Below are 56,198 nucleotides of genomic sequence, written 5' to 3'. Positions count from 1 at the left end.
ACCGCGACCAGCCGCCGCCGTGACTCCTCGTCGACCGGCGCGTCGCGGGGTCGGCCGAGCAACGCGGCCACGTCGTACGGCGCCGGCAGCGCGGCCGGGTCCGGGTCCGGCCGGCGCCGCCAGTACGGCGGGGTGAGGTGGTAGAGCTCTGCGAGGTGCCGGCGCAACCGCGGCCAGGGGTACTCGTCGAGCACGCGCCGGACCTCGACGGTGTCGCCGGGCGGCTCGGGCCGGTGCACCTGGACCCCGTCGCGGGCGGCCAGCACCGTCTGGTCGCTCACCGTGCGGCCGTCGCCGGCCGGCACCCACGCCCGGGGCGACGGCGGGTGCCGGTCGGCGGTGACGGTCAGCACGACGTCGGCGGCGAACGCTGCGGCGCGGGTCCACCACTCCGCCGCGTCCAGGCTCGCGTCACCGTGCCGGTATTCGATCGAGTCGTCGGCCCGGCCGACCGACCTGGCGATCTTGAGCGCCGGGTGTTCCAAGCGGCGCTTGAGGTCGTCCCGCAGCTGTCTGATCCGGGTCGCGTCCACCGGCGGCGGCCCGGGCAGCGGCTGGCAGAACCGCGTGCCCCGGTGCGCCTCGGCCCGGATCGAGGTGCCCAGGCGGAAGTGCAGCCACTGCCGGGCCTGGAAGCGGGCCAGGTGGCCGGCGTGCAGGGCGGTGTCGGTGCCGAAGGGGACCCCGACGTGGACGTGGCCACCGGCCCGGACGCTGGTGTAGCCGCCGCAATCGCGGATGATCGCGCACACCTCGACGAGGTCCTCGTACGCCTGCGGGGTGTCCCGCAGGATCGGCGACACGACTTCGCCGTCTCCCTCGGCCTCCTCCAGCTCGACCCGCCAGGTACGGCGGTCCTCGCTGTAGGGCTCGGCGCCGTCGGGCCCGCGGTCGGCGCCGTGCTGCCGCACCCGGGCGTCGCGGGCGAGCCCGCGCGTGCGCAGCAGCGCGGCGATCGCGTCGATCTGCGGGGTGCTGAGCAGCGTTCCGTCCGCCGCCCGGGCACCGCGCCCGGCGTGGAACTCGATCTCCACGCCGCGGGTGACCAGCCTCCCGACGCCGCCGAGCAGCCGCCGGTACTCGGTCTCCAGTGGCGGCAGCCCGGCCCGCAGCCGGCGGGCCACCCGGTGCGCCGCCTCGTCGAAGAGCCGGTGGTCGCCCAGGTAGGCGGCGGTCGGCCCGGCGGGCAGCAATCGGCGCAGCCGATCGCGCACCTCCGCCGTCGTCATCATGGCCGGCCGGCCGTCGGCCGGCTCCAGATGCGGCGGCAGGCCGCGGGGCAGCAGCCGGTCCTGGTGATCGGCGAACCTGGGGACGGCGCCGGCGTGCGGCGGGTGGGAGCGCCACGCGTCGGCCCGTTCGTCGGCGCCGTCCGCCCACTTGAGCCGGACGCCGCGGCGCAGGTCCGCGACGACGTAGCCAGGCGCGGGCACGTGCACGGATTCGCCCCACCGCGCCGCCAGTTCGGCTGCCCACCCCGGCTCCACACCGGAGGCGGCCAGGCACACCTCGAAGCCCGCGTGGCCGTGTTCGCGGAGCAGCTCGGCCACCTCGCCCGGTGCCGGCAGCGGTGCGCCGTCGCGCAGGGTGAGCACGCACAGCCCTTCGGGTCCGGTCGCGCCGTGCACCTCGATTCCGGACACCGGGCCGGCCTGCCCCTGCGCCACGGTCACTCCGATCCGCGCAGCACGCCCCAGGTGTGGTGGACACACCTGACTCCGCCGTGGATCCGGACGGTGAACCCGCGCTCCCGGGCCCCCGTGCACAGCAGCCCGTCCCAGCCCATCTGCTCCTCCCAGTCGAACAGCACCGGTGCCCGGGAGACGACGGCGTTGGCCCAGACGGTGCAGGCGCCGCCGACGCAGCCCACGTCGAGTGGCTCGTCCGGCAGTTCCTCCCACGGGATCGGCGCGCCCCAGCCGCCCTCGGGTACTGCCTTGCCCCCGCAGACGTAGCGCCCCTCGACCCGGTCCCAGGCCGCGGAGATCGCCGCGAGCGGCGTGCCGCTCGGGCGCGAGTACTCCTCGACGAGCCGGCGCACGGCGTCGGCCGGCGGGTCGATGTCGTCCTCCAGCGTCAGGACCAGGTCCTCCTTGATCCTCGGCAGGACCGAGGCGTAGAGGCGGGCCACGTGCAGGTTCCGCTCCCGCTTCAGGTACCACTCGTCCGGCGACGGCCGGTACACGGTGCCGTCGACGGTGAAGTCGAGGTGCTCGATCCCCCGGGCGGCCTGGATCCTGACGCTTGCGGCCCGCAGCCGCTCGGTGAACTCCGGATCGCGGCTGTTGTCCACCACGTAGAGCGAGGTCCGGGCGGGCAGCTCGGTCTTCAGCAGCACCTCCTCCCACCGGGAGAAGGTGCTCTCGCGCCCGGCGTGCAGCGAGACGATGGCCAGCGAGCGCTTCTGCCAGGCGTCGGCCGTGGCGTCGGCCTCGGACCGCGGCGCCGGCGGTCCCAGCGGTGCCGGCGGTGCCGCGAAGCTGACGGCGCGCCAGCCGGCGGCGGTCAGGTCCAGGCAGAGCGCGTGGTCGAGCGACGCGGGCCCGTCGCACCGGTCCGGCCACCACCCCACCAGTTCGGCGGCGGCACGCCGCCAGACCGAGGCCGGCTCGATGCCGTCGGCCACCCGCAGCGCCCAGTAGTCCCGCTCACCGTCCTCGCTGCCGGGCGACAGCACCGCGACGTCGGAGGGCGCCGTGCCCACGGCCCGCTGGGCGGCCGCGAGCAGACCCGCCGGGACGACCGCGTCGACGAACACCGCCCAGCGGGCGTCCGTCGCGGCCCAGCCCGCGGTGCGGGCCTGCGCCCGGCTCGGCCAGTCGCCGGCCAGGACCGTCCAGCCCTCGGGCGCCTGAAGGGGGGCCGAAGCGCCGAAGCCGAGCAGGATCCGCTCGGCGGGCGCCGGGACCTGGGCGTCGACCGCGGCCAGCACCGCGCCGAGCCCGCCGGGACCGCCGGCGTCCGCCGTGACGATGACGGCGATCTCGGGGGCCGCGGTCACGCCGCGCTCACCGCGTGGTCGGAGAGCACCTTGGCCAGGGCGTCGACGCAGTCCTGGATGTCCTCGGGCCCGGCCGCGGGGTGGACGGGCAGGCAGAACGCCGTGCTCGCGCACAGGTCGGAGTTCGGGCAGGTCTCGTTGGAGGGGTTGCCCGCGAAGATGGGCTGGCGGGTGAGCGGGATCGGGTAGCGGCGCTGCGCGGGGATCCCCGCCTGCTGCAACTCGGAGACCAGCGTGACGACGTCGAGGACGGACGGGTCGGTGGTGAGCCGCAGGGTGTACTTCCACGGTGCGGCCACCCCGCCGGGCACGACCTTCGGCAGCGAGAGGCCGGGCAGCTGCGCCAGGCCTTCGTCGAGCAGGGCTCCGTTGCGGCGGCGTGCGGCGACGAAGCCGTCGAGCCTGCCCAACTGCACCAGGCCGACGGCCGCCTGCGGCGAGGTCAGCCGGTAGTTGTAGCCGACCGCGGCGTGGTGGAACAGCCCGGGGCCGGCCGGCACCAGGCCGTGGTCCCGCAGCATGCGCAGCGAGGCGGCCAGGTCCGCATCCGCCGTCAGCAGAGCGCCTCCCTCGCCTCCGGTCGTCATCGTCTTGTCCTGCCAGAAGCTGAAGGTGCCGACGTCGCCGATCGTGCCGACACGGCGGCCGTCGACCTCGGCGCCGTGGCCTTGGGCGGTGTCCTCGACGAGCTTGATCCCGTGCCGACGCGCCATCTCCGCCAACTGCCCGACCGGCGCCGGGTATCCGTTGAGGTGCACGGCGATGACGGCCTTGGTGCGCTCACTGATCTTGGCCTCGGCGTCGGCCGGGTCGATGCAGAAGGTGTCCGGGTCGATGTCCACGAAGACGGGGGTGGCGCCGAGGTAGGCGATGGGAGAGGCGGATCCCACGAAGGTGTAGGCCGGCACCAGGACCTCGTCGCCCGGGCCGATGCCCAGCGCCGCGAGCGCGAGGTGGATGGCGCTGGTGCCGTTGTTCACGGCGATCGCGTGCGGCGCCGAATGCCACTGCGCGTAAGCCTCTTCGAACGTGGCGACGTGACGGCCGGAGTTCTGTGAGAGCTCGTTGGTCAGCAGGACGGCGGCGGCGGCGTCCACCTCCTGCGGGCCGAGCTGGGGCCAGGACGGGAAGTTCTTCGTTCGTACGGCGGACACGTCTCTCCCAGCGGGTTCGAAGGTGAGGAGGGAACGGTTCACAACCGGCTCCGTCCCGGCCGCTGAGCTTAGGCACGGGCACTGGTGGAGGAATGAACGCCGTCTGTCGGCGGCGTTCAGAGCGCGGTCAGAGCTTGATCACTGGACTTCCCTAACGTTCTCGCCAGACATCCGAGAGATTGGCGGCTTCGTGGAGCAGGGACTTGCGCCGGTGCCGGAGGGCCCGAAGCGGCCTTTCCGGGACCAGTGGGAAGCGGCGGTCGCCGAGGCCTACGCGGACGAGCTCGACGTCGCCGACGTCTCGATCGACACCGCGTTCAGCACATCCGGCGACGACGAGGCGGCCGACCGCATCGTGGACCGGCTGTTCGAGACGACCCGCGCCCGGCTGCCCCGGGCCGAACTCACCGCCCGCGACACCGTCGAACGGGTCGCCGCGTACCTGCGCGAGCGCGCGCCGTCCGACCGCTGCCTCCAACTGCCGGCCGACTTCGATCCGCACGCTCCCTCGCTGTTCTACTTCCACTCCGCTTCCGGCACGGCGATGGCCATCAGGACCCTGCGCTCGGTGCTGCCGGTCCAGTCGGTCGGCGTGCGCGCCGCCGGGCTGGAGGGCGAGCGCGAGGTGCCCCGCAGCATCGAGGAGTTCGCCTCGATCTACCTGGAGGAGCTGCTGCGGCTGCCGGCGGAGCAGCCGTATCTGCTGTGCGGCTTCTCGACCGGTGGCGCGATCGCCTTCGAGGTCGCCTGCCGGCTGCTGGCGGAGGGTCGGCGCGTCGCGATGCTCGCCCTCATCGACAGCCAGCCGCCGGACCCGTCGCTCGCCGCGGGGGTGTCCTCGGAGGAGGTGTTGATCGGCGGCAGACTGCAGGAGCTGCTCCGCCGGATCGGCGTCGACGTGCCCTACACCATCACGGTCGGGGACGCGGGCGTCGTCAGCAGCCTGAAGGAGGCCCGCGTGCTCGCGGAGACGGTCGGACCGGAGGTCCTGCGGCGCCAACTGGAGGTCTTCGCCCGCGCCCTGCGCGCCGACCGGTTCTACCACCCCGGCTACTACGCCGGCGACCTGCACTACTTCAACGCCCACATCACCGACGACCTGGTCGGCAACTGGGAGCCCCACGCCCGGCGCGTCATCCGCCACCGCGTCGAGGCCGACCACCACGAGTACTCGATCTTCCCCGACCCGGGATTCCGCACCGAGTTCGTGAACGCGGTCCGCGACGCCTTGTCCGAAAGGCCGTGACAGGCATGATCGAGAGCACTCCGTCCGCACCGCCCGCGCAGCGGCGTCCGAGCAGCCACGTCGAGTGGACCGAGGCCCGCCTCGAGAACCACGAGCTGAACCTCCGTGAGTTCGAGCAGCGGGCGACGCGTCTGCACAGCCTGCCCCGGGTGCTGTTCGTGGAGCTGACCGAGAACTGCAACCTCTCCTGCCCGATGTGCCGCTCGGCCGGCAAGTTCGACCGCTCCCGCAACATGAGCCAGGAGCTGTTCGACCGGATCGCGCACGAACTGTTCCCCACCGCCGAGATCGTGGACCTGCGCGGCTGGGGCGAGAGCACGATCCTGAAGAACTTCCCCCGGTTCGTCGACCAGACCCTCGACTACGGCTGCCGGGTCCGCATGGTGACCAACCTGACGGCGTTCCACGAGGCGACGTGGCGCAAGCTCGTGCGTTCCGGCGCCCTGATCTCGGTGTCCTTCGACGCCGGCGAGCGCGAGACGTTCGGCAAGGTCCGCCGCGGCGCCGACATGAACGTGGTGCTGCGCAACCTGGAGGTGCTGGTCGACGAGGCACACGCCAGCGGAGTGGGCACCGGCAACATCCACCTCAACGTGACCGTGCAGCCCGCGGCACTCGACGAGCTGACCACCATCGCCAAGCACGCCGCACGGCTCGGCGTCGGCATGCACCTCAGCCCGATCACCCTCCCGGACGGGCATCCGGACCAACTGCTGTACCACCGTCCCGAGGTGCTCCGCGCGCTCGCCGAACTGGCGGAGGTGGCCGAGTCGACCGAGGTGGACGTTCAGCTCAACACGGCGCTGGACGAGCTGTGGGCCGACGACGACACGGCGAACAAGACCTGCACGCATCCGTGGATGTACCTGTACGTCAACTACCGCGGTGGCGTGGGCTTCTGCGACCACCTGATCGGCTCGCCCGCGGAGCACCATCTGGTCGGCGATCTGAACACCGCCGGCCTGCGGGAGATCTGGAACAACGAGCAGTACCTGTCGTTGCGCGCCCAGCACGGCGCCGGCCGCGAGCACATCGACCCGAAGTTCGAGGACTGCCGCTGGTGCTACCGCAACCGCTACCTGGACTTCGACCACGAGTCGTACCAACCGTACGAGAAGCACCGGACGCGGCTGACCCGCTCCCTGTGCGCGTCCTTCGTGCCCGGTCCGGCGATCGCGCCGCCGGGGAGCCGACTGCTGCCGTTGTCCGTCCGCCCGGCGCCCGCTGCCGAGGGGGAGCAGTGACGGCGCCGCGACAGCCCGCGCGGCCGGAGACGGACGAGCGCTCCCACCTGCTCCCGCTGGCCGGCTCCGACTGGGCCGTGTGGCGTGACGTCGTGCTGCGCGGCGCCGGCTTCCCGGCGACCGAGGCGCGCCGGCTCTCGGCGCCCGGCCTGGCGCAGGCCGCCGGTCTTCCGGACCAGGAGTTCGACGGGCTGTGGAAGGCGGAGCTCGAACGGCTGGCGGACTCGCTGCGCGAGGTGGCGGCCGACCCGCGGTTCCGCGAGGCCGTCGCCTGGCAGAACCCCGCCGCGGTGCGCAGCGCCGTGGACAAGGTCGGCCGGCCGGCCGAACCGGGCCGCACCACGGAGCTCAAGCATCTGCAACTCGTCGCCAACTACCTGCAGCGGTACACCGTCAAGAACGACACCATCGGCTTCTTCGGCCCGGCCGCCTGGGGTCGGCTGACCGAGTCCGACCGGCCGATGGACTGCGCCGGCGGGCCCGGCCTGCTCGCCGACCGCACGGTCTACTTCGAGAACTGGGCGATCGACACGCTCGCCCGGCGTCTGTCCGACCAGCCCGGCATGCGCCCATGGCTGCGGCCGGTGCTCTCCGGCGGGGTCTTCGTGGACGACGACCGGCTCCTGCGTCCTTACCGGGAACCCGTCGAGCTGCCGCCCGGCGTCCTGTCCCTGCTCCGGATGTGCGACGGATCGCGGACCCTCGCCGAGCTGGCGGCGCGGCGGGACACCTCGACGGTCGACTCGATCGTCGAGGAGCTGCGGCCGTGGCTGGACGACGGCGTGGTGCGGATGGACCTGAGCGGTCCGATCGAGGCGCATCCCGAACGGACGTTGCGGGAACGGCTCGCCCTGGTCGGCGACCGGGAGCCGCGCGAGCGCGCGCTCGCCGCGCTCGACGAGCTGGAGCGCGGCCGGGACGCGGTCGCCGCGGCGGCCGGCCGGCCGGACCAGCTGATGGCCGCCACCGCGGCGCTGGACGAGGCGTTCCTGCGGATCACCGGCAGCGACGCCGTACGCAGGCACGGCGAGATGTACGCCGGGCGGACCCTGGTCTACGAGGACACCAGGCGCGACGTGGATCTGGAGATCGGACGACCGGTGCAGGAGGCGATCGGCGGGCCGCTCGGCCTGGTGGCCGACAGCGCCCGGTGGTTCGCCGACCGCGCCGGCCGCAACTACCTGGACCTGTTCGGTTCCCTGCTCGACCGGCACAGCCGCGCCAGCGGCCGCGACCGCCTTCCGCTGTCCCAGCTGCTGGGGATGGCCACCCGGCAGCTGACGACCCGCGGCGGGCCGCCGGAGCCGGTGGCGGACGCGGTGTCCCGGCTGCAGGCCAAGTGGGCGCGGATCCTCCGGGTACCGGACGGCGCGCGGCGCCACGAACCGACCGTCGAGTCGATCCGGGACGCGGTCCGCCGGGAGTTCCCCGCGACCGCCCCGTTGTGGTCCGCGGCGCGGCACCACTCCCCCGACCTGATGATCGCCGCGGCCGGGCTGGACGCGGTGCGCCTCGGGCAGTTCACGGCGGTGATGGGCGAGCTGCATCTGGCCACGAACACGCTCGAGGCCCGCCCCTTCGTGGAGCGGCACGCGGACGTCGGCCGACTGCTCGAAGCCGCGGAGCGCGACCACGCCGGCCGCCGCTGGTACTCGGTGCCCAGCAAGGACTCACCACTGGTCAACTCCCGCAGCTACCCGGCCGCGCTGCTCTCGCCGCACTTCCGGTACTGGTGCCTGCACGACAGCGACACCGGCGCGCCCGGCCCGGTGTTCCCGTCCGCCGCGTTGGAGGTGTGCCGCGAGGACGGGCGCCTGGTGGTGGTCTCGAAGACCGGCGAGGGACCGTGGGACCTGCTGGAGGTGCTCGCCGAGCAGGTCTCCGCCGCGATCGTGGGCGCGTTCCGCCCGCTGGCGCCGGCCCGGCACCTGCCGCGGATCTCGATCGGCCGCCTGGTGGTCCAACGGGAGGCCTGGAGCTTCGAGCCGGCCGAGCTGGAGTGGGCGTTCGCCAAGACCGCGGCCCGGCGGTTCCGGGAGGCGCAGAGGTTCCGGGAGGCGCACGACATGCCGGTGCGGACCTTCTGCCGCGTGCACACCGAGCGCAAGCCGACCCTGACCGACTTCAGCAGCGTCCTGATGCTGGAGCAGACCGCGCGCGCGGTGCGCCGGGCCGCGGCGGACACCGCCGAACGCCGGAGCGTGACGATCTCGGAGATGCTGCCGGACCTCGGCCAGACCTGGCTGACCGACGCCGCCGGCGCCCCGTACACGGCCGAGCTCCGGATGGTGCTCGTCGACCCGCTCGGCACCGAGGGAGCCCGGCTGTGACCCCTGCGGCCATCGAGGCGTCCGGGCTCGGCCGGTCGTTCACCGTGGCGGAACGGGACGCCGGGCTGCGCTCGGCGGTCGGCGTCCTGGTCCGCCGGCGCAAGCAACAGGTGCACGCCCTGCAGGACGTGGGCATCCGGGTCGAGCCGGGAGAGATCGTCGGCATCCTCGGCGCGAACGGGGCAGGAAAGACCACCCTGCTCAAGCTGCTCTCCGGGCTGCTCCACCCCTCGACGGGATCGGTGCGCGTGCTCGGCCACGATCCGGCCCGGCGCGAGCCGGCCTACCTGCGCCGCATGGCGCTGGTCATGGGCAACCGGTACCAGTTGCAATGGGATCTGCCCGCCGTCGACTCCTTCGAGCTCAACCGGGCGATCTACCGGATCCCCCGCGAGCGTTTCCGGCAGACCAGGGACGAACTGGTCGAACTGCTGGACCTCGGCGACCTGGTGCGCAAGCCGGTACGCAACCTCTCGCTGGGCGAGCGGATGAAGATGGAGCTGGTCGGCTCGCTGCTGCACGGGCCGGAGATGCTGTTCCTGGACGAGCCGACCCTCGGCCTGGACGTCGCCATGCAGCGGCGGATCCGGACGTTCGTCGCCGACTACAACCGGACCCGGTCCGCGACCGTGCTGCTGACCAGCCACTACATGGCCGACATCGAAGCGCTCTGCCAACGGGTCGTGGTGGTCCACCGCGGCCGGGTGCTCTACGACGGAGACCTGTCGCAGCTCGGCGAGCGCTTCGCCGCGCACCGCGACATCGAGGTGACGCCGACCGGTCCCGACGTGGACCTGAGCGGGTTCGGCGAGTGCCGGCCCGCTTCCGCCGGGCGGTTGCGGGTCCGGGTCGAGGCGGCACGGGTGCCGGAGGTGACGACCCGGTTGCTGGCCGGGGGTGGGGTCACGGACCTCACCGTGACGCGGCCCGCGATCGAGGACGTCATCGAGCACATCTTCACCTCGGACGCGGTCGACCTGCGGGTCGACAGCGCCGACCCGGCGGGCCACGGCGCCCCGGCCACGGCGGCGGCCCCATGACGGCCGGGGCCGCGGCGGACCGCGTGCGGGCGCTGGCCGCCTTCTACGCGGCCGCCGGCCGGCAGTCGATGACCCAGCAGCTGACCTATCGCGCCAGCAGCCTGCTGCTGATGGCCGGCATGCTCACCGAGCCGGTGATCTACCTGGTCGTGTGGTCGGCGATCGCCCGCGCCCAGGGCGGATCCGTCGACGGGTACACGCCGGGCACCCTGGCGGCCTACTACATCACCTGGACCCTGGTGCGGAACATGAACGTCGGCTACGCGCCGGCCGGGTTCGAGCACCGGATCACCACCGGCCGGATGTCGGGCCGGATGCTGCTGCCGATCCATCCGATCCACTACGACCTGGCCGGCTTCGGCGGGGCCAAGATCGTCTGGATCGCCCAGTGGCTTCCCGTCGCCGCCGTGCTCGTCCTGCTGTTCCACCCGACGGCGCATCCGACCCCGGTCGGTGTGCTGGTCTTCCTGGTGTCGATCTGGGCGGCGTTCGTCATCCGCTCGCTGTTCCTCTGGCTGATCGGGCTGGTGACGTTCTGGACCACCAGGGCGAGCGCGCTGTTCGAGCTCTACCTCCTGCTCGAACTCCTGCTGTCCGGACGGCTGGTGCCGCTCGCACTGCTGCCGCAGTGGATGCGGAGCGCGGCCGGGTGGTTCCCGTTCGAGTGGATGTTCAGCTTCCCGATCAACGCGCTGATCGCACCCGGCCCGGCTCCGCGGCTCCTGGCGGGACTGGGCGTCCAGGCGCTGTGGATCGGCGTGGGAGCGCTGCTCGTGGCGGTGGTCTGGCGGCGCGCCGTGCGCCGGTACACCGGGGTGGGCGCGTGAACATCCGACTGGCCGCGCTGTACCTGCGCCTGCTGCTGCTCAACGAGATGCAGTACCGGGCGAACTTCCTGCTGCGCATCGCCACCTCCGTGCTGTCCCTGGGCACCTCGGTGATCACACTGGCTCTGGTCTTCCGCCAGGTCCAGCGACTGGACGGCTGGGACCTGTACCAGCTGGTGGTCCTGGCCGGCGTCTACACCACCCTCAGCGGCTTCACCCAGATGCTGGTGATGCCCAACGCGCTGTCCCTGTTGACGGACATCCAGGAGGGCGCCCTCGACGCGGTGCTGCTCAAGCCCGCCGGTGCCCTGCTGACCGTCAGCGTGCGCTCGTCGAAGGTGTGGCAGGGGCTGGACGTGGCGATCGGCCTGGCCACGACGACGACCGGTGCGGTGCTCTCCGGCGGCGTGGGCCTGTCGGCGGTCCCGGTCTTCGCCGTCACGCTGCTGTGCGCGGCCGCGCTGATCTACAGCTTCCTGATGTCGATCGCCATCAGCGCGTTCTGGTTCGTGAAGCTGGACAACGTCGCCGAACTGTTCTCGGGCCTGTTCCAGGCGGCACGCTGGCCGGTCGGCCTCTACCCCGGGTGGATGCGGATCGGGCTCACGGTCCTGATCCCGATCGGCCTGGCCGTCACGGTGCCCGCCGAAGTCCTCACCTCCCGGGCGACCGGGGCGGGCCCGGCCGCGTTGGCCGCATTCGCCGCCGCCGGCCTCGCCTTCACCCGGTTCCTGTGGCGGCGCGGTCTGCGGCGCTACTCGGGTGCCTCAGCCTGAAACCTCGTACGGAGACCCTGTGGACATCAGCCTCTTCTCTTTCGCCGACGACGCGTCGCGCACCGACCGGGGACGCTACGACCTGCTGCTCGACGGGGCCCGGCCGGCCGACGACGCGGGCCTGCGCGCGGTGTGGACACCGGAGCGGCCTGTTCGGGTCCCCGGACACCGCGCGCCGCACCCTCCGGTCCTTCGAGGACATGGGGGTCGACGAGGTGGCCTGCCTGATCGACTTCGGTGTCGAGCCCGAGGCCGTGATGAGCGGCCTCCACCGGATCGCCGACCTGGCCCGTGAGCACGCCTGACGTTCCCGCACGAGAAACGAGACGACCGATGACCCTGCACGAACTCGTCGCCGCGGCGGCCCGGCGCGCCCCGCAGGCACCGGCGGTGATCACCTCGCACCGCACGCTCAGTTACGCCGAACTGGACGGCCTGGCCGAGGCCGTGGCCGAACGGCTGCGCGGATCGGTGCGCCCCGAAGAACCGGTCGCCGTGGCCCTGGACAAGGGCTGGGAGCAGATCGTCGCGGTCCTGGGCGTCCTGAAGGCGGGGGCGGCCTACCTGCCGCTCTCCACCGACCTGCCCGAGGCCCGGCTCCGGCAGCTGGTCGAGCTCGGCCGCTGCTCCCATGTGCTCACGCAGGCCTCGCTGTCCACGTCCGCGGCCTGGCCCGCGGACGCGGCCGTCTCCACCCTGGAGGGCCTCGACCCCGCGCCGGCCGGACCGGTCGCGGGCACCCGGGACAGCCTGGCCTACGTGATGTTCACGTCGGGCTCGACCGGCGCGCCCAAGGGCGTGATGGTGGAGCACGGCGGCGTCACGGACACCGTGCTGGAGATCAACCGGCGCTTCGGCGTCGGGCCTCGGGACCGCTCCCTCGCACTGACCTCGCTCAGCTTCGACCTGTCGGTCTACGAGATCTTCGGTCCCCTGGCCGCCGGCGGCGCGGTCGTCGTCCCCGACCCGGAGCGTGCGGGTGACCCGGCGCACTGGGCCGAGCTCATGGAGCGGCACGGGGTCAGCCTCTGGCACACGGTGCCGGCGCTGCTGGAGATGCTCGTGTCCTGGCTGGGCGAATCGGGCGTGCCGGCTCCCGGGCCGCTGCGCCTCGCGGTGCTCAGCGGCGACTGGATCCCGGTGGGCCTGCCGGACCGGGTGCGCGACCGGTACCCCGCGGCCCGCGTGGTGAGCATGGGCGGCGCGACCGAGACGTCGATCAACTCCCTCGTCTACGAGATCGGCGACGTCGACCCGGCCTGGACGAGCATCCCCTACGGCGACCCGCTGCCGGGCGAGGGCTTCCTCCTTCTCGACGACTCGCTCGCCCCGGTCCCGGCCGGGACCGCCGGCGAGCTCTGCATCACGGGCACCGGCCTCGCCCGGGGCTACTGGGACGACCCGCGACAGACCGAGGCCGCCTTCGTCCGGCACCCCGAGCTCGGCGTGCGCATGTACCGCACCGGAGACCGGGCCCGGGTCCGCCCCGACGGCACCCTGGAGTTCCTCGGGCGAAGCGACCTGCAGGTCAAGATCCACGGATTCCGGGTCGAGCTCGGCGAGATCGAGGCCGCGCTGCGCGGCGCCACGGACGTCGACCAGGCGGTCGCGCTCGCGCTCGGCCCGAAGACGGCGCGCGACCGCGTCGTCGCCTTCGTCACCCCCGGCCCGCACGCCGTGCCCGACGAGGCGGCGATCACCGCCGAGCTCGCCGCACGGCTGCCCGGCCATCTCGTCCCGCAGCGGATCCATGTGGTCGCGGCACTCCCGCTGACCGCGAACGGGAAGGTCGACCGGGCCGCGCTCGCCTCGACGGCCGCGACGCGGTCCGGCCCGGACGCCGAGCCGCCGCGGCCCGGTACCGAACAGCAGCTCGCGGACATCCTCACCGAACTGCTCGGCCGCCCCGTCGCCGACCGCTCGGCCGACTTCTTCGAGCTCGGCGGCAACTCGCTGCTGTCCGTCCAGTTCGTCACCCGGCTGCGTCGGCGGCTCGGGCTCGACGTCCCCCTGGGCCTGCCGCTCCGGCGGCGCACGATCGCCGGGATGGCCGAGGCGCTCGCCGGCCTGCCCGCCGTGCGCGATGCCGCGGAGCCGAGGCTGGTTCCGCGCGCCGGCACCGGGCCGGCCCCGGTCTCCTTCGGCCAGGAGCAGGTGATCTTCCTCGACCAGCTGGCCGGGGGCGACCGCGCCTACCACTTCCAATGCGTCATCCGCTTCCGCGGCGAACTCCGGCCGGACCTCGTCCAGCGGGCCCTGACCGAGGTCACCCGGCGGCACGAGATCCTGCGCACCACCTTCCACCTCACCGGGAGCGGCCCGGTCCAGGTGGTGCACGACCCGGCCGAGGTGCCGCTGCACGAGCTCGATCTGCGCGCGGTCGCGGACGCCGACCGCGAAGCGGCGCTGACCGCGGCGCTCCGCGCCGAGTTCGACCGCGACTTCGACATCGCCACCGGCCCGCTGGCCGTGTGGACGCTGATCCGGCTGGCGCAGGACGACTGGGCGCTGGTCGAGACCGAGCACCATCTGGTGCACGACGGCTGGTCGGTCTCGGTGTTCTGGCGGGAGATCGGCGAGCTCTACTCGGCGTGGGCGGACGGGCGCGAACCCGAACTGGCCGACCTGCCGGTCCAGTTCGCCGACTACGCCGCCTGGCAGCGGGAGCGCTACGCAGCCCGGCGTGAGCAGGTGCTTCCGTACTGGACGGATCGCCTGGCCGGCACGGGCACCTTCGACCTGGCCGTGAGCCGACCGCGCCCGCCCAAACAGACCTTCCGCGGCACGGCCATCCGGGTCGCGGTGCCCGACGACCTCTATGCCCGGCTGCGCGAGTGCGGGCGGGACGAGGGCGTGTCGCTGTTCGTCGTCATGTTCGCCGGGTTCGCCGTGCTGATGAACCGTTACAGCGGGGCCCGCGATCTGACCATCGGCTCCTGGCTGGCCAACCGCGACAGCCCGGAGACCGAGAACCTGCTCGGCATGCTGGTCAACATGGTCGGCATGCGGCTGCGGTTGGGCGAGGACCTGTCCTTCCAGGAGCTGCTCGGCCAGACCCGCGACGCCGTGCTGGAGGCGCTGGCGCACGGCGAGGCCCCCTTCGAGGACGTCGTGCGCGCGTTGGACCTGCCGCGCGACCCGAGCCGGAACGCACTGGTGCAGACCTGCTTCAGCTTCCACGACTCGCCGGTGCCCTCGTTCGACTGGCCGGGGGCGCGGGGCACCCTGGTCGAACACAACAACGGCAGTGCCAAGTTCGACCTCAATGTCGTCGTCATCCCCCGGGCCGAGCAGCTGCGCCGGGCGGGCGCCCCGGGCGAGCGGGAGAAGCTCGCCCTGATGTGGGAGTTCAACACCGACCTGATCGACCAGGACGCGGCGCAGCGCATGGTCGACCACTACCTGCGGCTGCTGAGCTCGGCGGTGGCCGACCCGAGCGGGGCGGTCGACGCCCTGGACATGCTCGTGCCCGAGGACCGCACGGCCATCGCCGCCTCCAGCGGGACGGCGCGGGACTTCCCGGCCGAGGACGACGTCGTCGCGCTCATCGCGCGCCAGGCCGCCGCGCGCCCCGACGCCCCGGCGGTCACGGCGGGCGGGCGGACCCTGACCTACGCCGAACTCCAGGCCCGGGCCGAGGGGTTGGCCGGCCGACTGGCCGCGCTCGGCATCGGCCCCGGCCACCGGGTCGGCCTGTGCGTCGACCGCTCCGTCTCCACCGTGGTCGGACTGGTGGGCGTGCTGCTGACCGGCGCCGCCTTCGTGCCGCTGGACCACCGGCACCCCGCGGCTCGGAACGAGTACGTGCTCGACGACGCCGACGTCAAGGTCATCGTGACCACTCCGGAGATCGGCGGCCAGTTCCCCGGCCGTCACAAGGAGTTCGTCAACGGCAAACCCGGACCGGCTCCCGAGTACGTCGCCGACCCCGGGAGCGAGGCGTACGTGCTCTACACCTCGGGCTCGACCGGCCGGCCCAAGGGCGTGCGAGTGCCACGGCGCGCGCTGGCCGGGCTCCTGGCCTCGATACGGGCCCGGATCGGCTTCACCGAGGCCGACACGCTGCTGGCCGTGACCACGCTGGCCTTCGACATCTCGCTGCTGGAACTGCTGCTCCCGCTCGTGTCCGGCGGCCAGGTGGTGATCGCCGACGAGAGGTCGACCTCGGACGGGGAAGCGCTGGTCGGCCTGCTGGCCCGGCACTCGGCGACGGTCATGCAGGCGACACCGCTGACCTGGCGCATGCTCGTGGCCGCGAAGTGGTGGCCGGCCAACCGGTTCACCGCGCTGTGCGGCGGGGAGGCGATGCCCGCAGACCTGGCGGCGGAGCTGGTCGAACGGGCCTCCGTCTGCTGGAACCTGTACGGCCCCACCGAGACCACCATCTGGTCGACTGCGTACCGGCTCGACGGCGGCGAGTCGCCGGTGCCGATCGGCACGCCGCTGGCCAACACCGTGGCCCGGGTCCTCGACGACCGGCTGCGGCCGGTGCCGCCGGGCCTGCCGGGCCAGCTCTACCTGGGCGGTACCGGAGTCGCCGACGGCTACACCGCCGCCGGACTCACCGAGGAGCGCTTCACCGCCCTGCCGGGCGAGGACGGCCGGTTCTACCGGACGGGCGACGTGGTGCGGCTGCGGAGCAACGGCGGGCTCGAGTTCCTGCATCGCGCGGACCGGCAGCTGAAGCTGCGGGGCTACCGGATCGAGCCGACCGAGATCGAGCAGGTGCTGCTCGCCCACCCGGCCGTGGCGGATTGCGCCGTCGAGCCGAAGGGCGACCCGGCCAGGCTGATCGGCTACGTCGTCAAGGCCGACGCCGCCGTGACCTCCGCCGAACTGACCGAGCACCTCGCGGCCGCGCTGCCCGCCTACATGGTGCCGCAGGCACTCGTCGACCTGAATCGGCTGCCGCTGTCGCCGAGCGGCAAGCTGGACCGGGCGGCGCTGCCGGAGCCCGGCCCGTCGGCCGGGACCGCGGACGCAGCCGGCCGCGCCCCGCTGACCGGGCCCGAGCAGGAGCTGGCCGCGCTCTGGTCGGAGGTGCTCGGCGGTGTCGCCGTGGGGCCCGACGACGACTTCTTCGAGATCGGCGGGCACTCCCTGCTGGCACTGCGCCTGGTGTCCAGGGTCCGGGCGAAGCTGGGCGGCGCGATCAGCGTGGACACGGTGTTCGACTTCCCGACGGTGCGGTCGATGACGGCCGAGCTGGGCCGGACGGGCCGATGAGCACCCAGCAGGCGTTCACCCCCACACCGGCCGCCGCGGCCTACGTGGGGGAAAGGTTCGGGCTGGCCGGCACCGCGCTCGGCGCGGAGCCGACGGCCCGCGGGCTGTGCGGCCGGATCTGGGAGCTGACGGCCGCCGGCACCCGGCACGCGCTCAAGGAGCTGTTCTGGGACGACGACCAGGACGAGCGGGAGATCCGCGGCCGGGTCCGGTTCGAGACGGCGGCGCGGGCCGCCGGGGTCGGGTGTCCGCAGAGCCTGCCCACCGTGGACGGCGACTACCTGTGCCGGCTTCCCCCTGAACTCGGGGACGTCTACGTCCGGCTCTACGGCTGGATCGACGGCAGGCCCCTGACTCCCGCGGACCGCGCCGCCGAGCAGGCCGCGGACTGGCTCGGCGACTGCCTGGCCCGGCTGCACCGGCTGGCTCTGCGGGACCAGGACGCCGGTGCGCCGGACAGCAGGTTCGAGCGCGTGCCGACCGCGGATCAGTGGCAGGAACTGCTCGACGCCCTGCGCGCACAGCGCGTCGGGTGGGCCGACCGGCTCGAACGGCTGATGCCCGCGGTCGGGGAGCTGTCCGAGCTCGTCGTCCCCTTGGACCGGGACGCCCTGATCATGTGCCACCTCGATCTCACGCCCGAGAACGTGATGCGTGAGCGCACCGGCGGGTTCGTGCTCGTCGACTGGGACAACGCCGGGCCGGGCTCGGCCGACCACGAGCTCGCGGCGGCCCTGATGGCCTGGCACGCACCCGACGGCCGGGCGCGGACGGACCGCGTCGCCGCCACGGCGGCCGCGTACGCACGGGCCGGCGGCCCCGGCCGCGTCAGGGACCTGTCGTGCTTCTCCGGGTACCTGGGCACGGTCCTCAACAACCTGTACACGCAGGCGTCGGTCGCGATCGCGGCGGACACGCGCGAAGAACACCGTGAGCTCGCGCGGACCAAGGTCCGGCAGGTGATGGCGAACCTGCCCAGCCGGTCCGCACTCGAACAAGTCGGCCTGAGCGCCGAGACCCGATGAGAGGGACGCAGCGATGACGATGAAGTACGGGAAGATCGCCGGCGTGGACCGCGAGGTCTCGCGCATCACGCTGGGCACGTCCGGCATGCGGACGTACGAGAAGGCCGCACCCCTGCTGGAGCACTTCTTCGGGCAGGGCGGCAATCTCCTGGACACGGCCTTCGCCTACGGCGGCGGCGTGTGCGAGGAGGTCCTCGGCACGTGGCTGGCCCGCAACACGCCGGACGAGCCGCCGGTGATCATCGCCAAGGGGGCGCACCCGCCGAAGTGCGCGCCCGAGACGATCGCCGAAGAGCTCTCGATCTCTCTGGAGCGCCTGGGCGTCCCGCGGGTGGACATGTACCTGCTGCACCGCGACGACGAGCAGATCCCGGTCGGCGCATGGGTGGACGCGCTGGAGGCCGAGGTCCGCGCCGGCCGGATCGGCGCCTACGGCGGTTCCAACTGGCGACGGGCCCGCGTCGAGGAGGCCACCGCGTACGCGCGTTCCACGGGCGGGCAGGGCTTCGCCGCGGTGAGCAACCACTTCGCGCTGGCGAAGATGGCCGAGCCGCTGTACCCGGGGTGCATCGCCGCCGATGAGGACGACCTCGCCTGGTTCGCCCGGAACGACGTGGCGTTGATCCCCTGGTCCAGTCAGGCGCGCGGGTTCTTCTCCGGCGTCGACCTCGGCCTGCTCGACCCGAACATGGTGCGCTGCTGGGACACGCCGGCCAACCGCGGCCGCCGCGAGCGCGCCCAGCGGCTGGCCGCGCGGCTCGGCGTCGAGACGATCAACGTCGCCCTCGCCTACGTGCTGGCGCACCCGGCGGCCTTCCCCGTCATCGGGCCCCGCGACCCGGCCGAGGCCGCGATCGCGCTCGGTGCCCTGAACATCGAGCTCGACGCCGCCGCGCTCGCCGAGCTGAACGGCGACGGGCGGCTGGGCTGAGCCTGCCGGCCGGACAAGGAGGAATGCGATGACGAGTCGGGAAGTACTGCCGGGCCTGGTCGGCGACGTCTCGGACTTCTACGCGAAACACTGGCGCACCGCTCCGGCGGTGTTCAGGCCGCGGGAGCGGGAGCAGGCGCCCGACTCGACGGGCCCGATCGGTTCGCTCAGCCCGATCAGCCTGCGGGAGGTCGACGACGCGATCGATTCGGGACTGCTGCGCGCGCCCTACCTGGAAATGGTGCGCAAGTCCACGCCGATCGACATGGGCGACTACACGAGGGCCCGCACCGTCAACAACGTGCTCGCCGAGGGCTTCGCGGACGCCGAGGGCATCAGACGCATGATGGACGACGGCGTGACCCTGCTGCTGCGCAATGTGGAGCACTGGCACATGGCCACCCGCGAGGCCGCCACACTGCTCGAACGGAGCCTCGGGCGCCGCGTCGAGGCGTTCCTGTTCGCGACCCCGCCCGGCGAGCAGGGCCTGCCCGTCCACCGCGACGACGCCGACGTGCTGCTGGTGCAGATCCAGGGCGGCAAGCGCTGGAAGGTCTACGCCGGACCGCGCAGCACCGCCTGGTCGCCGGGCCGGGCCGGCAACGTGGGCCCGGCGCTGCTGGCGGAGGTCGTGCGCGAGGGCGAGGTGCTCTACATCCCGCGCGGATTCGCCCACGAGGCGGTCGGGGAGCAGGACGAGCTGTCCGTGCACCTGTCGTTCACGATCCGGGAGGTCGGCCGCTCCGAGCTGCATGCGGCGTTGGAGCGCCTGTTGCTGGACGGGATGCCGCTCAACCACCGCCCCCGCACCGAGCAGGAGCTGCTGGACGACGCCGAGCACCTGCTGGACCGGTTCCGCGCCGGAGCCGGCCGCCTCACCGCCGCCGATGTCCTCGCCGAGGCACGCCGGGCGGAGGCCGTCGGCGGGGAACCCGCCCGATCCGCGCTGGCCACGCGCGCAGGGGAGACGCCGTCGTGACGCCGGCACGAACGCCGTGAAGCCCTGCGGATCCGGCGGCCGCCGGCCCCGACCGGCCGCGGGTCGTCCGGTCGACCGTTGGATCCGCACTCCGCTGGTGGAGACCTGCGGCGATCGCCTCGCGAGCCGGAACGCCCGGCTCGCGAGCTGCCGCTGCCGCTGCCGCTGCCGCTGCCGTCACGATCCGCCGGAATGGCCGACAAGTACCGGCATCCGTACGCCGGTTCCACTGCCGGAATTCCGCAGTCGCCGCACCGGCGGTGGCTCGATTCACCTGGGTGGGAAGTCGGGGTGGGAAGTCGTCGGCCGGCGCCGCGACCGGTTCCCGCGCCGAGGTGAACCGGATGAGTCATCCACTCCTGAACGTCGTCCAAGCTTCACTCCGAGGGGGGTTGTGCGCGCAATGAGTTCCCGTACACCTGTTGATCTGGTCGTGGTCGGCCTGGGCTACGTGGGCCTACCGCTGGTCCGTGGGGCCGCCCGGGCGGGCCTGCGGGTGGCGGGCTTGGACCTGAGCCGTCCGGTGGTGGACGGGCTCAACGCGGGGCGCTCCCACATCGATGACATTTCCGACGCCGAGGTGGCGGCGATGCTGGACCACGGGTTCAGGGCCACCACCGAGGCCTCGGTGATCGCCGGCGCGAAGGCGGTGGTGATCTGCGTGCCGACCCCGTTGACCGCGCACGGAGCTCCCGACCTGTCCGCGGTGAACAGCGCGGTCGCCGTGGTGGCCGATCACCTGCGAGCCGGAACGCTGGTGGTGCTGGAGTCGACGACCTACCCGGGCACGACCGATGACGTCGTCCGGCCGGCGCTGGAGGCCGGCGGACTGCGCGTCGGGATCGACTTCCACCTCGCCTTCTCCCCCGAGCGCATCGACCCGGGAAATCCCGACTTCGGACTTGAGAACACCCCCAAGGTGGTCGGCGGGTGCACTCCGGACTGCACGAAGGCCGCCCGCCGGCTCTACGAGCATTTCGTCGGGGAGGTGGTGGAGGCCAAGAGCCCGCGGGAAGCAGAGATGGCGAAACTCCTCGAGAACACCTACCGGCACGTCAACATCGCGTTGGTCAACGAGATGGCCATGTTCTGCCGGGAGATCGACGTCGACCTGTGGGACGCCATCCGCTGCGCCTCGACGAAGCCGTTCGGATTCGCCCCGTTCTATCCCGGGCCCGGCGTGGGCGGCCACTGCATTCCCATCGACCCGAACTACCTCTCCCACAAGGTCCGGTCGCTGGGTATTCCGTTCCGGTTCGTCGAGCTGGCGCAGGAGATCAACCAGCGGATGCCGGTGCACGTGGTCCAGCGGTCGGTCGATCTGCTCAACGGCCGGGGCAAGGCGATGAACGGCTCTCGGGTGCTGCTGCTGGGCGTCACCTACAAGCCCGACATCTCCGACCAGCGCGAGACGCCGGCCACCGCGCTCGTGCTCGAAATGCGACGACGCGGGGCGGACGTCCGGTACTACGATCCCAAGGTCGCGACCTGGGACGTGGCCGGAACACCGGTGGAGCGGGTGACGGACTACCTGGCCGACGCCGAGACGGCCGACCTCACGATCCTGCTCCAGCCCCACAGCGACATCGACGTCGTCAAGCTCGCCGACCGCGCGGATCTGCTCTTCGACACCCGGGGGAAGACCCTCGGGCACCCGCGAGCGGTGCAGCTGTGACGACGGCGATGAGCTTCGACGGCCCCTCCACGCCGGCCTCGGTTTCTCCCACGAGGACCGGAAGACCAACGTCACGCGGATCGGCCTGGTCGCCGAGATGCTCGCCGCCGAGGGCGTCACCGCACTGGTTCCGGGGCTCGCCCCTCACGCCGGCCGCCGGGACGCCGTCCGCGCCCACCACGTGACCGGCGGGGCCGAGTACCTGGAGGTCCAGATGACTCGGCCCCACCGGTCCGGCGAAGCCGCACCTGGCCGGCGCCGGGGCGGGCAGCCTTCGGGCCACGGCGCCGGCACAGCGCCGCGACCTACACCGTCGCGACCTACCAGCCCACGGACAGCTGCACGGCGAATCCGGTGTCGCCGTCCCGCCTCCACCGTCGGTGCGGGCCCGGTCCGCGCCGGGAGCCGGGCCCGGCGGTGCTACGCGGCGAGGGCGACGCGCTTGGGGGCCCGACGGCGGGAGGAGCTCTGGTTGTCTCGGCTCGCGGCAGCCCGGTTGTCACCGACGGTGGAGGCGGGACGGCCGCGCCGGCCGCGGTTCGCGGAGGGGCTGCGGCGCGGCCGTTCCACGACGGGATCGGCGATCACGGTGGGGATCCCGGTGGGCACCCGGGCACCGGTGATACGGGCCAGCTCCTCGTCGCCGGCGCTGACCCTGGTCGTGATGGGGGTGATGGCGGCGGTGGCCATCATGCGGGTCATCTCGCGGCGCTGGTTGGGCAGCACCAGCGTGACGACGGTGCCGGACTCGCCGGCCCGGGCGGTGCGGCCGCCCCGGTGGAGGTAGTCCTTGTGGTCGGCGGGCGGGTCCAGGTTGACGACGAGGTCGAGTCCGTCGATGTGGATGCCGCGGGCGGCGACGTTGGTCGCGATCAACGCGGTGACCTGGCCGGTGCGGAACTGCTCCAGGGTGCGGGTGCGCTGGGGCTGGGACTTGCCGCCGTGCAGGGCCGCGGCCTTCACCCCGTTCGCGAGCAGGTCCTGCACCAGACGGTCCGCGCCGTGCTTGGTGTCGGTGAACATGATCACCCCGCCGTCGCGGGACGCGATGTGGGCGATCGTGGCGTTCTTGTCGAAGTTCTGCACATGGAGCACGTGGTGCTCCATGGTGCTGACCGCTCCGGCGGACGGGTCCACCGAGTGGGTGACCGGGTCGTTGAGGAAGCGGCGCACCAGGCGGTCGACGTTACGGTCCAGGGTGGCGGAGAACAGCATCGTCTGGCAGCCCTCGGCCACCTGGTCAAGGAGCTCGGTGACCTGCGGCAGGAAGCCCATGTCGGCCATCTGGTCGGCCTCGTCGAGCACCGCGATGCCGACCCCGTCCAGCTGGCAGTCGCCGCGCTGGATCAGGTCCTTGAGCCGGCCGGGGGTGGCCACCACCACCTCCGCGCCCCGGTTCAGCATGTGTGCCTGGCGTCCGATCGACACCCCGCCGACCACGGTCGCCATCCGCAGGCGCACCGCGTGGGCGAAGGGGGTGAGGGCGTCGGTGACCTGCTGCGCGAGTTCGCGGGTGGGGACCAGCACCAGGGCCAGCGGGCGGCGCGGCTCGGCCCGCTGCCCGGCGGTGCGGGCCAGCACGGCGAGCCCGAACGCGATGGTCTTGCCGGAGCCGGTGCGGCCGCGTCCCAGGACGTCGCGGCCGGCCAGCGAGTTCGGCAGCGTCGCGGCCTGGATCGGGAACGGTGTCGTGACGCCCTGGCGGGTCAGGATGGAGAGCAGGGCCTTGGGCATGTCCAGCTCGTCGAAGGCCTCGACGGCCGGCAGCGCCGGGGTGGTGCTGACCGGCATCGCGAACTCGCCCTGCTGGGCGGAGCCCTGACGGGAGCCACGGCCGCCGGACGGGCGGTCGCCGTAGAAGGAGCCGCCGCCGGAGCGGGAGGACCCCGAGTGGCGGGAGGACGCCGAGGAGCGGGAGTTGGCGTTCTGGTACGACGAGCGACTGGAGCGCTTCATGGGAAACCTTCCGGTGCGGCACGTCGCGAGGCGGCTCCGCAGCGCGGGGCGCCGGCAGGAGGCTGCAACGGAACGGGCCTGAAGTATGGAGAGCGGAACGTGGACGGTAGAACCGTGCGGCACGTCACCTACGGTCGGCGCTCACCGCACAGAGCGGGAGCGAGGAACCTCAAAGCCGTGTCATGTCACGGCAGGGCGCCGATCCGGACGCGGCGCTGGGCGTCTCGCGTGGGGATGGGCGGCGGTGGCGGGGCCAGGGGGCCGGACACGGCCGGGGGATGCTCGGTGACGCAATGCCGAGGGGCCCGCACCAGGCATGTGTGCGTGGTGCGGGCCCCTCGCTGCTGGGCGGGTGCCGTGGCAGAAACTACAGCGGACGAATGTTCTCGGCCTGCGGGCCCTTCTGGCCCTGCGTGACGTCGAACTCGACCTTCTGGCCCTCGAGCAGCTCACGGAAGCCGTTGGCGTTGATGTTCGAGTAGTGGGCGAAGACGTCGGGGCCGCCACCCTCCTGCTCGATGAAGCCGAAGCCCTTTTCCGCGTTGAACCACTTCACAGTGCCATTAGCCATAAAAAAATCTCCTTCAAGGGACTGTCCGAAGCACGCACAGCGCGAGCCTCGAGTCACCGTATGGAGCACCCACCCGGAAAAGATCCGGGAAAGAAAAAATGCGCCTGCGATACATCAGCAGGCGCACACAAAGTTCATGGGAACCACTACTGCAACTAGGACCACAGTAGCAGGCCGCAGCCCGCGGCGGTGGGATATTTCCACCCCAGTTCTGCGGGGCCACCCCTGGAGCTGCCGGACCAGAGCCGACGGGTCGGTCAACGCGCCTGGACAGCAAGCCTGTTGACCGAGTGGATCACTCCGCCCGGCCGGCCCGTGGTCCGATGACCGCAGCTGCGGTGCGTCCGCCCTCCCGGTGGCAGCCGCCAGGGGGACGGATCGCGCCTGCCGGCGCCGCCGAGGGGACGAACCGGACGAGCGCACGCGTCACTCAAGATCCCCCGGAAATCGATGGCGCCGAGAAAGCCCGGCCTCGCGCTTTCCGGCGCATACTGGAGCTGATGACTAAATACGCAGCAGTCCCCCGCCACCTGCCCACCAGCCCCTTCAAGGCCCGGGTGGAGGCCCCGCGCAAGCACTTCGCCGTCGGCGACCGGGTCACCCATGACACGTACGGCCTCGGCCGCACCATCGGCGTCGAAGGCGATTTCGCCGTGCTCGTCGACTTCGGGTCACGGCAGGAGCGCATCACTCAGCCGTACACCGCGCTGTTCAAGCTCTGAGCCCGGGCGCCACCCGTCCCGGTCGGCCGTCTCGTGCGGCGCGCCGGCAGGGCGCGCCGCCCGGGGCGGAGGTCTCGTCGTTCAGCGCGTGCCATCCGGGCGGACCTCCGACCCGGCCGAGCACCGCTCTGGCATTCCCCGCCGCATAGCCGCCGGCAGCAGAAGCGCGGCTACGGCCGGAGGGGGGACTGCGGCGCGCGTCGTGGAGGTCGCGGGCCGGCAGTCCGGCTCTCCTCAGGTGCGGTCGCGGCGGAGTTCGGCGTTGATGCGCAGAGCCTCTTCGAGTTGGTCTTCGAGGATGATGATGCGGCACGCGGCGTCGAGGGCGGTGCCCTGGTCGATCAGCTCGCGAACGCGGGCGGCGATGCGCAGTTGGTAGCGGGAGTAGCGGCGGTGACCGCCGGCTGATCGCTGGGGGGTGATGAGTTTGGCCTCGTCGAGGCTGCGCAGGAAGCCCGGCGTGGTGCCCAGGATCTCTGCGGCCCGGCCCATGGTGTAGGCGGGGTAGTCGTCGTCGTCGAACTTGGTCTCTGCGCTCATGTGGTCCGCCGTGTTGTGGTCGGTGGCGAGGGTGGTCTGTTCCACCAGCACCTTCTTTCTCGGGAAACGGGTCGAGGGCCCCGGCACTGTTGTGCGCCGGGGCCCAGGGATATGTGGATTCACTGCACCATCTACTGCACTACTGCTGCCGGCTGATGCGCCGGCCTGCGGTGTCCGCACTGCCCGGGGGAGGGGCAGGATGCGGGGATCGCGTATGCGTGACCGAGGACCACCTCTTCCATGACGTTCCATGACGATGGCTACTGCGGTGACCGCCCAGCTGCTACTGCGTGCCGTGGCGGGCGATCCGACGGGGTGAACCCTTCCCTTCTCCTCTGGTGTGCATCGTGCGTACTGCGATATTGCGAACTGCCGGTACTGCGATCCTGCGCGTGCGCGACCGCCACCGCCCCGGACCCCAAGCACACCCGGGCCCGCGACGCCTGACAGGTCACCCGCCTTCCGCCAAGAGCCCCTTCTGCTGTCACCGGGGCCCGCGTACTGACGACCTGCACGCCTCCTGCATCCCTGCTGGTACTGCGGTACTGCCCAGGCAGTTCGTGTCTGCCTGTCCTGCGGTCCTGCTCTTCCAACACGAGGAACGTTACACAGACCGCTGGGCAATGTCTACTCTCGCCAGCACAGATTTCCATGTCCCGGCACGGGGCTTTATCGCGGTGTCCCAGGTCGGCCGGCGCTGGTGGGATCGCCGGCGCCGGAGCAGGCGGCGAGGGCGTCGCGCAGGGCGTAGAGGTCGGCGACGGTCGCCTGCTCGGCCAGGCGTGCGAGGAGCCGGCGCAGGACTCTTTCGTCGCCGTCGCGGACCGCCTCGACGATTCCGGCGAGCACGAAGGTGTCGGTGATCGGGGCGGACTGCTGCATCTCCACTCTCCTTCGCACCCCGGCGAGGGGCGGTGCGTGTGCCGTGTCTGCGCTCTGCGGCGCCCTGGTCGGGGCGGGAGACTACCGGCCGGGCCGGTGGCCTGGACCTGCGAGGGTGCCACTGCGGCGGTGTCGTTCAGCGGGTGGGTGCGAGCGTGGTGAGCGCGGCGGCCAGGATGTCGTGGACGGCGGGCGCGGCCGTACTGGAGGCGAGCAGGAAGCCGAAGACCACGGCGACGCAGGCCGTGAACCCGCTCGCCTGGCGCCGACGCACCAGAACGGCGAGGACCGCGCCGAAGAACACCACGGCCGACACGTTGAGGACCACGACCACCCCTCGGCGATCCGGCGGGCGACGGCCGAACCGCGCCCGGTATCTATTCCAGCCACCCCATATTTTTCCATGCCGCGATCACAGCTAGTGGAAATTGCCGTGACGCGTCGCGTCCGGCGCCGTCACGGGGTCGGGGCGTCCGTGCGGGCGGCTTGCGGCGGGCACTATCCTCGGTTCCATGTCGAACCCTGATGGGCTGCTCGTCGACATCGCCGCGATGGTGGAGTCCGAGCGCAGTAACCAGATGCCTTTGACCGTGGTCGTCCCGGGGGCGGTCATCACCGGCCGCCTGGCGCCGGAAAGCCTTTGGAACGAACGGGTGGCCGAAGTCCTCGGCGCCTCCGAGCACTTGAAGCCCTTCGCCGCGCTGTTCACGGCGCCCGCCACCGGCGACGGCGACGGCGTGGCGCCGCCTGCCGCGCGGCCGACGCACCTGCATCTGCACGTCGCCCGCATCCTGCAGGGCAGCTACGGCCTGCCCCACACGGGGGGCATGTACCGGATCGCCATCGCCGACGTGAGCAGCTGGACAGTGGGGGACCTCAGCTACTCCGACCAGTGACGCCCCGCCCGGGACGGGTGCGCCGGCGCTGCGGCACGGTCGCCGTGATCGTTCTCACCGTCGAGGGCCGCACCGCCGGGGTGTGGTTGTCGGAACGGTCCGGAGTGCCACGGTTGGTCGGCGTCGTTGCCGCGCCGTTCGATCAGGACGCGGGTCGCGTCGTCGCCGGTGATCCCGCCCCCTTGCCGCATCAGGGTGCGGGAGCGCGAGCGCGCCACCGCCCGCACTCCTTCCTCGGCGTGCTCGATGCGGTTGTCCCGGGCGATGTGCTGCGCCCTGGCCGGACCGCTCCCCGCCGGGTGCGTGTTCCTCGATCAGGCCGTCGGTGAAGCGCGGCACCCGGTCGCCCGCCCGGAGGGCCGGCTCGCCGAGCCGGGGCCCGTCGCCGCCGAAGCCGACGGGCAGGGCGGTGGGGCCGTGCAGGTGCCGTAGGCACCGACGGCGACGGTCGCCTTGGTGGCCGCGGCCGGACCGTGGCCCGTCGCGTCGATCACGGCCAGGTGCCGCGGGCCGTGCATCGCCAGCGGCGGCAGGAGGGACCGCTGGATCTCCGCGGCCGCGCTCATCGGTCCGCGGCGCCGGGCCCGGACGAACTCGTCGGTGCACCTGTGCCTGGCGGTCGACGACCGCCGGCTTTCGCGCGCAGACTCACCACCTTGGTCGCCGCGGTACCGGCCCCTCGCGCCAGGCGTCCATCGGGATCCCCGGCCTCGACCAGGGCCTCGGGGTGCCTGACGGGCAAGCGCGGTGCGCACGCCGTCGGTCGCCTCCGGTCCGGAACGTCTCCGGGGGGTTCGCACTGGTGCGAAGCGCCATCAGCTGTTGTAGCCTGTCATCCATTCGACGACAAAGGCACAGTCAGCGAAAGAGTGACGACGTGGATGTGCAGGACACCGGCGCGGCCGAGGTGGGTCCGGCCTCCTTCCTGGCCGCCGCCGCCGCGCTGGGCACGATGGAGGCCGCCGCCCGTACCGCCCGCCACGCCCCACCGGACCACTCCGGTCAGGACGACCCCGGGCAGGCCCTGGCTGCGCTGCTGATGCTGCGCCACCTGCGCCAGGAACTCGCGGGCTGGGAGACCGGCCTGATCGAGACCGCCCGCGACGCGGGAGCCACCTGGGCCGATCTCGCCGAACCGCTGGGCGTCCAGAGCCGCCAGGCCGCCGAGCGCCGCTACCTGCGCCTTCGTCCCAACGCCGATGCCGGCACCGGGGCGGGCAGCACCGGCGAGCAGCGTGTCCAGGCCGCGCGGGCTCAGCGCGCCGGCGACCGAGCGGTGACCACCTGGGCCCGCGACAACGCCGCCGACCTGCGCAGCCTCGCCGGTCAGATCGGTGCGCTGGGCGACCTGAGCCCCCAAGCGGCCCCCGCCATAGGACGCCTCCTCGACGCGCTCGGCCACCACGACCCCGCCCGCCTGCTCGCCCCGCTCGCCGAGACACGCCCCCTCCTGGGGACGGACCACCCGAAGCTCGCCGACCGCGTCGATCAGGTCACCTCCCGGACCGACCAGCTGCGCGCCGACAGTTCCCGGCACCTCCGCACACCCCCAGCCGGACCGTGACGGCCCCGGCGACGGCCCCTGCCCGGCTGTGGCCCACCCACCGCCGACCGTTCTGCCGCCGACCGCTCCGGCGCGCGGCCCCAGCCCGTCCCTCTCGGACCGCGACGCCTTGAAGCTCCTCCTGTCCTGCTTCGGCACCGCCCGCCCCGGCCACGCCCGCCCCGAGCAGCCCTACCAGCCCCTCAGCCACATCTGACCACCACCGGGCCGTGCAGCACGCCGCCCGACCCCGATCGGCTCGACCCGGCCGGAACCCTTTCCACCACCTCGAAGGAGATGCCTCCCGTGCCCAGCCCGACCCAGACGCTGGAGTTCCAGGCGGAGACCCGCCAGCTGCTGCAGCTGGTGATCCACTCGATCTACTCGAACAAGGACATCTTCCTGCGCGAGCTGATCTCCAACGCCTCCGACGCCCTCGACAAGCTCCGCCTGGAATCCCTCACCGACACCGGCCTCGACGCCGACACCTCCGACCTCCACATCGTGCTGGAAGTCGACGCGCAGGCCCGGACCCTGACGGTGCGGGACAACGGCATCGGCATGACCCGCGAGGACGTCGTCGACCTGATCGGCACCATCGCCAAGTCCGGCACCGCCGGCCTGCTGGCCAAGATCAAGGAAGCCAAGGACGCGGAGGCGGCGCAGAGCCTGATCGGGCAGTTCGGCGTCGGGTTCTACTCCGCGTTCATGGTCGCCGACAAGGTCACCCTGCGCACCCGGCGGGCGGGCACCGAGCAGGGGACGGCGTGGGAGTCCGACGGCGAGGGCACCTACACCATCGCGGAGGCCGAAGGCCTGCCGGTGGGCACCTCGGTGACGCTGCACCTCAAGCCCGCGGACAGCGAGGACGGGCTGGGCGACTACCTGGCCGCGTGGAAGATCCGCCAGATCGTCAAGCAGTACTCCGACTTCATCCGCTGGCCCATCCGGATGGCCACCGAGGCCGCCGGCACCACCGGAGACACCGAGACCGGCGTCGGGGAGGACAGCGAATCCGCCGCCGAGGACACCGCGCCGCGCGAGCTGGAGACCCTGAACTCGATGAAGGCGCTGTGGGCCCGCCCCCGCAGCGAGGTGAGCGAAGCCGAGTACCACGAGTTCTACCAGCAGATCAGCCACGACTGGCAGGCCCCGGCCGAGACCATCCACATGCGTGCCGAGGGCACCTTCGAGTACGAGGCGCTGCTGTTCGTCCCTGCCCACGCGCCGTTCGACCTGTTCTCCCGCGACTCCAAGCGGGGTGTGCAGCTGTACGTCAAGCGCGTGTTCATCATGGACGACTGCGACGCCCTGATGCCGAACTACCTGCGCTTCGTCAAGGGAGTCGTGGACGCCCACGACCTGTCGCTGAACGTCTCCCGCGAGATCCTGCAGCACGACCGCCAGATCACCGCGGTGCGCCGGCGCCTCGTCAAGAAGGTCCTCGGCGCGCTCAAGGGTGTGCAGAGCAACCGGGCGGAAACCTACGCCGAGCTGTGGGAGCAGTTCGGCCGGGTCCTCAAGGAGGGCCTGCTCGAGGACCGCGACAACACCGACGCACTGCTGGAACTGGTCAGCTCCGCCTCCACCCACGACCCGGAGAAGCCGACCACGCTGCGCGAGTACGTCGCGCGGATGAAGGACGGCCAGGACACCATCTACTACCTGACCGGCGAGACCCGGGCGATGGTGGAGAACTCCCCGCACATGGAGGCCTTCACCGCCAAGGGCTACGAGGTCCTGATCCTCACCGACCCCGTCGACGAGGTCTGGACCGACCAGGTGCCCGCCTTCGACGGCCACCGCTTCCAGTCCATCGCCAAGGGCCAGGTCGACCTGGACGAGGCCGACGGCGACGGCGATGACGAGGCGAAGGCCGAGAAGGCCCAGCGCGAACAGGACTTCGCCGCGCTGATCGCCTGGCTCCAGAACAACCTGTCCGACCACGTCAAGCAGGTCCGCCTCTCCACCCGCCTCACCACCTCCGCGGCCTGCCTGGTCGGCGACGCCCACGACCTGACCCCCACCCTGGAGAAGATGTACCGGGCGATGGGCCAGGAACTGCCCCCGGTCAAGCGCATCCTCGAACTCAACCCCACCCACCCGCTGATCACCGCCCTGCGCCGGGCGCACGAGACGAACGCCGACGACCCGGCGCTCACCGACACCGCCGAACTCGTCCACGGCAGCGCCCTGCTCGCCGAAGGCGGCGACCTGCCCGACCCGGCCCGCTTCACCCGGCTGCTGACCGACCGCCTCACCCTCGGCCTGTAGCTCCCCGCCGGGGTGCGGCCCGCCACGTGCCCCTCCGGCACCGCCGGCCGCACCCCGTACCGCTCGACCACCGCTCCCGGCGCGCTTCGCCGCACGAGGCCGGGTCGCTGGGCGGGCCGCGCCCCGGCCCAGCGGCCACGCCCCCGCGTCTCCCGCTCCGGTGCCCGGAAACGGAACCCGGCCACCGCCGACGGCCCCCGACCCGAGCAAGGACACCAGCGTGTACGAGTACACCGACCGCAAGAACCGCACCCTGACCGACCGCATCAACGAAGCCGCCCAGCGCCGCCCGGACCCCGGCACCGAGCAGGACAAGGCCGCAGCCACCGCACTGCTCGCCGACCTGCTCAACGCCGCCGCCCAGCACGGCATCACCCTCGACGTCTTCGACTGGGTCACCGACCTGCCCGGCACCTGCCACCGGGCCGTGGCCAGGCGCCGCGACCTCGCCGACCGCGTCCACGCCGCCGCCGAACGCCACCCGGACCACGGCACCGAGCACGACCAGGCCGCAGCCACCGCGCTGCTCGGCGACATCCTGCACGCCGCGGCGAAACACGGCATCACCCTCGACACCTTCGACTGGGTCACCGACCTGCCCAGCACCTGCTACCGCGCCGTCCTCAGGCGCCGCGACCTGGCCGACCGCGTCGACGAAGCGGCCCAACGCCGCACCGCCCCCGGCACCGAGGAACAGAAGGCCGCCGCGACCGCACTCCTGGCCGACATGCTCAACGCCGCGGCGAAGCACGGCATCTTCCTCGACACCTTCGACTGGGTCACCGACCTGCCCGGAAACTGCTACGCCGCCGTCGTCTCACCCCTGCACGCACGAGCCGCTCACTGGGCCACCGCCGGCTGAACCCGGCGGGCCGCGCCGTCCCGGTCCAGAAACCGCCCCGTCGGCCGGGCCCCAGGGAGAGAGTGCCCCGGTGCTGGGACGGCGCACCTGCCCGTTGGCGCTGCCGACGGCCCGGGTCGCCGTCGTCGGCCCGTCCTACCGGCTCGCCGACGGCACCGCCCGTCTGGTCAGCGCCCGTCTGGTCAGCGCCCGCGGCCGCGGGCTGCCCGCCGGCGCGGCGGCGTGACCGGGTTGCTCAGCGTTCCGCCAGGTCCGGGACGACCTCACGCAGCCGTTCGGCGCTGATCGCGCCCGCGCGCAGGAGGACGGGGGCCGTGCCGGTGATGTCCACGATCGAGGACGGCACGGCCGCCGGGGTCGGGCCCGCGTCGAGGTAGACGGCCACCGCCTCGCCGAGCATGCCCTGGGCGGCGTCGCAGTCCTGCGGCGACGGCTTGCCGGTCAGGTTGGCGCTGGAGACGGCCAGCGGCCCGGTGGCCATGAGCAGATCGAGGGCGACCGGGTGCGCCGGCATCCGGACCGCCACGGTGCCGTGCGTCTCCCCCAGGTCCCACCGGAGCGAGGGCTTGTGGCGGGCGACCAGCGTGAGTCCGCCCGGCCAGAACGCCTGCATGAGGTCCCGCGCCCGCTGCGGCAGGTCGTCGACCAGGGCGTCCAGATCGTCCGGCGAGCCGACCAGCACCGGCGAGGGCATGTTCCGGCCCCGCCCCTTGGCATCGAGCAACCGCGCGACGGCCTCGGGGCCGAAGGCATCGGCACCGAGGCCGTAGACGGTGTCGGTGGGCAGCACCACGATCTCGCCCCGGCGTACCGCCGAGACGGCCTCGCCCAGGCCCATGGCACGCTCGGCCGCCACCGAGCAGTCGAAACGACGTGACATCGCAGTTCTCCAACCGAGCGGGACATCCCGCTTCTCCTCGCGCGGGGAAGACCCGACGCGGCCGACCGCGGTCACATTACCCGCCGCCTTCCGCCTTCCGGAACGAGGGCCGCGTCCCCGCTGTGCTGCCGTCGGCCGGAGCCGGCCGGCCTCGGCCGGGCCGGGAACCTCCAGGTCCCAGCGTTGCGCGGCCCGCTGGCATGCTCCTGCGAGGTTGCGCCGGATGAGGTGGTGCCAGCGGGGCCGCCAGTGGGCCTCGGACCGGAGCCGCCCGATGCGCCGCGGCAGGAGCAGCCGGGTCCGGGGCGTCCGGGTGCTGTCGGTCACGCAACCGCTGACCCCTCTTTCCCCGTACCGGTCCCGTGACGGGGTGGCCGGCCGTCCGAGGACGCCGGTGGGGCGGGAAGCCGGGGAGGTTGTCCCGCCCCACCGGATCGGGGCCGGCGGCGCTGCGCCGCTCCTACCTGCGCGCGCCTCTCCCGCGGCTCAGGCGCACACCGCCGAACACCAGGGCGGCGATGAACAGCACGGCGCCGATGACGAGCAGCCACAGCAGGCCCTTCACCAGGGCGCCGACGAAGCCGAACACCACCGCGATCAGCAGGATGAACAGGAACAGTGCCATGCCGTTGTCCTCCTTCGGCGCGAACGTCAGTCGTTGCGCTTGAGGGCGCCCTTCACCCGGTCGGCGGCGCCGTGCACGGCGTCCTTGACGTCGTCGGCGGCCTGCCTGACCTTGGACTCCGCCTGGTCGGCCTGGCCCTCGCCCTTGAGTTCCTGGTCTCCGGTCAGGTCGCCGGTCTTCTCCTTCGCCTTGCCGGTCAGTTCCTGCGCCTTGTTCGACAGGTCACCCATCGGTTCCTCCAGTGGTCCGTCGGCGGTGCGGTGGCACCGCTCGTTCGTCGCTCTTTGCCCGGTATGGGGGCTTTCATTCCTCCCTCGGTGCGGGCGACCGCCCACCCGGTGCGGGGTCAGGCGGCGGCGGGGGCGAGGTCGGCGCGGCCGAACAGGAGGGCATAGCCGCGCGGCAGGTAGTCGAGGAGTCGGGCGGTGAGGTCGTCGCCGACGAGGTCGGCGAGGGCGGTGAGGACGCAGGAGGCGTCCCAGCGGGCGGTGGCGAGGGTGGTGTTGAGGTTGCGCGCGACGGCTTCGACGAAGGCGGGGGCCGTGGCGGGGCGCCCGAGGGGGATGGGGGTGACGAGGGTGGCGCGAGCGTGTTCGGGCAGTGCGGCGGCGAGGGCGCAGCGTTCGTCGCCGGCCAGCTGGGAGCCGAGTATGCCCAGGACGGTGTCGAGGACGTGTTCGGCCTGCTCGTCGCTGGGGTAGCGGCCGAGGGTGCGCAGTCGCTGGATCAGGCGGCGGTGGCGGGTCATGGCGGGTGGCCTTCCTGGTGGGCTGCCGCGCAGGTGCGGCGGTCAGGGGTGTCGGCCGGAGGCAGCGGGGCGGCCGAAGAGGGTGTCGTAGCCGGGCGGGAGCTGGAGCAGGATCTGCTCCATGAGGTCGTCGCCGGCGGCGTCGGCGACGGTGGACAGGACGGCACCGATGTCCCACAGGGCGGTGGCCTCGGTGGCGCCCTCGATCCAGGCGGCGGTGGCGCGCACGAACCGTTCGGGGCTGAGCGGTGCGGCGGCCTGGAGCGGGCTGAGCAGGATCAGGGCGAGGTGTTCGGGCAGGTGGGCGGCGAGGTCGACGCGGACCTGCCCGATGAGGTGGGCGCCGAGCAGGGCGAGCACGACGCGGGCCGCACCCTCCGCTTCCTCGGGCGTGCTGTACTCGCCGCGTTCGCGGACGGTGTCAAGGAATGCTTCCCAGCGGATCGTCACCGTTGTTCACCTTCCTCCCGGGTGAGGGGTGGACGGGGCCCTCCCGGCGGCCGGACCGGGGACGGGGGTCAGGCGACGGGTGAGGCCGGTGAGCTTGAGGAGGCGGGCCACGGGGCGGCTGATGCCGTACAGGATGAGACGGCGTCCGCTGTGGTCGGCCTGGTCGCGAGCCTGGATGAGGGCGCCGAGGCCCACGCAGTCCATGAAGGTGACCTGCGACAGGTCGAGCGCCACCACGGGGTGTTCGTCGAGCGCGCGTTCCAGTTCGCGGCGGAGGCGCGGGGCGGTGTCGAGGTCGATCTCACCGCGCGCTCGGACCGTGAACGGGCTCAGCAGGGTGGTCATCGCAGGGCTCGCAGTCCCTCCCGCCCGCCGCGGCGGGCGGGAGAGCGGAAGGGGCGGGAGTGTCCCGCGCCGCCCCTCGGGGGGGATCAGGGGCGGCACGGGACGGTCTGGGCGTGGCCGGTCAGGCCCGGATCTGCTTGCGGTCGCCGCTGTGGCTGATCGCGATCTTGCGGGGCTTGGCCTTCTCCGCGACCGGGATCTTCAAGGTCAGCACGCCGGCGTCGTAGTCGGCGGTGATCCCTTCCGGGTCGAGGGTGTCGGAGAGCATGACCTGCCGGGAGAACACGCCGAGCGGGCGCTCGGAGAGCTCCCACTTCACGCCCTCGCCCTCGCCCTCGCGGCGGGGGCGGCGCTCGGCCTTGACGGTCAGCATGTTCCGTTCGACGTCGATGTCGATCGCCTGCGGGTCCACCCCGGGCAGGTCGAAGCAGATCACGTACTCGTCACCGGCGCGGTAGGCGTCCAGCGGCATCGGGGTCGGACGCGACCAGGTGCCGGTCGTGTTCAGGAACTGCTGGGTCAGCCGGTCCAGCTCGCGGAACGGGTCAGTGCGCATCAGCATTGCGAAACACCTCCACTGATCGATGGGTGCCAGTGCGCTTCACCTGACACCGTTGTAGCACGTCGTCCATTCAACGACAAGCGGAGTGTGTCATCGGTAGAATGACGTCATGACTACGAAGCCCCCGAAGCCCGAACCCGGCCCCGGGCCGGTCTCCTTCCTTGCCGCCGCCGCGGCACTCGCCTCCATCGACGACGTCGTCCGCACCGCCCGCGCACCCCACGCCGCCACCCAGGACACCGTGGAGGACGGTGCCGAACAGGCACTGGCCGCCCTGGTCCTGCTGCGCGAGCTGCGCACCCAGCTCGCAGGCTGGGAGGCCCCGCTGGTCGAGGCCGCCCGCGCCGGCGGCGCCACCTGGACCGATCTCGCCCGCCCCATGGGCGTCGCCAGCCGCCAGGCCGCCGAGAACCGCTACCTGCGCCTGCGCCCCGCCGGCACCACCGCACCCGGGGAGACCGGAGCCGAGCGCGTCAAGGCCGTACGCGACCGCCGGGCCGCCGACCGCGCCGTCAGCGCCTGGGCCCGCGACCACGGCGCCGCCCTGCGTGTCCTGGCCGCCCAGATCACCGCCGCCTCCGGCCACGTCCCGGCCGCCGGGCCCGCGCTGACCGCACTCACCACCGCCCTCGGCGCCGCCGACCCCGCCGACCTGATAGCCCCCCTGGCCGAGATCCGGCCCCACCTCGCCACCGCCCACCCCGATCTCGCCGACCGACTCGACGACCTCACCCGCCAGACCGACCGACTCCGCGATGACAGCGACCAACGACGCGCCTGACCCCCACACCACCGGCCCGGACCGGTGGCAGCCCATCCTCCGGAAACTGGCAGACCTCGAAACCCGGGTCCGCACCCTGGGCAGCGAGACCACCGCCGCCCTGGACACGCACCTGGCCCGACTCGATGCCCTGCGCCACCAACTGGCCCACCCCGGCCGGCCTCACGGCGGGGCAGCCCAGGAACCCGGCCGCAGCCGCGCGGCATCACCGGCGCCCCGCCGAGCGGCCCGTCACCCGTCGACGTGATCAACAACCTTCAAAGCACGGCGGGACAGCCGGCGGCACCCACCACCCGCTCAGGACGGACCGGCACCGGATCGCGTACCGGTCCGACGGCCGGCCGGTGCGTCCGCCGTGTCGGGCCCGGGAACCACGGCGTACCGGTTCGGGTCCGTGCGGGCGGAGTCCTCGCGCAGGACCGAGAGGTTCGGCATGGTGTCTTCCGGGACGGTGGGCCGGGCCAGGCCGCGGGGAACGGGACACACGGCCTGGCCCGGGGCAGGTGGGGATCACACGGGGACGGAGGTGGTCCCGGAGGGTTCCGCGCCGCGGGAGAGGGAGCGGTTCACGCGGCTCGACCGGCTCGCGACGGCTGATCAGTGCGCACGGGCGGCGGCGCGCCGGGCGCGGCGCCGGCTGCCGTTGACCATGTCGGTGAAGCGGTCGACAGCCCACGCCGTGCGCAGGCCGAACGGACCCAGCATCACGAAGGGTGGGAATTTCGGTTCCTTCGCCCAGATGCCGTCCAGGTCCTCGTGTCGCGATCCGTCCACGATCAGGTCGGCGATGAGTGACCCGACGTACGGCGCCTGGGCCAGTCCGTGTCCGTTGCACGCGATCGAGTAGTAGACGTCGTCCTCGATCCGGCCTGCGATCGACAGGAAGGACGAGGTCATCGCGATCCAGCCTCCCCACGCGCGTGCCACGGCGACGTCCGCGAGGCCGGGGAAGCGACTGGCGAACGCGCCGGCGAGCTCTTCGACCATGGCCCGGTCCGGGGCCTTTGCCGGGAGCGGGTACCGCTCACCCCGTTCGACGCGGCGGACGCCGAACACGATGGTGTTGCGCGGGGTGAGGCGGTAGTGCTCCATGATCTGGTGCTGGGTGATCACCCCTGATCGACTGCTCCAGCCCAGCGCGGCGATGCGTTCCGGGGCGATCGGCTCCGTCTCCATCTCGATGAGCCACATCGGCACCGAGAGGCGCTCGGGGGTGATGGCCCACTCGCCCGAGTACGCGTTCGTCGCGAGCACGACCGTGTTCGCTCGCACGCTGCCGCGAGGCGTCGAGATCACCACCTTGCCGCGGTCCCGCCTGACGTCGGTGACCCTGGTCCGTTCGAACACCTGCGCCGATGACGCGAGCACGGCGCCACGCACCCCGCGGCTCAGCTTGCCGGGATTCAGTGCTCCGCCCACGGCTTCCCGCATACCGCCCACGAAGGTGCGAGGGATGCCGAGTTCCTCGCTGGTACCGACCGTTCCCCGCCCTCCGGCGCGCCGGAGGATCGCGGCGATGGTCCGCGTCCGCAGCATCTGTCCTCGTCCCACCGCGGCGAAGGCGAGGCCGTTGGGCTCGTAGTCGCAGTCGATGTGGTGGGTCCTGATGAGGTCCTCCGTGAAGCGCGCCGAGTTCTCGGCCAGCTGCACCAGGCCGGGCACCTTCCTGGGGTAGAAGAGGCTCAGCAGTCGCAGGTCGCCGCCCGGGACGGAGGCGATCTGGCCCCCGTTGCGGGAGCTGGCGCCGTAGCCGCAGAACTCGGCTTCCAGCAGCACCACCTCCCGACCGCGCTCGGCGAGCCGCAGGGCCGTCGCCATGCCGCCCATGCCGCCGCCGATGACGGCGACGTCGCACGTGAGGTCGCCGTCGAGGCCCGGGAGGACGTCCGTGGGCGGGTCGATCCAGCCGGTGAAGGTGCTGTACTCGATGGTGTCGATGTTCATGACGGTGCGATCGCTTTCTGAGTCGGCCGCGGGCCCGGTGCCGCCATGACGTCGTGCAGGGCGCGGTGGGCGGAGAAGTGGACGAGGCAGGCGAGGCGGCTTGAGCCGGACGTCACCGCTTCCTCAGGACCCGGTCGAGGGCCTCGGCGGTCGCCTCGACGTCGGCGGTGGTGTGCGCCGTGCTGAGGAAGACCTTGCCGGACGGCATGAACAGGACGCCTTGACGCAGCATCCCTTCGAGGATCACGGTCCAGAGCCCGCCGGTTCCGTGGAGTCCGGTGGCCCCGCCGGCCGGGACGTACTGGAGGAGCGAGCCGACCCGGTTGAAGCGGCCGAAGTCGGACGACGGGCCGAGGGCGCCGCCGACGAGGGCTTCGAACTCGGACGAGGTCTTCTCCAGCTGCTCGTAGACCGCGGGATCGGCCAGGACGCGCATCGTCGCTTCGACGGCTGCCAGGGCGACCGGGTTGGCGTTGAAGGTTCCGGCATGAACCACGCCGGCCGTGACCTGATCGACCAGCTCCGCCCGGCCGACGACGGCGCTCTGGGTGAAGCCACCGGCCATCGCCTTCCCGAACACGGACAGGTCGGGCAGCACGCCGTACTTCTCGGCCGCTCCGCCCCGGGCGATCCGGAACCCGGCGATCACCTCGTCGAAGATCAGGATGACGCCGTGCCGGTCGCAGAGGGCTCGCAGCGTCGACAGGAACTGCGGTGCGGGCGCTTCGACGCCGGCGTTGCTCATCACCGGGTCGACGAGCACGGCCGCGATGTCGCGCTCGACGGCCTCGCTCAGCAGGCGCTCGGCCAGCTGCACGTCGTTGAAGCGCGCCACGACCAGGTCGTCCAGCACGCTGGTCGACTGTCCCGGCCCGCCGGGGGCCGCGGGGCGATCGCAGTCCTCCTCGGACATCCCGGCGTACACGGTGTCGTGCCAACCGTGGTAGCTCTTGGCGAACTTGAGGACGCGGCGGCGCCCGGTGGCGGCTCGCGCGAGGCGCAGCGCGACCTGCACCGCCTCGGTGCCCGTGTTGCTCCACAGCAGTCGCTCGCCGTGCGGGACGGCCTCCAGGACCGCCTCCGCCGCGAGGTATTCCAAGGGGTGGCCGGTGCCGACGACCTGCATCCTGGTCACGACGTCGGACACCGCGGACACCACGCGCGGGTCACCGTGCCCGAGGACGAGCGGCCCCCAGGCCATCACGTAGTCGATGTACCGGTCGCCGTCCAGGTCCCAGACGTGCGCGCCTCGGGCCTGTCGCACGAAGAGCGGATGGGGCGGCATCGCGGCGCGCAGGCCCGACCCCACTCCCCCGCCGATGCTGCGGCGGGCTCGCTCGAAGGCCAGGCGGGATGATTCCAGGGCCATGCGGTTGCCCCTGCCTTTCAGTACGTGATCACCGAGCGGATGCCGATGCCGCGCTTCAGGTGGTCGAAGCCTTCGTTGATGTCCTTCAGGTCGATCACGCGCGTCACGAGGGAGTCGAGGTCGATCCGGCCGTCCAGGTAGTGGTCGATCAGCAGGGGGAAGTCCGAATCCGGCGTGCTGGAGCCGTAGTTCGACCCGATGAGGGAGAGCTCCTGGTCGGACATGACGAACGGGTCGATGGAGATCCGCACGCCGTCCGCCACCTGCCCGGCGACCACCGCCGTGCCGCCTCGGGCGAGGACCGCGTAGGCGGCCTCGATGGTGCGCGGCAGCCCGATGGCCTCGATGGCCACCTCCACGCCGCGTCCGTCGGTGAGCTGGGAGATCCGCTCGGCGAGGTCCTCGCTGCGGTTGTTGATCACGTGGGTGGCGCCGAAGCGGCGGGCCTGCTCGAGCTTGTCGTCGGAGACGTCGGCGGCGATGATCCTCCGGGCGCCGACGAGTCGGGCGCCCTGGATCGCGTTGAGGCCGACGCCGCCGCAGCCGAGGACCAGCACGGTGTCGCTCGGACGCACCTTGGCGGTGTTGACGGCCGCGCCGACGCCGGTGGTGACGGCGCATCCGACCAGGGCGGCCTGGGGGAACGGGGCGTCCTGGCGGACGGCGATCGCCGCCGGCTCGGGCACCAGGGTGTACTGCCCGAACGTTCCCAGGCCGGCGAAACTGTAGACGTCGCCCCCGTCCCCGTCCGCGGACGTGACGCGGGATCGGCCGTCGAACGACAGGTGGTTCGCCGAGTGCCGGCTGACCATGTCGCACAGGACCGGCCTGCCGCCGACGCAGTGGCGGCAGCGGCGACACGACGGCGTCCACGACAGCACCACGTGGTCGCCCTGCTTGAGGGTCGTGACGCCTTCGCCGACGCGCTCGACCGTCCCGGCCCCTTCGTGGCCGAGGATCATCGGCGACGGCACCTCCCACTCGCCGACCAGCGCGTGGAGGTCGCTGTGGCACAGCCCGCTCGCTCCGAGCCGCACGAGCACCTCGCCGGGCGGGGGTGTCGAGGGGAGGGAGACCCGCTCGATGGCCAGCGGCGCGCCCGGGGCCCGGAGGACGGCGGCGTCGAACTCGATGGTCATGACGGGCTTCCTCCCGTGGGCTGCGCCGGACGGGTCGCAGCGGTGCGGATGAGCTTGCGGTTGGCGAACTCGTCGATTCCGGCCCGGCCCAGTTCCCGGCCGAAGCCGGACCGCTTGACCCCGCCGAAGGGCAGTTCGGCGCCTTCGAGGCCGACGCCGTTGACGAAGACCATGCCCGCGTCGATCCGGTCGGCGACGCGCGCGGCCTGGTCGGCGTCGGTCGTGAACAGGTAGGAGCCCAGTCCGTAGGGTGTGGCGTTCGCCAGCTCGACCGCCTCGTCCTCGGACCGGGCCCCTTCTTCGTGTCCGGGGTTCATGCGGGGGCTCCGACTGCGCGGACCGGGTTCGCGTCCAGGGCGGCGTTGCGGTCGTGCAGCACGCGGTAGGCGCGGAAGCAGACGAATATCTGGGTGCCCCACGTGGCCAGCGCGGCGGTGTAGAAGATCGCGCGGTTCGCGTCGTCGAACGGCAGGGGGAAGAAGTCGTAGGTCAACGCGATGGCGGTCCCGGCGGCCGTGACCAGTGCCGTCCAGATCGCCGGCCACCTCGCGCCTGCCTGCCAGAGCCGCTTGACGAAGTACCCGAGGAAGACCGCCGTGAGGAGATTGACGACGACGTAGAACACGGCGACCGAGAACGCGGCGCGGTCGGTGTGGAGGTCCGCGCCGTGGAACGGCCGGAGGAACAGGCCGGCCACGACCGCGGCTCCGAACACGGCGATGTCGACGCCTCGGCTCGGTCTGTAGCGGTGGGTGACCATCATCAGACCCATGATCAGGATGACCGTGATGCCGACCGACCTGGAGAACGCGTCGAAGAAGTACGCCACGTCGTACAGGACGCTGCCGCGGTTGGCCCCGAGCAGCGACCAGAGCAGGAAGTTGCTGCCCGAGGTGGCGACGACCATGCACTCGAGGCCGAGGAGGTAGTTGCCGTAGCGGCGGATGAACGTCCATCCGTAGAAGTAGCCGGCGAAGATCATCCACAGGTCTGCCAGCAGGAACAGCGCTTCCCTCATCTCAGCGCCCCTTCTCGGACGTCGCGGGACAGGAGGGCGGTGATGCGCTCGGCGGCGCGCTGGCCCGTCAGGACCGCGCCGTTCATGCTGCCGGCCCATTCCCCGGCGGTTTCGGTGCCGGCCCAGTGGATGCGCCCGTGGGGCTCGGTCAGCGCCTTGCCGTAACTCACGGTCGCGTAGGGGGCGACGGCGGGGTTGGGGCCACCCGGGGCGAACGGCTCCGATCCCCAGCAGTGGTCCGTGTAGTCGATCGGGGTGCTGGCCTGGGGACCGTAGAGGCCGACGAGCTGCTGGACGACCCGGCTGCGTCGGGCCTCCGGGCCGAAGCCGTCGAAGACCCGCGGGTCGCAGAAGGCCATCAGGACGCCCGGCCCGCCGGGGGCCGGTGACACGTCGAAGGTGATGAACACCGTGCCGGTGTCGGTCAGCGCCTCGCCGGAGAGTCCGCCGGCCCGCCAGAACGGCTTCTCGTAGGCCACGAAGGCCTTGCTCAGCACGCCCATGCGCCAGGTCCTCGTGAGCCCTTCGGCCTGCTCGGGCAGAGCGGGGTCGAACTCGATGTCGACGCGGTGCGCGGGCGGGGCCGTGACGATCGCGTACCTCGCGTGGACCTCGCCGACGTCGGTACGGACGGTGACGCCGTGGTCGTCCTGTGCGATGCGGCGCACCGGTGTCGCCAGGCGGACGCTGTCGCCGAGCCGGTCCGCCACCCGCTTGGCGATCTCCTGGGTGGTCTCGACGAACCGGTCCTGCTGCTGCCCGCCCTCGACGTCCAGCATGTGATCGATGCCGCCCGCCGCACGGATGTAGCGCAGGGCGTGCAGCAGGGAGACGTCTCCCGGTGCGCAGCCCCACTGCACCTTGCTGACGACGGTCATCAGCGCACGGGTGCTGGGCAGCGCGTTCTTCCGGTCGAGCCACTCGCCGAACGAGACGGCGTCGAGCCGGCCGGCCTCCGGCGACTCCCACGCCGCGTTCACGTAGACGCTCGCGACCAGCTTGTTCACCGCCGTCTGGATGCGGGCCATGTCCACCAGGGCCGCGGGGGAGACCTTGGGAATGGTGCCGCTGTAGGTGCGGCGCCGGCCCGCCATCCACAGCACGTTGCGTCCCTGGTTGAACTGGGCGGTCGTGGTACAGCCGACCCGGCTCGCGAGGTCCCGGATCGCAGTGTGGCGCCGTGCCACCCACGTCGCGCCGAGGTCGACCTTCACTCCTGCCACCTCGCCGGAGAGCGATCGCCCTCCGACCCGGTCGCGACCCTCCACGACCAGGACGGAGCGGCCCTCGCTCGTCAGTCGTTCGGCGGCGCTCAGGCCGGCGAAGCCGGCGCCGACGACCACGACGTCGACCGTGGTGGCCCTGGAGACGCGCTCAGGAGATGCGGACATGGTTTCCTCCTTCGCCCACGCGGGCCGCGTGCTGCGAGATGTACTGGGTGACGGGGCCGACGAGGCCCTCGGGGATGTGGTGACCCATGCCGGGAACGACCACGTGCTGGGCCGAGCGGATCGCCCGCACGGTCGCGGCGCCGCCGCTCGGGTTGACCAGGAGGTCCCGGTCGCCGTTGATGACCAACGTCGGGGCCGTGATCCCGCTCAACTGGGCCGTCCGGTCCCCGGAGCGCTGGATCGCCTGGATCTGGCGCGCCACGCCGGCCGCCGGGTCACCGGCGGCGCGGTCCCAGCCGCGCGCCGCGAGGGCCGCCTCGGCCGCGTCGTCGATGGGATATCCCGTTCCCGCGATGTGCCTGGTGATCCGCAGATGGGCCCGGACGGCCTCGGTCCTGGTCCTCGCCGGTGGGGCGGCGAGGAGCCGGATCGTCGACAGCGCCGGCCGGCCCACCTTCTTCGCCCCGGTCGTCGAGTAGACGGACGTGAGCGACAGAACGCGCTCGGGCGCCGTGGCCGCGATCGTCTGCGCGATCATCCCGCCCATCGACCGCCCGACGAGGTGCGGCCGCGAGATCCCGAGATGGTCGAGGACGCCCACTGCGTCCTGGGCCATGTCGGCCAGCGCATAGGCATCGCCGCGCGGGCGGGCGGCGATCTGCCGCCAGAGCGCGGGAGGGGGTGCGGCGACGAACGTCGACTGGCCGACATCGCGGTTGTCGATCGCGATCACCCGGAAGCCGCGGGCGACGAGCGAACCGACGAACGAGTCGGTCCAGAAGGTGAGGTCCTCGCCCAACCCGGCGACGAGCAGGATGGCCGGGTCGGCCTTGTCGCCGACGTCGCGGAAGCAGATCGTCATCCCGGACGGCAGGGCCGCGTACTGGTCGGCGCTCCCCGCGCCGCTCGCCTCAGACACGGGCCGCTCGCCTCCCGCCGGGCAGGTGCGCGGCCGGCCGGCCGGCGCCGAACTGGAGGTTGTCGTCGGCCACCGGTCCGCGCAGGGCCTTGGCGTCCTCGGGGTAGGACATCGCCATCCGCCAGGGCTTCTCGAGCCCCTGCTTGGGCAGGAGCTTCTCGCCGCGCCTGGCGTAGCCGGCCTGGAGGTCCATGACGGGCCTGTACTCCATCCCGGGCTGCGCGACCGGGACCACCCGGTCGTACCCGTGCGCGTCCATGTGCCGCACGAGGTCGATGAAGTACCGGCACATCAGACTCACCTTGAGCGTCCACGACGAGGTCGTGTAGCCGATCGCCATCGCCCAGTTGGGGATCCCGCTCAGCAGCATGCCGCGATAGCTGACCGAGTCCGCGAGGTCGATCTCGCTGCCGTCGACCACGATCGGCATGCCGTCGAAGAGCTGCAGGTTCAGCCCCGTCGCGGTGACGATGACGTCCGCCTCCAGCTCCTCCCCCGAGCTCAGCACGACGCCGCGGCTGGTGAACCGCGTGATCGTGTCGGTGACGACGCTCGCGCAACCCTTCTTGATCGCGTCGAAGAAGTCGCCGTCCGGTGCCAGACACAGCCGCTGGTCCCACGGGTCGTACGGCGGGTTGAAGTGCTTGTCGACGTCGAACCCCTTGGGCAGCCGCTTGATGTTCTCGCGCCGGATCAACCGGCGCCCGGCCTTCGGGAACGTCCGCAGTCCCTTGACGACGGCGCGGTCGATCCAGATGTTCTTGAACCGCGTCACGGCGTACCCGCGCTCCTCCCCCAGCACCTTCGTGAGCGCCAGGGCGAGCTTGTCGACGCGGGGCAGTGCCAGGACGTACGTCGGGGTGCGCTGGAGCATCGTCACGTGCCGGGCGGCACCCGGCCCGGTGGCCATCGCCGGCACCAGCGTGATCGCGGTCGCGCCGCTGCCGATGACCACGACCTTCTTGCCGCTGTAGTCCAGGCCCTCGGGCCAGTGCTGCGGATGGACGATCGTGCCCTCGAAGTCGTCGCGTCCCGGGAACAGGGGGGAGAATCCCTCGTCGTACCGGTAGTAGCCGGTGGCGGCGAACACCCACCCGGCCCGGACGGTCCTGGTTCCGCTCACGCCGCCGGCGGGGTCGGCCACCTCGACCGTGAGGGTCCACCGGCGGTCGTCCGAGGACCACTCGGCCCGGACGACCCGGTGGCGCAGCCTGATGAGCTGCTCCAGGTGGTTCTCCTCGACCGTCTCCCGGAGGTAGTCCCGGATCAGCGGTGCGTCGGCGATCGCGGCTTCGTGGCGCCACGGCTTGAACGCGTAGCCGAAGGTGTGGAGGTCCGAGTCCGAGCGGATGCCCGGATAGCGGAAGAGGTCCCAGGTGCCGCCGATGGTGTCGCGGCCCTCGAGCACGAGCAGGGACTTGCCGGGCAGTTCCCGGCTGAAATAGCTGGCCGCACCGATACCGGAGATGCCCGCTCCGATGATGACCACGTCGAACTCCTCGACGGCGTCACGCACCTCAGTTGTCATGGCGTTTCCTCGCTGTTCCCGGGGTGGTGACCTCACTGTCGCCAGCCACGGCCACCGGTGAGAACGACAGCGCGCACCTGCTTCGCACCGGGCCCGGTGCACGATGCACCAGCCGGCCCGGCGGCGCCGCCCCGAGCCGCCGTCGACAGCCGAACACCCCGCCGGCCGACGTGCCCCCGGCGCTTCGAGAAGCCGGGCGCCCGGGGACGTCTCCGAAGCGGCCCGCCTCGCCGCAGGCCTTGTCGCAGGCCTTGTCGCAGGCCTTGTCGCAGGCCCTTGTCGTGACATCACGGGCGTGATAGAGCTTTGCGGCGATTACCGGTACTCATCACCCACCGCGGTCACCACGGGTCCGGAGCCCGGAGGAGTGCCTGTGGCGTCGGAGGGGCAGAACGCGGATCTCGCCGCCCCACGGCGGCGGAGGACGCGCCGGTCCGGCTCAGGTGGCCGCACCGACCCAGTTACTCGTCGTCCGACCCCGGCGAGCCGGCACCGCCCGGCCGGCCGGCTGAAAGGTGGTCACGTGGCCGGTCTCTCCACGACAGGGCGCTGCGAAGCCCCGGCGCGTGCGGCAGGCGCGGCCGACCTGCCGCACCGCGGGCTCGGTGGGCCGCAGACCGTCCGCACGGTCGTCGCCGCGGTGGCGCCGTTCGGGATGGCCCCTCTCGCTGCCGTCGGCGGGTTGACGACGGGCGCCTTCGCTGCGGGCAGTGCCGCCGGCTCGCGCCTCCCCTGCCGGTGACGCCGCGCATGTCGGGAGCACCGGCTCTTCAAGGCCAGGAGCAGACTTCGGATATGGACGAGCTGTGGCCCCCGCCCTCCCTTGACGTCGCCGACGCGATCAGATCGTTGTGCCAGCGCCTGTTGACGGAAACGGACACCTTGCTCGACGCCGTCGCAAGGCCTTCTCTCGTGGCCCAGAACGATCCCGCCCTCCTCGCGGACGCCTCCCTGGTCGAGGAGGATCGCGAGCTCAACCGCTCCGATCTCCTCCAATGGCTGACGGCGAACATCCAGCAGCCGGGACGGCGGGTGGAGCCCTACGTGGGCCCGAGGACCACGGCGTACATCAATGACCTCGTCTCCCGTGGCATCGCGCCCGACTTCGCCGGTGCCTGGCGCGTGGCCCTGGGGATCGGATGGCGGCGGTGGCTGGAGGAGTGCGCGGCGCACTGCGCCGACCGTGACCTCCTGGTCGGCGTCCTGGACGTGTCGGCGAAGTCGCTGGTGCAGTACGCCCTCGACTCGGTCCTGGCCCTGCGCGAAGCCGGCCTCGCCGCGGCGATGGGCAATGCGGACGCCGACGCGATCGCCCTGATCCAGCTGATCGCCGGCGGGGCGCCGATGGCGGAGGATCTCGCCGAAGGACGCCTGCACTACCGGATGGCGCGCTGGCACATCGGTCTCGTGCTGTGGATCGACGACCCCCGGCAGGTCGACGCTCTGGACGAGGCGGTCTCGGCCGTGCGTTCCGTCGCTTCGGGTCGAAGCGCCCTGGTGGCGCGTGCCAGCGCCACGTCGCGTTGGATCTGGCTCTCGGGAGCAGGCATCCCGGACCTTCACCCAGTGGAGAAGGTCATGGCGACGGCTGACGAGGTTCGCGGGGCGGTGGGAAGGCCTGGGCATGGTCTCGAAGGGTTCCGGTCCAGTCACCAGGACGCTCTCGCGGCGCAGGCACTGGTCATCCGGCTTGGGTCCGATCGGCAGTTCCTCGCCTACGCCGACGTCGAGCTGATCGACGCGCTCACCAAGGATCGGGCCGGCGCCCGCCGGTTCGTCCTCAACACCCTCGGTCCGCTGGTCGAAGCCGACCCGGCACTACGGCAGGCACTCCTCACCTACGTGCAGTGCGGCTTCAACACCACCCGGGCGGCCGCCAACCTCTACGCGCACCGGAACACCGTCGAGCGGAGGGTCTCGCGCGCGAACGAGCTCTCGGCGGTCAAGGTGGAGGACAACCCGACCCACGTGGCGGCCGCGCTCCTCGTGCTGGACATCGCGCCCGACATCGCGACCGGTTCAAGCTGAACTCACGGCACCGGGGCCGACTTGGTGCTCCAGCTTCCTGAACCAGTGCAGGGCCGGGAGAGCGAGCAGGGTGGCGGTCAGCAGGGCCGTGAAGGCCATCGCGGGGCGGGTGACGAACAGTCCGACTGCCGTCGCCAGCAGTACCCCTCCGAGATTGCCCGCCATCCAGATGAGTCCAGCCGCCGTGCTCTCGGCTTCGGGCGCGTGTCGCTCGCTCAGGGACAGCACGATGGGAAGAGCGGGGAGCAGCACGAAGCCCGTCCCGGTGAGGGTGAGAAAGGCCGTGAGTGTGCTGGGGATCAGGGCGAGATGCAGGCAGGCCACAGCGGTGAAAGCGATCGCGACACCCATGACATCGATCTCGCGGCCGCGCCGATCTGCCCAGACCGGCACGACAGCACAGCCGATCACCCCGGCGATCATGGTCAGCGCGAGGATGAGGCCGGCGGTGGACTCAGGGACGCCTGCCGGCGCCAACAGCGGTTGCACGAACGTCGCGAGTGCGATGAACGTGCCCATGGGGATGGCGACGACCGCACACAGACGTCGTACGTATCGATTGCCGAACGCCGCGCGAAAGGCACGGAGGCCGCCGGTCGCGGCCGCGGACTCGCGGTTCGCATGCGGCGGGAAGCGAAGTGCCGCGATGAGACACAGCCCCGCGTCCATGGCGATCAGGGCTGTGATGAGGGTCAGGGTGCGGATCTGGCTCTCACCAGGCAGGAACGCGCCGAGCAGGTAGCTCAGGACCATGCCGGCGAACGTGGCGGAGGACGCGGCGGCGATCCCGGTGGCACGGTGCCGTTCCGCCAGGTAGCCCGCGGCAAGACCCGGTACGGCGTTCAGGATGAAGGGCTGTCCCACCGCGGCGACGACCTGGCCGACGAACGCCCAGGTGAAATCGTCCGCAACCAGTCTCAGAAACGCCCCTGACGCGGTGAGCACCGCGCCGATCACGAGGGCTGGACGCAGAAACCGGTCGAGCGCGATGCCGGCGGGGACGGCCAGCAGGACGTAGATCAGCGGGAAGACCTGGGAGAGCCAGCCGATCTCGCCGACGGAAACGCCGAAGTGCCGCGCGGCGTCCTGCGTCACGGGTGCGTAGTTCACGAAGAGCGCCTGGGTCGCGACTGCCAGGAGTCCGTAGCCCAGGAAGACCACCCACCGACTCTTCGGCTGCTCCACGCTCGGCGCAGCCGTGGTCGCGGCGACGCGTGCGACCCGTACGTTCTCGTTCGCGGTTCTGGATCTTGTGTGACGGCCATGCGACTCGCCGCGCCTCCGGGCGCTGAGTCGGATCATGACCGTGGCGACGACGCCTGCACCCAGGACGGCAGCTCCGCGCGCTCGTCGCTGTGCGGTCGACAACTCCGGCATCTCATTGTCCTTGTCGGTCGATCGTGGTGCTCCACTGTCGCGATCCGGATGACCCTTGGGTAGGGCACGGTGCACCCCGGTTGGCGCGGCGCTGTGCACTCGGCACTACCGGTGGTGGCCTCGGAGTCGCCGTTGTGGGACTTGCACCGCTGAGCGACGGACTTCGGGGCGGCGGCGGGGCCGGTTCCACGGACGGTGCGGGCGCCGTGACGTTCGCCGTCACCGGTGCCGACACGTGCCCGGGCCCGGGCCCGGGCGGAAGGGTGCTCCGGCTGCCCGGATTTCGTCGCCCGCACCACACGGCGGGGAGCCGCGGTGCTAGCTTCGCCGTGGCCGGCAGAGGCAGGCGTCGGCGGCACCCGCACGGCGGCCGGCACAGCGACCGGGACGAGGGAGCAGCTTGACGCACCGAACCACCGACCGGCCCGTGATCGACCCGGCGGACCTCGCGGTACTCGAGGAAACCGTCGGACTCATCCGCTCGGCCCGGCTCGAAGACATCCTCGCTGAGCTGCCGCCGACCGTCGGGCCAAGGAAGCGCGCCGACTTGGCGCGTCACTGCACGCTCATCCACGCGGCTGCGCCGCTCTTCACCGCCGCGCCGGCCGAACTGCCGGAGGCGGCCGGCCTGCGGCTGACGGCGCCCGGCCCGCCGCCCCTGGACGGCTTCCTGCTCCGGGCCCGCCGCCGACCGGCCAACGGCGTTCCGGGGGCGGGCAGATGACCGTGACCACCGACGACTACCTCGTCGCCGCCTTCGGGGACCCCGCGCGCCGCCACACCCTCCCCGCCCTGTTCGACGCGGTGGTCGACCGCCTCCCCGACACGGTCGCGGTGCTCGACGCGGGCCGTGCGCGCACCTGGTCCCACTGGCGGGCCGAGTCGTACGCGTTGGCCGCCGCGCTGCAGGAGTCGGGCATCGGCACCGGGGACGTGGTGGCGGTCCAACTGCCCAACTGCTGGGAGTTCCTGGTCGCCCACCTGGCCGTGGCCGAACTCGGCGCGGTGCTGCTCCCGCTGCACCTGGCGCTCGGGGAGCGCGAGGCCGAGTCCCTGCTGACCCGGGCACGGGCCAGAGTCCTCATCCGCCCGGCCGGGCACCCGGCCCGGGGCGACGCCACCGACCGGATCTCGCCGGCCCGGCTCCCGGCCCTCGATCGCGTCCTGCTCGTCGGAGGGGAGCTGCATGCCGGGCACATCGGCCTCGATGAGCTGATGGACCGCCATATCGGTTCCCGGCCAAGGCCTGTGCTGGTGACGCCGGATCTGCCCTTCGTGCTGATGCCGTCCTCGGGCACCACCTCCGAGCGCCCGAAGCTCTGCCTGCACGCGCACGCGGGCCTGCTCGCCAACGCCGAGGCGGTCGCCGGGCAGAGCCTCGCCTCCCACGACGACGTGCTGATCAGCGCCAGCCCGTTCACCCACCTGTTCGGTCTGCTCTCCGTCCACCTCAGCCTGTTCACCGGCGGCAGGCAGGCCCTGCTGCCGCGCTGGGACGTGGCCGCCTTCGGGCGGCTGGCCCGCGACAGCGCGGCGAGCGTCCTGTTCGCCGTCCCCGCGCAGCTGCGTGACGTGCTCCGGTCCCCCGGGGAGCAGCGCGGCACCCTGCGGGAGGTCAGGACCGGTGGGGCCGCCGTTCCCGCCGAGTTGGTCGCCCGCATCCGCGGGGTGCTGGGCGCGACGACGGTCGTGCAGTGGGGCATGTCCGAGCTGGGCGCGGGTACCACGACCGGGCCGGACGACCCGGTCGAGGTGGCGGCCCACAGCATCGGGCGGCCGGTTCCCGGCGCTCAGGCACAGGTGGCCGGGCCCGACGGCACGCCGTACCCCGACGGGGAGACCGGCGAACTCCAGTACCGCAGCCCGTACTCGTTCCGTGGCTACCTCGACGATCCGCAGGCCACCCGGGCGGCCTTCACCCCGGACGGCTGGCTGCGCACCGGCGACCGGGCCCGGCGCAACCCCGACGGCACCTTCTCCTACCGGGGCCGCGATGCCGAACTCATCAACGTCGGCGGGCTGAAGTTCACCGCCTCGGAGGTCGAGACGGTGCTCAGCGGCCTGCCCCAGCCGCAGGCCCTCGCGGTGGCCGCACGCGCCGACGACAGGCTGGGCGAGTACCCCGTGCTGCTGGCAGCGCTACGGCAGGGGCACACGCTCGAACTGGCGCAGGTGCACGCCAGGCTCGCCGAGACCGGGGTGGCCCCCTACAAGTGGCCGCTGGAACTGCTGATCGTCGACCGGATCCCGGTGACGCCGACGGGCAAGGTGGCCCGGGCGCGGCTCGCCCCGCTGCTGGTGGGCCCGACGGACCCTGGCCCACCGGACGCCGACCCACCGGACGCCGACCCGGCACCGCTGCCGTCGCCCACGACGGCAGCGCTGGAGGCGGCGCTCTCCCAGGTCGAGGCCGAGATCGCCGCGGTCACCGGGCGCCCGGCGGAGGGCACCGCCGACCCCCGGACACCCTTCAGGGAGCTGGGCCTGGACTCCGCCGGAGCCGTACGACTCGCGGCGCGGCTCTCCGCCCTCACCGGACAGCGGCTACCGAGCACAGCCGCCTTCGACCACCCGTCGCCCTGGGAACTGGCCCGTTGGATAGCCGCCGGGCCGAACCGACGGGCAGCCCCCGAAGCGCCCCACCCCGGACCCCGGACCCGCCCCCGGCTCCCCGCGTCCGGTGACGATCCGGTCGTCATCACCGGCATCGGCTGCCGCTTCCCCGGGGGGATCGACACACCGGAGGGCCTGTGGCAGTTGCTCGCCGCAGGTCTGGAGACGGTCGGCGGCTTCCCCCAGGACCGCGGCTGGGACCTGGCCCGCCTCTACGACCCGGAGCCGGGCCGAGCCGGCCGCACCACCGCCCGCGGCGGAAGCTTTCTCACCGAGGACGGCGGAGCCGGGGCCTTCGACGCCGCGTTCTTCGCCCTCTCCCCGCGGGAGGCACTGGGCATGGACCCGCAGCAGCGCCTGCTGCTGGAGACGGGCTGGGAGGCCCTGGAGCGGGCCGGGACCGCCCCGGCCGGGCTGCGCGGCAAGCCCGCCGGGGTCTACCTGGGCCTGATGCCCTCCGACTACGCACCGAGGCTGCACGAAGCCCCCGAGCTCTACGACGGACACCTGCTCACCGGCAACGCCCCGAGCGTGGCGTCCGGGCGGCTCGCCTACCTCCTGGGCCTGACCGGACCGGCCCTCACCGTGGACACCGCCTGCTCGTCCTCCCTGGTCGCCCTCCACCTCGCGGTCCAGGCCCTGCGCCGCGGCGAGGTGGACCTCGCCCTCGCCGGAGGGGCGACCGTGATGGCCACCCCGGCGTCCTTCGTCGACTTCGCCCGGCAGCGAGCACTGTCCCCGGACGGACGCTGCCGGGCCTTCGCCGCCGACGCCGACGGCGCGGGCTGGGGCGAGGGAGCCGCGGTGCTGGTGCTGGAGCGGCTCTCCGACGCCCGCGCGCACGGCCACCCGGTGCTCGCGGTGGTCTCCGGATCGGCGGTCAACCAGGACGGCGCCAGCAACGGACTGACCGCCCCCAGCGGGCCCGCCCAGCAGCAGGTCATCCGGCTGGCCCTGGCCGACGCCAACCTCACCGCCGACCAGATCGACGCCGTGGAGGCGCACGGCACCGGGACCCCGCTGGGGGACCGGGTCGAGGCGGGCGCGCTGCGGGCCGTCTTCGGCCCGGGCCGGCCGCGTGAACACCCGCTCCGGCTCGGGTCGGTGAAGTCGAACATCGGTCACACCCAGGCGGCGGCCGGGGTCGCCGGAGTGATCAAGGTGGTGCTCGCCCTGCGGCACGGCCTGCTGCCCCGCACCCTTCACGTGGACAGCGGCGCACCGGTGGCCGACCTCCCGCAGCCGCAGGACGACGCGGCGTACGAGGCCGTCCGACTGCTGCACCGTGCGCGGCCCTGGCCGGTCTCGGCCCGCCCACGCCGTGCCGGGGTCTCGGCTTTCGGCATCAGCGGGACCAATGCCCACGTCATCCTCACCGAGCCGCCGCCGGTGTCGCTCCAAGAGCCGGAGCAGGACCCCACCGGGCCCGGGCCGGCGGCGGACCAGCCGGTGGATCCCGCCGTTCCCTGGCTGCTGTCCGCGCGCAGCGACGAGGCGTTGCGCGCCGCGGCGCAGCGGCTCGCGGCGGCCACCGGGGCGGACGTCTCCCCCGGCCCGGCCGCGATCGGGGCCGCCCTGGCCCGGTCCCGGTCCACCTTCGAGCACCGGGCCGTGGTCGTGGGGCGGCACCGGGACGAGCTGCGCGACGCTCTGGCCGCCGTCGCGTCCGGCCGGTGGTCGGCCGACGTCGTGCAGGGCCGGAGCACGGGGCAGCGTGGCGGGACGGTCTTCGTCTTCCCCGGCCAGGGCGCGCAGTGGCCGGGCATGGCCGCCGACCTGCTGGACGCCTTCCCGGTCTTCGCCCGTTCGGTCCAGGAGTGCGAGCGGGCGCTCGCGCCGCACCTCGGCTTCTCGCTCGCGAGCGTGCTGCGGGGCGAGAGCGGCGCGCCGCCGCTGGAACGCGACGACGTCGCCCAGCCGGCCCTCTTCGCCGTGATGGTCTCGCTGGCCGCCCTCTGGCGCTCCTTCGGTGTCCACCCGGACGCGGTGGTGGGGCACAGCCAGGGCGAGATCGCCGCCGCCCACGTCTGCGGCGCGCTCCCGCTGGCGCAGGCGGCCCGGATCGTGGCGGTCCGCGCGCGGGCGGTGCGGCAGCTGGCGCCCGGCAGGATGGCGGCGGTGGGCCTGCCCGCGCGGGAACTCGCCGACCGGCTGGCCCGGCGTACCGGACTGGCCCTGGCCGCGGAGAACTCCCCGCGGTCCGCGGTGGTCGCCGGAGACGTCACGGCCGTCGAGGAGTTCGTCGCCGAACTCGCCGAACACGGCGTGCGGGCCCGGATGCTGCCGGTCGGCTACGCGTCGCACAGCGCGGCGGTCGAGCCCCTGGAGGAGGCCCTGACCGCGAGCCTGGCAGGAGTCGGCGCCCGTCCGGGCCGCGTTCCGTTCTTCTCCACGGTCGAACCGGGCCCCGGCCCCCTGGACTGCTCCCGGCTCGACGCCCACTACTGGTACCGCAACCTGCGGCAGCCGGTCCGGCTCCGCGACACGATCCAGTCCCTGCTGCGGCAGGGCCACCGCCGGTTCATCGAGATCGGCCCGCACCCCGTGCTGAGCCAGGCTGTCGAGGAGACGGCGGAGGCCGCCGGAGTCACCGCCACGACGGTCGGCACACTGCGCCAGGAGGCAGACGGTCCACGCCAGTTCCTGCTGTCGGCGGCGCGCGCCCAGGTCGGTGGCGCACCGGTCGACTGGACCGCCGCGTTCACCGGGGTGCGGGGCGAGCACATCGACCTCCCCACCTATCCCTTCCAGCGTCGGCAGTACTGGCTGACGACAGATCAGCGCCCCGGCCGGGCCGGCGCCGAAGCACCGCCCCTGCCGGAGCCGGGCCGTCGGCAATCGCACGACCAGGATCTGCTGCCCCTCGTCCTGGCCCACACCGCCGCCGTGCTCGGCCACCCCGCAGGCACCCGGCTGCCCGCCGACGCGGCCTTCCAGGAGCTGGGCACCGGATCGATGGCAGCCGTCGAACTGCGGACCCGGCTCAGCCACACCCTGGGCATCGCCCTGTCAGCCACCGCCGTCTTCGACCACCCGACCCCCGCGCTGCTCGCCGCGCACCTGCGGGGCCGTCAGCAGCGGACCGCGTCCGCCGGACCCACCGCAGACCTGCCCGACGGCCTGGACGCCCTGTACCGGCACGCCTGCCGCAGCGGCCTGGGCACGGTCGCCGCCGACCTGCTGCGGACCGCCTCACGGCTGCGGCCGTCCTTCGACGGCTCCGCGGGCACCGAGAACGCACCGGCCGCCGTCCGCCTGCCGGGCGGCTCACGCGGACCGGCACCGGTGCTGCTCTGCCTTCCGTCGGTACTCCCGACCGGCGGCCCGCACGAGTACGCGCAGCTGGCGCGGTGCCTGCCCGGTTGGGAGACGGCGGTGCTCCCGCTGCCGGGGTTCGCCGCGGGCGAGCGCCTGCCGGACAGTGCGCACGCGCTCGTCACCGCGCACGCCGAGAGCGCACTGCGCTACACGGGCGACCGGCCGGTCCTGCTCTGCGGCCACTCCTCGGGCGGGCTCGTCGCACAGGCCCTCGCACAGCACGTGGGGTCGATCGGGCGGCCGGCGGCCGGTCTCGTCCTGCTCGACACCCCTTGGCCGGAGCACGAGTTCAGCACGGTCACCCTCCCCGCCGTCCTCGCCCTCCTGGAGGAGCGGCAGCGGCCCGGCTCGCTCGCGGCCGAACCCGTCAACCCCACCCGGCTCACCGCGACCGGCGCGTACCTGCGCCTGCTGGACGGTCTCACGGACGGCGGCCCGGACGGCTCCGACACCGGCGCGTCCCCACCGACGCTGCTGGTCCGGGCCGAACGCCCGCTGGACGGGATCGGTGCCCTGGCGGCCCACTGGCCGCTCCCCCACACCCGAGTGGACGTCCCAGGCGATCACTTCACCATGCTGACCGAGGACGCGGCCTCGGTGGCCCGGGCGATCGACTCCTGGGCCTGCCCCGGCCTGCCGCGCCGCCCCACCCCCGCCAAGGAGCCCACCCAGTGAGCGACGCCCACGACACGCTGGCCGAAGCCGTCCTGCGAGCCGGCGCCGGCCGGCCTGGCCCGGCGCCCTATCCGGCGCTGCGCCGCATCACCGCCCGGACCGGCGGCGGCGAACCCCTGCTGACCACCGACCAGCCCGGCCTCAGGGCGCTGCTCGAAGTCACCGCCGCCGCCGATCCCAGGCTCTTCCACCTCATGTTCCTGCACCACTGCATGACCCTGGGCGCCGCGCTGGACTACGGCGCGACGAGCGGCGACATCGCCGAACTGGCCCAGGGCCGCTCGATCGGCGCGGCCCTGATGACCGAGTTGGGCCGGGGGAACAGCAGCTCCGACATTCGGACCGAAGCCGTCCTCGACCGCGCGAGCGGCGACTTCGTCCTGCACACCCCGGACGCCGCAGCGGCCAAGTACCCGCCGAACGTGGGCGAGGAGGGCATCTCCCGGACGGGGGTGGTGAGCGCCCGGCTGCGGGTCGACGGCACCGACCGAGGGGTCTTCCTCTTCCTGGTCACGCTCAGGGACGAGAACGGACCGTCAAGCGGAGTGACCGTCACTCCCCGTCCGCCCACCGCGCTGCTGCCGCTGGACTACGCCACCGTCCGCTTCGACCGCGTCCGGGTGCCCCGCCACCGCTGGCTGGCCGACGGCGCCCGGCTCACCGAGGACGGCGCCTTCTCCGATCCGGCCGGCGGAGCGGCGGACCGGACCCGCCGCAGCCTGGCGATGAGCCGCTTCGCCTGGGGCGCGGTCACCGCCGGCCTCGCCGCGGCGGCGCGGGCCGCCGTC

General features: G+C 72.7%; 44 protein-coding genes and 4 pseudogenes. 24 read left to right on the top strand and 24 right to left on the bottom strand.

Annotated features, from left to right (window positions below; genetic code table 11):
- The 3 genes and pseudogenes from BG452_RS21555 to BG452_RS21545 all read right to left on the bottom strand — a co-directional run.
- Positions 1–1,667 (bottom strand): annotated as a pseudogene (locus BG452_RS21555) (amidoligase family protein); the annotation flags it as partial.
- A gap of 2 nt (positions 1,668–1,669) precedes the next feature.
- Positions 1,670–3,001, bottom strand: a complete 1,332-nt coding sequence (locus tag BG452_RS21550) for a hypothetical protein (RefSeq protein WP_188305979.1) — start codon at positions 2,999–3,001, stop codon at positions 1,670–1,672.
- Positions 2,998–4,197 carry a DegT/DnrJ/EryC1/StrS family aminotransferase gene (locus BG452_RS21545; RefSeq protein WP_188305978.1) on the bottom strand — a complete coding sequence of 400 codons (1,200 nt, stop codon included), beginning with the start codon at positions 4,195–4,197 and terminating at the stop codon, positions 2,998–3,000. The genes BG452_RS21550 and BG452_RS21545 overlap by 4 nt, the downstream gene beginning before the upstream one ends.
- A 148-nt stretch (positions 4,198–4,345) precedes the next feature.
- Here BG452_RS21545 and BG452_RS21540 point away from each other — a divergent pair, with 148 nt between their 5' ends.
- The 12 genes and pseudogenes from BG452_RS21540 to BG452_RS21485 form a co-directional block, all read left to right on the top strand.
- Positions 4,346–5,401, top strand: coding sequence for a thioesterase domain-containing protein (locus BG452_RS21540; RefSeq protein ID WP_188305977.1), 1,056 nt, complete (start codon positions 4,346–4,348; stop codon positions 5,399–5,401).
- Between the two features lie 5 nt (positions 5,402–5,406).
- The gene (locus BG452_RS21535) at positions 5,407–6,645 is read left to right on the top strand and encodes a radical SAM protein (RefSeq protein ID WP_188305976.1); all 1,239 of its coding nucleotides are present in this window, start codon (positions 5,407–5,409) and stop codon (positions 6,643–6,645) included.
- Positions 6,642–8,975 carry a lantibiotic dehydratase gene (locus BG452_RS21530; protein WP_188305975.1) on the top strand — a complete coding sequence of 778 codons (2,334 nt, stop codon included), beginning with the start codon at positions 6,642–6,644 and terminating at the stop codon, positions 8,973–8,975. Before BG452_RS21535 ends, BG452_RS21530 begins: the two co-directional genes overlap by 4 nt.
- Positions 8,972–10,015 carry an ATP-binding cassette domain-containing protein gene (locus BG452_RS21525; protein ID WP_188305974.1) on the top strand — a complete coding sequence of 348 codons (1,044 nt, stop codon included), beginning with the start codon at positions 8,972–8,974 and terminating at the stop codon, positions 10,013–10,015. Before BG452_RS21530 ends, BG452_RS21525 begins: the two co-directional genes overlap by 4 nt.
- A complete protein-coding gene (locus BG452_RS21520; RefSeq protein WP_188305973.1) occupies positions 10,012–10,842 on the top strand; it encodes an ABC transporter permease in 831 nt (276 codons plus the stop codon). The genes BG452_RS21525 and BG452_RS21520 overlap by 4 nt, the downstream gene beginning before the upstream one ends.
- Positions 10,839–11,618: an ABC transporter permease gene (locus BG452_RS21515; protein WP_188305972.1), complete on the top strand. Its 780-nt coding sequence runs from the start codon at positions 10,839–10,841 to the stop codon at positions 11,616–11,618. Before BG452_RS21520 ends, BG452_RS21515 begins: the two co-directional genes overlap by 4 nt.
- A gap of 333 nt (positions 11,619–11,951) precedes the next feature.
- Positions 11,952–16,844, top strand: coding sequence for a non-ribosomal peptide synthetase (locus tag BG452_RS21510; RefSeq protein ID WP_188305971.1), 4,893 nt, complete (start codon positions 11,952–11,954; stop codon positions 16,842–16,844).
- The gene (locus BG452_RS21505) at positions 16,841–17,869 is read left to right on the top strand and encodes a phosphotransferase enzyme family protein (protein ID WP_188305970.1); all 1,029 of its coding nucleotides are present in this window, start codon (positions 16,841–16,843) and stop codon (positions 17,867–17,869) included. The genes BG452_RS21510 and BG452_RS21505 overlap by 4 nt, the downstream gene beginning before the upstream one ends.
- 13 nt (positions 17,870–17,882) lie before the next feature.
- The gene (locus tag BG452_RS21500; protein ID WP_188305969.1) at positions 17,883–18,800 is read left to right on the top strand and encodes an aldo/keto reductase; all 918 of its coding nucleotides are present in this window, start codon (positions 17,883–17,885) and stop codon (positions 18,798–18,800) included.
- A 28-nt stretch (positions 18,801–18,828) separates the two neighbouring features.
- On the top strand, positions 18,829–19,779 hold the full coding sequence (locus tag BG452_RS21495; protein ID WP_188305968.1) for a JmjC domain-containing protein: 951 nt from the start codon (positions 18,829–18,831) through the stop codon (positions 19,777–19,779).
- Between the two features lie 403 nt (positions 19,780–20,182).
- Entirely contained in the window at positions 20,183–21,454 is a 1,272-nt protein-coding gene (locus BG452_RS21490) for a nucleotide sugar dehydrogenase (protein ID WP_188305984.1), read from the top strand.
- Positions 21,396–21,623 (top strand): annotated as a pseudogene (locus BG452_RS21485) (adenylyl-sulfate kinase); the annotation flags it as partial. The gene BG452_RS21490 and the pseudogene BG452_RS21485, both read left to right, overlap by 59 nt.
- A gap of 251 nt (positions 21,624–21,874) precedes the next feature.
- Here the strand turns inward: BG452_RS21485 and BG452_RS21480 are convergent.
- Both BG452_RS21480 and BG452_RS21475 read right to left on the bottom strand, forming a co-directional pair.
- A complete protein-coding gene (locus BG452_RS21480; RefSeq protein ID WP_188305967.1) occupies positions 21,875–23,410 on the bottom strand; it encodes a DEAD/DEAH box helicase in 1,536 nt (511 codons plus the stop codon).
- Positions 23,411–23,777: 367 nt separating this feature from the next.
- On the bottom strand, positions 23,778–23,981 hold the full coding sequence (locus BG452_RS21475) for a cold-shock protein (RefSeq protein WP_030918248.1): 204 nt from the start codon (positions 23,979–23,981) through the stop codon (positions 23,778–23,780).
- A gap of 500 nt (positions 23,982–24,481) precedes the next feature.
- Here BG452_RS21475 and BG452_RS21470 point away from each other — a divergent pair, with 500 nt between their 5' ends.
- The gene (locus tag BG452_RS21470) at positions 24,482–24,703 is read left to right on the top strand and encodes a hypothetical protein (RefSeq protein WP_188305966.1); all 222 of its coding nucleotides are present in this window, start codon (positions 24,482–24,484) and stop codon (positions 24,701–24,703) included.
- Between the two features lie 234 nt (positions 24,704–24,937).
- Here BG452_RS21470 and BG452_RS21465 read toward each other — a convergent pair whose 3' ends face one another.
- The 3 genes from BG452_RS21465 to BG452_RS21455 form a co-directional block, all read right to left on the bottom strand.
- Positions 24,938–25,243, bottom strand: a complete 306-nt coding sequence (locus tag BG452_RS21465) for a MerR family transcriptional regulator (RefSeq protein WP_188305983.1) — start codon at positions 25,241–25,243, stop codon at positions 24,938–24,940.
- A 669-nt stretch (positions 25,244–25,912) separates the two neighbouring features.
- A complete protein-coding gene (locus tag BG452_RS21460) occupies positions 25,913–26,125 on the bottom strand; it encodes a hypothetical protein (RefSeq protein WP_188305965.1) in 213 nt (70 codons plus the stop codon).
- A 136-nt stretch (positions 26,126–26,261) separates the two neighbouring features.
- Positions 26,262–26,453, bottom strand: coding sequence for a hypothetical protein (locus BG452_RS21455; RefSeq protein ID WP_188305964.1), 192 nt, complete (start codon positions 26,451–26,453; stop codon positions 26,262–26,264).
- 184 nt (positions 26,454–26,637) lie between these two features.
- Between BG452_RS21455 and BG452_RS21450 the strand changes: the two genes are divergently transcribed.
- From BG452_RS21450 to BG452_RS21425, 6 genes are all read left to right on the top strand, one after another.
- Positions 26,638–27,021, top strand: a complete 384-nt coding sequence (locus BG452_RS21450) for a hypothetical protein (RefSeq protein ID WP_188305963.1) — start codon at positions 26,638–26,640, stop codon at positions 27,019–27,021.
- Positions 27,022–27,189: 168 nt separating this feature from the next.
- Positions 27,190–27,453 (top strand): hypothetical protein, encoded by a 264-nt coding sequence (locus BG452_RS21445; RefSeq protein WP_188305962.1) that lies wholly within the window; start codon positions 27,190–27,192, stop codon positions 27,451–27,453.
- A 445-nt stretch (positions 27,454–27,898) separates the two neighbouring features.
- The gene (locus tag BG452_RS21440) at positions 27,899–28,585 is read left to right on the top strand and encodes a type III effector protein (RefSeq protein ID WP_317621164.1); all 687 of its coding nucleotides are present in this window, start codon (positions 27,899–27,901) and stop codon (positions 28,583–28,585) included.
- A 285-nt stretch (positions 28,586–28,870) separates the two neighbouring features.
- Entirely contained in the window at positions 28,871–30,838 is a 1,968-nt protein-coding gene (htpG, locus tag BG452_RS21435) for a molecular chaperone HtpG (protein WP_188305961.1), read from the top strand.
- A 220-nt stretch (positions 30,839–31,058) separates the two neighbouring features.
- Positions 31,059–31,700 (top strand): hypothetical protein, encoded by a 642-nt coding sequence (locus tag BG452_RS21430; protein ID WP_188305960.1) that lies wholly within the window; start codon positions 31,059–31,061, stop codon positions 31,698–31,700.
- A 70-nt stretch (positions 31,701–31,770) separates the two neighbouring features.
- Positions 31,771–31,926, top strand: a complete 156-nt coding sequence (locus tag BG452_RS21425) for a hypothetical protein (RefSeq protein WP_188305959.1) — start codon at positions 31,771–31,773, stop codon at positions 31,924–31,926.
- 9 nt (positions 31,927–31,935) lie between these two features.
- Here the strand turns inward: BG452_RS21425 and BG452_RS21420 are convergent, their stop codons facing one another.
- The 7 genes from BG452_RS21420 to BG452_RS21390 all read right to left on the bottom strand — a co-directional run bounded on the left by BG452_RS21420 (position 31,936) and on the right by BG452_RS21390 (position 35,310).
- Complete coding sequence (locus BG452_RS21420; protein WP_188305958.1) at positions 31,936–32,580, bottom strand: L-threonylcarbamoyladenylate synthase; 645 nt, start codon at positions 32,578–32,580, stop codon at positions 31,936–31,938.
- Between the two features lie 460 nt (positions 32,581–33,040).
- Positions 33,041–33,205 carry a hypothetical protein gene (locus tag BG452_RS21415; RefSeq protein WP_188305957.1) on the bottom strand — a complete coding sequence of 55 codons (165 nt, stop codon included), beginning with the start codon at positions 33,203–33,205 and terminating at the stop codon, positions 33,041–33,043.
- Between the two features lie 26 nt (positions 33,206–33,231).
- A complete protein-coding gene (locus tag BG452_RS21410) occupies positions 33,232–33,435 on the bottom strand; it encodes a CsbD family protein (RefSeq protein ID WP_188305956.1) in 204 nt (67 codons plus the stop codon).
- Positions 33,436–33,551: 116 nt separating this feature from the next.
- The gene (locus BG452_RS21405) at positions 33,552–33,953 is read right to left on the bottom strand and encodes a DUF2267 domain-containing protein (protein ID WP_188305955.1); all 402 of its coding nucleotides are present in this window, start codon (positions 33,951–33,953) and stop codon (positions 33,552–33,554) included.
- A 42-nt stretch (positions 33,954–33,995) separates the two neighbouring features.
- Positions 33,996–34,403 (bottom strand): DUF2267 domain-containing protein, encoded by a 408-nt coding sequence (locus BG452_RS21400; RefSeq protein WP_188305954.1) that lies wholly within the window; start codon positions 34,401–34,403, stop codon positions 33,996–33,998.
- A 6-nt stretch (positions 34,404–34,409) separates the two neighbouring features.
- The gene (locus tag BG452_RS21395) at positions 34,410–34,748 is read right to left on the bottom strand and encodes an STAS domain-containing protein (RefSeq protein WP_188305953.1); all 339 of its coding nucleotides are present in this window, start codon (positions 34,746–34,748) and stop codon (positions 34,410–34,412) included.
- A gap of 121 nt (positions 34,749–34,869) precedes the next feature.
- Positions 34,870–35,310, bottom strand: coding sequence for an Hsp20/alpha crystallin family protein (locus tag BG452_RS21390; protein ID WP_188305952.1), 441 nt, complete (start codon positions 35,308–35,310; stop codon positions 34,870–34,872).
- A gap of 109 nt (positions 35,311–35,419) precedes the next feature.
- On the opposite strand from BG452_RS21390, the gene BG452_RS21385 reads away from it, so the two are divergent.
- Positions 35,420–36,091 (top strand): hypothetical protein, encoded by a 672-nt coding sequence (locus tag BG452_RS21385; protein WP_188305951.1) that lies wholly within the window; start codon positions 35,420–35,422, stop codon positions 36,089–36,091.
- A 597-nt stretch (positions 36,092–36,688) separates the two neighbouring features.
- Here BG452_RS21385 and BG452_RS21380 read toward each other — a convergent pair.
- The 8 genes and pseudogenes from BG452_RS21380 to BG452_RS21345 all read right to left on the bottom strand — a co-directional run bounded on the left by BG452_RS21380 (position 36,689) and on the right by BG452_RS21345 (position 45,399).
- Positions 36,689–38,035, bottom strand: a complete 1,347-nt coding sequence (locus BG452_RS21380) for an NAD(P)/FAD-dependent oxidoreductase (protein ID WP_188305950.1) — start codon at positions 38,033–38,035, stop codon at positions 36,689–36,691.
- 112 nt (positions 38,036–38,147) lie between these two features.
- Positions 38,148–39,404, bottom strand: a complete 1,257-nt coding sequence (locus BG452_RS21375) for an aspartate aminotransferase family protein (protein ID WP_188305949.1) — start codon at positions 39,402–39,404, stop codon at positions 38,148–38,150.
- Positions 39,405–39,421: 17 nt separating this feature from the next.
- Positions 39,422–40,543 (bottom strand): Zn-dependent alcohol dehydrogenase, encoded by a 1,122-nt coding sequence (locus tag BG452_RS21370; protein ID WP_188305948.1) that lies wholly within the window; start codon positions 40,541–40,543, stop codon positions 39,422–39,424.
- Positions 40,540–40,836: pseudogene (locus BG452_RS21365) on the bottom strand (aldehyde dehydrogenase family protein); the annotation flags it as partial. The gene BG452_RS21370 and the pseudogene BG452_RS21365, both read right to left, overlap by 4 nt.
- A 20-nt stretch (positions 40,837–40,856) precedes the next feature.
- Positions 40,857–41,561 (bottom strand): transporter, encoded by a 705-nt coding sequence (locus tag BG452_RS21360; protein WP_188305947.1) that lies wholly within the window; start codon positions 41,559–41,561, stop codon positions 40,857–40,859.
- The gene (locus BG452_RS21355) at positions 41,558–42,952 is read right to left on the bottom strand and encodes a flavin monoamine oxidase family protein (protein WP_188305946.1); all 1,395 of its coding nucleotides are present in this window, start codon (positions 42,950–42,952) and stop codon (positions 41,558–41,560) included. The genes BG452_RS21360 and BG452_RS21355 overlap by 4 nt, the downstream gene beginning before the upstream one ends.
- The gene (locus tag BG452_RS21350; RefSeq protein WP_317621163.1) at positions 42,936–43,871 is read right to left on the bottom strand and encodes an alpha/beta fold hydrolase; all 936 of its coding nucleotides are present in this window, start codon (positions 43,869–43,871) and stop codon (positions 42,936–42,938) included. Before BG452_RS21350 ends, BG452_RS21355 begins: the two co-directional genes overlap by 17 nt.
- Positions 43,864–45,399, bottom strand: coding sequence for a flavin-containing monooxygenase (locus BG452_RS21345; RefSeq protein ID WP_188305945.1), 1,536 nt, complete (start codon positions 45,397–45,399; stop codon positions 43,864–43,866). The genes BG452_RS21350 and BG452_RS21345 overlap by 8 nt, the downstream gene beginning before the upstream one ends.
- Positions 45,400–46,194: 795 nt before the next feature.
- Between BG452_RS21345 and BG452_RS21340 the strand changes: the two genes are divergently transcribed.
- The gene (locus tag BG452_RS21340; RefSeq protein WP_188305944.1) at positions 46,195–47,427 is read left to right on the top strand and encodes a PucR family transcriptional regulator; all 1,233 of its coding nucleotides are present in this window, start codon (positions 46,195–46,197) and stop codon (positions 47,425–47,427) included.
- Here BG452_RS21340 and BG452_RS21335 read toward each other — a convergent pair.
- Positions 47,419–48,804, bottom strand: coding sequence for an MFS transporter (locus BG452_RS21335; protein ID WP_223242536.1), 1,386 nt, complete (start codon positions 48,802–48,804; stop codon positions 47,419–47,421). The genes BG452_RS21340 and BG452_RS21335 overlap by 9 nt on opposite strands.
- A 400-nt stretch (positions 48,805–49,204) precedes the next feature.
- Here BG452_RS21335 and BG452_RS21330 point away from each other — a divergent pair, with 400 nt between their 5' ends.
- The 3 genes and pseudogenes from BG452_RS21330 to BG452_RS21320 all read left to right on the top strand — a co-directional run.
- Entirely contained in the window at positions 49,205–49,528 is a 324-nt protein-coding gene (locus BG452_RS21330; protein WP_188305943.1) for a hypothetical protein, read from the top strand.
- Complete coding sequence (locus BG452_RS21325; protein WP_188305942.1) at positions 49,525–55,410, top strand: type I polyketide synthase; 5,886 nt, start codon at positions 49,525–49,527, stop codon at positions 55,408–55,410. The genes BG452_RS21330 and BG452_RS21325 overlap by 4 nt, the downstream gene beginning before the upstream one ends.
- Positions 55,407–56,198: pseudogene (locus BG452_RS21320) on the top strand (acyl-CoA oxidase); the annotation flags it as partial. The gene BG452_RS21325 and the pseudogene BG452_RS21320, both read left to right, overlap by 4 nt.

Source organism: Streptomyces sp. CBMA123 (assembly GCF_014596465.1).
GTDB lineage: Bacteria > Actinomycetota > Actinomycetes > Streptomycetales > Streptomycetaceae > Kitasatospora.
The sequence above is the reverse complement of the archived record's forward strand: the minus strand, read 5'-3'. Positions and strand labels throughout refer to the sequence as shown.

What these genes read in the sequence shown, in the direction of transcription:
- BG452_RS21390 (WP_188305952.1), bottom strand. Translation starts at nt 35,310, where the DNA reads ATGCTGATGCGCACTGACCCGTTCCGCGAGCTGGACCGGCTGACCCAG.
- BG452_RS21490 (WP_188305984.1), top strand. Translation starts at nt 20,183, where the DNA reads ATGAGTTCCCGTACACCTGTTGATCTGGTCGTGGTCGGCCTGGGCTAC.
- BG452_RS21500 (WP_188305969.1), top strand. Translation starts at nt 17,883, where the DNA reads ATGACGATGAAGTACGGGAAGATCGCCGGCGTGGACCGCGAGGTCTCG.
- BG452_RS21395 (WP_188305953.1), bottom strand. Translation starts at nt 34,748, where the DNA reads ATGACCACCCTGCTGAGCCCGTTCACGGTCCGAGCGCGCGGTGAGATC.
- BG452_RS21355 (WP_188305946.1), bottom strand. Translation starts at nt 42,952, where the DNA reads ATGTCCGCATCTCCTGAGCGCGTCTCCAGGGCCACCACGGTCGACGTC.
- BG452_RS21375 (WP_188305949.1), bottom strand. Translation starts at nt 39,404, where the DNA reads ATGGCCCTGGAATCATCCCGCCTGGCCTTCGAGCGAGCCCGCCGCAGC.
- BG452_RS21380 (WP_188305950.1), bottom strand. Translation starts at nt 38,035, where the DNA reads ATGAACATCGACACCATCGAGTACAGCACCTTCACCGGCTGGATCGAC.
- BG452_RS21475 (WP_030918248.1), bottom strand. Translation starts at nt 23,981, where the DNA reads ATGGCTAATGGCACTGTGAAGTGGTTCAACGCGGAAAAGGGCTTCGGC.
- BG452_RS21510 (WP_188305971.1), top strand. Translation starts at nt 11,952, where the DNA reads ATGACCCTGCACGAACTCGTCGCCGCGGCGGCCCGGCGCGCCCCGCAG.
- BG452_RS21495 (WP_188305968.1), top strand. Translation starts at nt 18,829, where the DNA reads ATGACGAGTCGGGAAGTACTGCCGGGCCTGGTCGGCGACGTCTCGGAC.
- BG452_RS21405 (WP_188305955.1), bottom strand. Translation starts at nt 33,953, where the DNA reads ATGACCCGCCACCGCCGCCTGATCCAGCGACTGCGCACCCTCGGCCGC.
- BG452_RS21415 (WP_188305957.1), bottom strand. Translation starts at nt 33,205, where the DNA reads ATGGCACTGTTCCTGTTCATCCTGCTGATCGCGGTGGTGTTCGGCTTC.
- BG452_RS21470 (WP_188305966.1), top strand. Translation starts at nt 24,482, where the DNA reads ATGACTAAATACGCAGCAGTCCCCCGCCACCTGCCCACCAGCCCCTTC.
- BG452_RS21370 (WP_188305948.1), bottom strand. Translation starts at nt 40,543, where the DNA reads ATGACCATCGAGTTCGACGCCGCCGTCCTCCGGGCCCCGGGCGCGCCG.
- BG452_RS21460 (WP_188305965.1), bottom strand. Translation starts at nt 26,125, where the DNA reads ATGCAGCAGTCCGCCCCGATCACCGACACCTTCGTGCTCGCCGGAATC.
- BG452_RS21465 (WP_188305983.1), bottom strand. Translation starts at nt 25,243, where the DNA reads ATGAGCGCAGAGACCAAGTTCGACGACGACGACTACCCCGCCTACACC.
- BG452_RS21345 (WP_188305945.1), bottom strand. Translation starts at nt 45,399, where the DNA reads ATGACAACTGAGGTGCGTGACGCCGTCGAGGAGTTCGACGTGGTCATC.
- BG452_RS21360 (WP_188305947.1), bottom strand. Translation starts at nt 41,561, where the DNA reads ATGAGGGAAGCGCTGTTCCTGCTGGCAGACCTGTGGATGATCTTCGCC.
- BG452_RS21480 (WP_188305967.1), bottom strand. Translation starts at nt 23,410, where the DNA reads ATGAAGCGCTCCAGTCGCTCGTCGTACCAGAACGCCAACTCCCGCTCC.
- BG452_RS21335 (WP_223242536.1), bottom strand. Translation starts at nt 48,804, where the DNA reads ATGCCGGAGTTGTCGACCGCACAGCGACGAGCGCGCGGAGCTGCCGTC.
- BG452_RS21535 (WP_188305976.1), top strand. Translation starts at nt 5,407, where the DNA reads ATGATCGAGAGCACTCCGTCCGCACCGCCCGCGCAGCGGCGTCCGAGC.
- BG452_RS21420 (WP_188305958.1), bottom strand. Translation starts at nt 32,580, where the DNA reads ATGTCACGTCGTTTCGACTGCTCGGTGGCGGCCGAGCGTGCCATGGGC.
- BG452_RS21385 (WP_188305951.1), top strand. Translation starts at nt 35,420, where the DNA reads ATGACTACGAAGCCCCCGAAGCCCGAACCCGGCCCCGGGCCGGTCTCC.
- BG452_RS21450 (WP_188305963.1), top strand. Translation starts at nt 26,638, where the DNA reads ATGTCGAACCCTGATGGGCTGCTCGTCGACATCGCCGCGATGGTGGAG.
- BG452_RS21325 (WP_188305942.1), top strand. Translation starts at nt 49,525, where the DNA reads ATGACCGTGACCACCGACGACTACCTCGTCGCCGCCTTCGGGGACCCC.
- BG452_RS21340 (WP_188305944.1), top strand. Translation starts at nt 46,195, where the DNA reads ATGGACGAGCTGTGGCCCCCGCCCTCCCTTGACGTCGCCGACGCGATC.
- BG452_RS21505 (WP_188305970.1), top strand. Translation starts at nt 16,841, where the DNA reads ATGAGCACCCAGCAGGCGTTCACCCCCACACCGGCCGCCGCGGCCTAC.
- BG452_RS21520 (WP_188305973.1), top strand. Translation starts at nt 10,012, where the DNA reads ATGACGGCCGGGGCCGCGGCGGACCGCGTGCGGGCGCTGGCCGCCTTC.
- BG452_RS21410 (WP_188305956.1), bottom strand. Translation starts at nt 33,435, where the DNA reads ATGGGTGACCTGTCGAACAAGGCGCAGGAACTGACCGGCAAGGCGAAG.